Source organism: Trinickia dinghuensis (assembly GCF_003367175.1).
Lineage (GTDB): Bacteria > Pseudomonadota > Gammaproteobacteria > Burkholderiales > Burkholderiaceae > Trinickia > Trinickia dinghuensis.
In genome coordinates, this window is record NZ_QRGA01000004.1 from 1 (window position 1) to 57,671 (window position 57,671).

The following is a 57,671-nucleotide window of genomic DNA, read 5'->3' on the forward strand; positions in this document are numbered from 1 at the left end:
GTACTTCGCCGACATGCCGTTCTCGTATATCGGGCCGACGGATCGGTACCTCGTGATCTGCGACATGCTGCACGACATCCTCAATGACGGCGCCGCCACGAACCATCGCGCGATCGTACGGCTCGAGGACCTCGACGCCTACACCACGACCGCTTCGATGAAGCAACTGACTGACTACCTGTACGGCTTGAAGATCCCGTTTACGATGGCGACGATCCCGCTCTATACGGACCCGAACGGCTACTACAACGGTGGCGTGCCCGAGACGATTCACCTCGCGCAGGCGACGGGTTTGCAGTCGGCGCTGAACTACGCCATTGCTCGCGGTGGCTCGATCGTCATGCACGGCTACACGCATCAGTACGATTCGACGCCGAACGTGCAGAATGCGGTGTCGGGCAACGACTACGAGTTCTGGTATGCAGTCCAGAACCGGCCGGTCGACGAGGACTCGGAGCAATGGGCCGAAGGGCGGATGCAGGACGGCTTGCAGGAGTTCACGAGCAACGGCTACAAGGTTGCAGGGTGGGGCGCGCCGCAATACCAGATGTCGCCGCTCGCGTCTCAAGCCGCGGCCGCGGAGTTTGCGACGTCGTACGAGCGAGCCGTCTACTACACGGCGACGGACCCGCAGATCGGCACCGGTGCCGCCAACCAGGATTTCTCGGCCGGGCAGTTCTTCCCGTACATCATCAATCAAGACTACTACGGGGCACGCATTGTTCCTGAAAACATGGGCAGCATCCAATACAACATCTGCAATATCGATCCGTTTTCGTGTACCGCCTACACGGTCCAACAGATGCTGACCAATGCGCAGTACGCGCTCGTCGTGAGGGACGGCTTTGCGTCGTTCTTCTTCCACCCGTATTGGCTTGAACCGGGTGTTGGCGTACCGGCCATGTCGGACTTCGAGAGTCTCGTGTCAGGTATCACGCAGCTCGGCTATACATGGGTGGATGCAACGACGGCCAAATGAACGGAAGGCGTGAGCAACGCTTTCATTGTACGGTTCACCGCCGATTCAGGCTCGGCCACGCTGGGCCAACCCTCGACGTGCTCTGCGCCCCCAACGGGGCGCGGAGCCGACGAAGCTTTGCTTTGGTCGACCCCGATACTGGTAGAGCACCTGCTTTTGCGTCACGCTCAGGCGATGGCAACTTCTGAAGGCGGCAATGTCAAGGCGGCTTACGCTGACATCCTTGACCACTTTGCACGCAAGACAGGATTCGGTCAGTAGGACGGAAAACACCCGACGCGTATGCCGGGCCTCCCCGGGGCCGGAAGCTGAAGAAACAATGTAACGAAAGCTCAGCAACTGCCGGTGAGTTTTCGTGCTCGACGCCAACGGATTCTGATATCCATGGACAGCAAACAGCTTTTCCTGAAGAAACTCGAAGACATCCACACGAGCCTCATGTTCCGCTACCATGAGACCGCAGGCTTTCGTAGACCGTATTAAATCTGTCAACGTTGCGACAACAAATGTGTCAATTAGCCGTTACGGAGCTTGCCGGGAACCGCAGAACCTTTCTGGGTAAGGCTTTGGACCGCGCGAAATAAATTCGTCACTGACCCGCCTTGGAAGCTGCACCGTCATGCGGTCGCTGCTGGGCCTGCGGGAGCGGGCAGCGATCGGCCATGAACGGCCGACCGCATCAGGCAGAGGCCGGCCAACAAGCGTCATTCGCTCGCGCTTTCGCTCAGACATTCGGGCGTCGGCTCCGTCCGCCTGACCGGCCATCCGGTTCTCTATGAGCCTTAACCTGGTCGCCCCCTCTGCCGCTTCAATCGCCAGTGCAAGCTCCTGCACAATCAACTGTTTGGCAGCTCACTTCATCCTCACGACGACCTTGCCCTTCGCGCGTCCCTGGGCCAAGTATTCAAGCGCCTCCTTCGCTTGCTCGAACGAAAACACCTTGTCGATCACCGGACGAATGCATTCCGACTCGAGGAGTCCACCAATTTCGGAGAGTTGGGCGCCGTCGGGACGCACGAATAGAAACGAGTAAGTGGCGTCCTGCTTTCTTGCAAGGCGCATGATTTTTCGGCTCATCAAGCCGAACACGAACGCCAAAAAGAAATTCAGACGTCGTGCGCGTGCAAAGGCGGCGTCCAACGGACCGATGAGCGAGACAATCTTGCTCCCTGGTCTGAGAATGCCGACGGCTTTTTCAATAGCGTCGCCGCGCAGTGTACCGAGCACCACGTCATAGCCGCGCAGCACCTTCTCGAATTCCTGCTTCTTATAGTCGACCACCTCGTCTGCACCCAGCCCGGTGACCAGTTCGACGTTGCCCGTGCTGGTGGTCGTTCCTACCTTGGCGCCAAAGTAATTTGCCAACTGGATCGCAAACGTGCCAATACCGCCCGAGCCCGCAGGGATGAATACCTTCTGGCCAGCTCGAACATTGGCGCGCTCTTTCAATGCTTGCCATGAGGTGAGTCCGACCATCGGAATGGAAGCCGCCTGCACAAAATCGAGCCTGGCAGGCTTCTGTGCGGCAACGCTTTCCGGTACCGCCGCAAATTCGGCGATCGCTCCTCTGCCAAGATCGAAGAGGCTGGCAAAAACGGCATCGCCCGGCTTGAAACGTGTCACGCGGCTGCCGACCTCAACCACCACGCCGGCAATATCGCTGCCCAGCGTGGCCGGTAATTCGAACTTCAGGACGGGTTTGAACGTTCCCGCTGGAATCATGTTGTCGATTGGGTTCAATCCCGCCGCGTAGACCTGCACCAACAGCTCATCAGACTTTAACGTGGGGCGCGGAACGTCGTCGAACCCGATCTCGGGTGACTTGCCATAGCGTTTGAATGTCAGCGCTTTCATGTTGCTCTAATTCCAATGTGAGGTGAGGCGAATGCTGCCAGGAACGCCAGCGCCTTCGACACGAAGTCGACGTGGTATTGAAAGATGCCGCCGTGCCCGGCGTCTTCGTAGATGACGAGCTGCGCATGGGGAATACGGCGGGCCATGTCGCGACTCAGTGTGGTGGGCACCATGATGTCGTTGTCGCCATTGACGATCAGGACCGGCATGCGCAGGCCGGCGAGGTCCTGCGGCACCTGCTGGCCCCAAGCCTTGATCGCCTTGAGCTGGCGAAAGAAAGCGCGAGGTGTCGGTCCCCTGTCGCGGCCGGTGCGGCGTTCCTTCAATCTTTTCAGGAAGGCGCTTGCCGCCTGCCGGCCGTTCGTCGTAGCGGTGAAGAAGAGATAGGTCTTGGGGTCGCGTAGCGTCAGCAGGCCCTTGAGTATCAGCGGCCACGACAGCGCACCGACACGATCGATACCCTGACCGCCTGCCGGACCCGTGCCGGTAAGGATGAGCTTGCGCACGAGGCTCGGCGCCCTCAGGGCCACGTCCTGTGCCACGAAGCCGCCGAGCGAGAAACCGAGCAGATCGACCTGATCGAAACCCATCGTGCGGATCATTGCGATGGTGTCGCACGCCATCTCGTCCACGGTCACCGGCGCTGAGCCGCCGGATAAACCGATTCCGCGATAGTCGATGGTGATTACATGATGCTCGCGCGCCAGGCCATCCACGATGCGCGGGTCGAAGTTGTCCAGCACGGCGCCCCAGTGGTTGAGCAGAACCAGCGGGACACCGCCCTGCTGTCCCAATTCGCGGTAAGCAAAGGTGGTCCCACCCGCCTTGACCAGGTTTGTCTTTGCGTGGGCATAAGACGTCACCAGCGCTTTGAAGATCATGGTCGATTCTCCTCCGTGGTAACGGGGTTCGATATGTTAGTCATCGTCCTGAAGGGCAAAAAACGAGGGCTAAATTCAGTTCGCAACAACGGCGAGATGCTCTCGCGCCGCTTTCAGCACCGATTTGGACAGTGCCTCTTCGTCGATCGCGCGGGCCAGTACCACCGCCCCAGTCATCGTGGCGACTGTCACCAGGGTGAGCTCATGCACACCAGGCTGGCCACAGTCAGCCGATTGGCGGCAAACGACGTCGATCGCCTCCTTGATGCGACGCGCAGCCACGCGTCGCACCGCGGGCGCCTGACGCGACATTTCCGTTCCGAGGGCGGCGACGGGGCAGCCGAACTCCGGATTCCTCACATGCTCCGTTGACAGGTACCTGTGAGGGCTGAGCCGGGGTGTCGGTCGATAAGGCATGGCCGGGCCTTCGAGTAAGAGAGAAGCCGCAGTGGTCAGGCTTCCGGCCGATAGCGATCGGCCGCGTGCGCTTGTCGAATGTCCGACATGAGCCCTTGACGCGCGCCATCTAGAGCGTCCCAGCGCTCGGTCACGTGCAGCGGCGGGATGGTGACGAGTTCGCGGCGATCGAAGCCGACCAGTGCCGCATCAACCAGTTCGCCGACCTCCATCACCTCGGTAAGCGTATTGACGTCGATGCCGGCGCGCCCCCAGATCTCCGTGCGGGTCGCAGCCGGGAGCACCGCCTGCACGTAGACGCCGCTGGGCGACAACTCGAGGTTCAATCCCTGCGAAAGGAACAGCGCAAAGGCCTTGGTCGCGCCGTAAATCGACATGCCGAACTCGGGCGCGAAACCCACCACCGAGCCGATATTGACGATCGCGCCGGTACCCGACTGCACGAAGCGCGGAGCGACCGCGGCGGCGAGCCGCGTCAGTGCGGTGGTGTTGAGCGTGATCAGGCGTTCGATGCCCTCAGCGGTCTGCTGCACGAAGCCGCCAGACTGAGCCATCCCGGCGTTATTGATCAGGATGCCTATGCGAGCATCCTCGCGCAGACGAGTCTCGACCGCTGCCAGGTCGGCCGGTTGGGTGAGGTCGGCCGGCAGCACTTCGACAGCCACACCACTTTCTTCACGCAGGCGCGCGGCAAGCGTATCGAGGCGCGCCTTGTCGCGTGCAACCAGCACGAGGTCGTGGCCGCGGCGGGCAAAGCGCTCAGCGTAGGTGGCGCCGATGCCGGAGGAGGCGCCGGTGATAAGAACAGTCGGAAGCGTGGTCATGGGCTATTTCCTTTACAAGGATCGTTCTGATGCGGGCGTAAACTGGTCGTGCCTCAGCCGGAGATGGACGGGTAGTCGGTGTAGCCCGCAGCGCCGCCACCATAGAGCGTGGCGAAGTCGGGCTGCGCCAGCGGTGCGCCGGTCTTCAGGCGTTCGACCAGATCGGGATTGCTGATGAATGCACGGCCGAAGGCGAACAGGTTTGCCTTGCCCTCGTTGAGCCTGGCGGTAGCGAGTTCCATGTCGTAGCCGTTGTTGGCCAGGTAGGTTTGCCTGAACCGGCGGCGCAGCGCGTCGTAGTCGAACGGTGCGACATCGCGCGGGCCGCCGGTCGCACCCTCGACCACGTGCAGGTAGACGATGCCCAGCGCGCTGAGTTGCCCGACGATGTAGTCGTACTGCGGCTGAGGATCGTTGCTCGAGATCCCGTTTGCCGGTGACACAGGCGAAATGCGCACACCGGTGCGATCGGCGCCGATTTCTTCCACCACTGCCGCGACGACTTCCAACAACAGGCGCGCACGGTTCTCGATCGAGCCGCCGTAGGCGTCAGTGCGTTGGTTGGCCCCGTCTTTGATGAACTGCTCCAGCAGGTAGCCGTTGGCACCGTGGATCTCCACGCCGTCGAAGCCGGCGGCCATGGCATTGGCCGCGGCTCGACGAAAGTCGCCAACGATGCCCGGCAATTCGTTGAGTTCGAGGGCGCGTGGCTGCGACACGTCGGCAAAGCCGTTGTTGACGAAGGTCTTCGTCGCCGCGCGGATGGCCGAAGGCGCCACCGGCGCAGCGCCGCCAGGCTGGACATCGACGTGCGAAACACGGCCGACGTGCCAGAGTTGCGCGAAGATGCGTCCACCCTTGACATGCACAGCCTCGGTGACCTTGCGCCAGCCGGCGATTTGCTCGGGTGTGTACAGGCCCGGGGTGTCCTGATAGCCCTGGGCCTGGGCTGACACCTGAGTGGCCTCCGTGATGATCAGGCCGGCCGAGGCGCGTTGGGCGTAGTAGGTCGCTGCCAGCTCGCTGGGCACCAGCCCCGCGCCTGCGCGATTGCGGGTCAGCGGTGCCATGACTAAGCGATTGGCGAGTGTCAGGCGGCCAAGGGCGTAGGGCTCGAAAAGCGTCTTGTCGGTCATGTTGCGTCAGTTTCTGGTGTTGGGAACGAAGACAATAATGACGCTCATAATCTAACGTGTCAATGTTTTGATGACGACTGACATCAATGTATAATGGAGCGATCACAGACATGAACCCACCGTGGTCAGGAAATGAAGATCACCAAGGCACAGGCGCAGGCCAACCGGGAGCACGTTGTCGAGACGGCGTCCAAGCTGTTTCGGGAGCGCGGCTACGATGGGGTTGGCGTTGCCGATCTGATGGCCGCCGCCGGCTTCACCCACGGCGGCTTCTACAAACAGTTCCGCTCCAAGGCCGACCTGATGGCGGAATCGGCGGCCTGCGGCATCGCGCAGACCGTGGCGCTGAGCGCGGGTGTAAACGCGCCGGAGTTCGTGCGCTATTACCTTTCGCGCGAGCACCGTGACACCCGCGCGACTGGTTGCACGATGGCCGCGCTGGGCGGGGATGCCGCGCGTCAGCCGGAAGCAGTTCGGGCCACGTTTGCGGCCGGCATCGAGAGCCTGCTGGCTGCGCTGAGCCCCGAGGGCGGTGCGGATGCGGGCCAGGCGCGAGCCCGGTCCCTCGACACACTGGCGCACGCAGTGGGCGCCATCGTCATGTCGCGGGCCTGTCCGGACGACTCGCCGCTGGCCGACGAAATCCTGGCGGTTTGCCGCGACGAGATCCTCGCGTCACTGAGCGCGTCCGCGACAGCAAGCACGCCTTCGCATGACCAGCGTACCTCTGGCATTCAGCGACCGGCCGATCCCCAGAACCCCAGCGGGGACAGCGGCAAGGTGACAGCCAGGACGATATAGAAGGCCAGATAGGCTGGCACAGCCTGCGCAAAGACAAGTGGCCAAGGCCGCAGCCCATCTGCAGGAAGCCGAACAGGGCCGAGGCGGCTCACTCCTGGCGAGCGGGGGACCGCAAGCGGCCAATTGCACGTGTGACCGGCTGGTTCCTGCGCTCTGTCGAGACCGCGGGAATGGTAAATGGGCCGTGAGCCTATGACGGCCGCCCACCAGCCTATGAGCCACCGTCGACTCTAGCCGCTTACTCGCGACCAATTTGGTTGGACGAGTGGCGGTTGCTCCTTGGAAGCGGCCATTGCGAACGGTCAGTCTGAAGGGCTGTTCGGGGTCGGGTTATGCCTTTTGCATCGATCACGCGCCGGAGACCATCCGCGCGCTCGGTCGTCGGGCTCTGGTCGGCCACAACCAGACGGCCGTACTGGCCCCCCGTGCGCCGCCCGAACGACAAAATGTCCTTCGGAAGCGGTCACTCAGCAGCGAATGTGCAGTCCCAGTCAGGACGTGCGCTTCAACCGAATAGCAACAGCACTTTGGTATACCCCTCCACCCTATTCTGGTAACATACCCCCCTACGGTATATAGGGAGGCACAGCATGAGCCACACGATTCGCGAAAAACAGAAACTGCTCAACCGGGTGCGCCGCATCAAGGGGCAGGTTGAGGCCATCGAGCGTGCGCTTGAGGACGAGCGTGGCTGCATGGACGTGCTGCAGCTCATCACCAGCAGCCGCGGTGCGATGAACGGCCTGCTCGCAGTGGTTCTCGAAGACCACATCCGGACGCACCTCGTCGACGCAGAGCCGCACGACGACGAGCACGGCAGCGGCACCGAGCAACTGATCGAAGTGGTGCACAGCTATTTCAAGTGAGAGAAACATGAGTCAATTCGAGAACGCCGCTTTCGGGGCGGGACACGATCACATCTTCCTGGGCGCAGCCCATGCAGAGAACGAGCGCAGAACCTGGATGGTGATCGCGCTGTGCAGCGCGATGATGGTCGCCGAAATCGTAGGCGGGAGCCTTTTTGGCTCGCTCGCACTCGTCGCGGACGGCCTCCACATGTCGACGCACGCCGGAGCGATGTTGATCGCCGCGTTGGCGTATACCTACGCACGCAGGCACGCGGCCGACCCGCGCTTCGTATTCGGTACCGGCAAGCTGGGGGACCTCGCAGGCTTTACCAGCGCCATCGTGCTCGCGATGATTGCGCTGCTGATCGGGTACGAGGCCATCTCGCGCTTCCTCTCGCCGGTGCCGATCCACTTCGGCCAGGCGATTCCCATCGCGGTGCTTGGCCTGCTGGTCAATCTGGCGAGCGTCTGGCTGTTGAGCGGCGACCACCACGGGCACAGCCATGGACATAGTCACGGGCACGCTCATGGCCACGCGCATGGGCATGGGCATGGGCATGAAGACGACCACGGCCACGAAGAGGAGGTGCAACGCATCTTCGGTAGCGCGGGAGTCTATGCCGTGTCGATCTTCGAAGATGGCGTGCCGCCCGTCTTCCGGATCAAACCGGAAACGGCTGCTTCGAACCTAAGCGCCGATGCTGTTTCAGTTACGACTATCCGCCCCGATGGCAAGCACCAGACCTTCGCGTTTGTCGACCGTGGAGGCTATCTGGAGTCGAAAGACGACATTCCCGAGCCGCATGCCTTCAAGGCCGTTGTCCGCCTGCCTGATGGCGAGCATTCAATCGAGTTCGAAGAACACGAGCACGGCCACGACGACGCGCAGGCTGCAGCTAACCGCGACCACAACATCCGCTCAGCCTATATTCACGTGATTGCAGACGCTGCAGTTTCCGTGCTGGCCATCATCGGCCTGTTGCTGGCCCGCGCATTTGGCTGGGTCTGGATGGACCCGCTTGCCGGCGTAATTGGCGCGCTCGTCATTGCAAACTGGTCGTGGGGCCTCATGCGCGATACGGGGGGCATCCTGCTCGACATGAGCACGGACCGACGCATGGCCGAGAGCGTCCGCCACGTCATCGAAGACAACGGCGACACCGTGCTTGACCTGCATGTGTGGCGCGTAGGCCCTGGGCATATGAGCGCGGTCGTGTCGGTCGCCACAGGCGAAGAACAGCGCGACCCGGGTTTCTATCACGCGGCGCTCAAGCGGTTCAAGGGACTGTCGCATGTGACGGTCGAAGTGAATCCCTACCGGGCCGTGGCGTGAACCGTGGCTGTCAAATCGCCCTGTATCAACCTGTGCGCGTTCGAGGGCAAGACCGGGCTCTGCACCGGCTGCTACCGAACGCGTGAGGAAGCCCGCGACTGGAAAAAGATGACGGACCATCGACGTCGCCAGATCATCAATGAAAAAAACCGGCGACAGACGAAGCTGACGCGTGAAGCACCGCAAACGTCGAAACAGAACTGATAATGCGCACCCCTAACGCGGTCGCGCGAATGGCCGGAATATCCTGGGTCCAGCCGTCCAGGCTGCGCGGTACCGAACGACTGCAGTGGGTCGGTGCCTGCCATTGGGCGAAAAAAAAGAGGGCTCCTGCGATACGCGGGGAGCCCGCTGCTCGCTGCCTGCATTTTGGTGTTTTGCAACGCGCTTACCCTTCCGGCCGTTAGCGATCCAACTGCCGACTGTTGTCGGTTTTGATTATGCCAAAAAACGGACCGTGTTCTTACCGTTGAACCCAAGGCCGTCGACCTTATGCTCAATACATCCAGTCACCTCCGTCTATTTTCGAGGCGAGAATGCTTTCGGTGAGTTGACGCGATACCGCCGTTCCATAGGTCGTCGGGTCGGTTTGCGGAGTCCAGAACAGCTTCGCGACGATGCCTGTGCCCTTCAGGTCCGGACAAACGTCATGCAGCGCGCCGGCTGCGATTTGCCACGGCGCAGCGCCGAGCTTGCTGGCGTTATCGGCGGCTTGTTGTGCCGCTTGATCTGCTGCCTGCGCTGCGGCGACTTGATCCGGGTGCGCGGCAAGATAGTCGTTTGCTGCCGACGAGCCGTCCGGGTGATAACCAGCGGCCAGTTCACCGGCCTCGACGAGTTGTTGTTTCGCATCGGCATCGGCTCGAAGCGCCTTCGCCTTGCTGGCGGCGTTGATGTAGTTGGCGACAGCCGCTTTTACATCGGGAATGTCGTCGAGAGAGATGGTGTAGCTCACCTTGATGCGGTCCTGCGTCCAGTCGCGCTCAACGTCGCTTCCGTTAAGGTCTGTTCCCTTCTGCACCCAGTGCTTAGGTTCATCGCCTTCACGGGTAAAGTCGCTCAGGTGGACGTAGTCGCAGCCAGACAGATTGGCGTCGAACCGCGCCTTGATGTTGCTGGTCGATGGACCGTCATTGCCGCATGCGGCGAGCAGTGTGATAAGCGAAACGCATAACGCGATACTTGCGAATTTCATCGAAGCTATCTTCATGGATTGGTCGTCCTTGGTCGTGAAGAGAAGGTCGGCTGCGCTTACGCGACCGACTCGTAAATGTGGGGATGCAAAGAAAGAGGGATTCGTGACCGTCCACGGATCCCTCGCGCTTGATAAGCGACTACGATGGCGAAACAGGCGGCTTACGGATGCCCGTACTGCCAGGTATTGCTGTAGAAGCCGCTCGCGGTTTGCCATCCCAACTGGACGTAAGCCGTCGAGTCGGGATTCGTGGCTCGCGAAATTTCATCGACCATGCCGGACAGCGTTTGGGTGTAGTTCGTCCCGCTCACAGTCGGCGCAGCAGTGCTGACTGCAGAGTTCGGTTGCGCGCGATAGCTTTCAACGCCGCTCATGAACTGTTCGGCGGACAACGTACGAAATGCCAGCGAGGGATTTGGGTAGCTGGCGGCTTGCGGCACTGTCCAATCAACATTCGCCGTTACGAGACTCGTCACCGCAGTATCGGGCCCGCCTGATGTCAGAAAATCCGCAATGATGTCGCTGCCAAGCGTCTGCCATGGAACGTTTGTGCCGGATGCCGCGGCTGCGATCGGCGCGGTGTTCAGTACGGTCAACGGCGCGCCGAATTGGGTACCGGCCTGATCATAGAGCGTCACCGTATACGCGCCGAACTGCTGGATCTGCGAAAGATCCATGGGCGCGGAAGCGTAGTCAGGCGTAGTGGGAACCGTAACGCTGTTGCCGGTCAGCCCGGTCCAATCCCACTTGAACTCCGATGTGATGCCGCCATTCGGCGCGACTGTGCCGCTTGAGATCCCCGCACCGTTCAAGGCACAGGGTGCCGACGAACAGTCGTAGATGGGTTCAGCCGCAGGCTGTGAGGTGAAGAGCAGGCTGTTGCCGATAGTGCCGGTGAGTCCGCTCGTCAGAATCGCGCCCGAGGCGGGCAGGCCCGGCCCCTTTACCAACGCCGAAACGACGTAGCTGCTGCCACTCGTGATGCCATGCGGGATCTGGATGTTGAGGCCCGATTCGTAGCGGTTGTTCGCTGCGTCCGCTGAATCGGTGTACTGCAGGCGGCCAACGAACGACGCGATCGAGATGGCGTACTGTTCCTGATCGCCGATGATGTCCCAACCGCTAGCGGTCTTTTGCACGACATCTGCTATGAAGTTTTGATTGCCGCTTGCGTCGGTATAGATGAGATCGACCAACGCTGCCGGATTAGTGACCGCGGGCAGCGTGCCAGCAGGCAAGAAGGCGAGCGTCTTGATACCGGTAAGCATGGCGCCCGTCGCAAACAAGCTGGGATGGCTCGTTTGCATAGTGGCGTTGCCATTATTCAGGTAGCTCGCATCAACAGCCGTTGAGCACGCCGAAGCGGTAGCAGCCATGCAGGAGCTCAGCGACATTTGCAGGCTCGCCAGGTAGTTCGCGGGTTGGCTCGGCGCCGAGAGCGGCGCCAAAACTGTCGTCGTGCTATTGAGCGGAATCGGCGCACTCGAATTCGCGAGGCTCGTGATTTGCAGTCCCGTGCCGGTCGTTGAAGGGGTGACGGCGATGGAATCGATGACCGAGTCGGCGCCTGTCTGATTGGGCGAAAACGCCGTCGCAATGGGATCGAAGCTCGATGCAACGCCGTTGGCCGACAGGATCGGTGCAAGCGCCGTGTCGAGTGTTGCTTCCGCCGTCGAAATAGCGGACGGCGTAATCGCCGAAGTATTGCTCGAAAGATCGGCCGGATTGCCCGAAGCCGTCATGAGGGCGGCGACCGCGGTGGTCAAAGGAGTGACGTTCGCGGTCACCGGCGCACCGCTCGAGGTATTCGAGCTCGCCACTACCGAATAGAGCGTGGTGGACGCACCGGACGGATCGGTCGCGGTGATCAGGAAGGGGGCGGTGAGCCCCGAAAGGGACACGCTATACGTGCCGTTACTGCCAGACGTGGCGGTGGCCGTTTTGCCGCTGGCGTCGATGACCGTGACGGCGGCGTTCGTGAGCGCGGCGCCCACGGCCACGGTCCCGGTCATCGAACTGGCGGCGGTCGTTGTCGGCTGGCTTGTTGTCGATGTGTTGGAGCTGCTACCGCCTCCACCTCCGCACGCGGTAAGTGCAGCCCCGACCGCTGCGACGATTGCCAGTCTTGCGAACCCCTTGGTGTGATTCGTTCTCACTTTTTCGTTTCCTTCTAACGATGCTCCACTAAAGCGGGAGCTTTGCTTTCAACAACCAATCGGCCCACGGGCCGCGCGGCGGCACTTCCTTGGCTATCAATCGCGCCAGCCCGCCGTTCTCTCGTCAGCCTGCAACTCTTCCCAGCAGGCTAAGAACACGCGCTTTCCGATGACGCCCGTGTTGCGCAGAGCCAAGAGGCGCTGCCGCCGCACGTGGACCGGCTGCGAGCGATCCCCGGCCGCCTTCCAGACCGCGTCGACAAGCGTCTGCCAGGCGACGCGCCGCTGATACAGGTAAAGCCCGGCACGAGGCCGAGCAGGTTTTCGAAAAGCGGAAAATGAGAGAGAGGCGAGTCAGTCGGGGCGAACCGTGAAGGTGCGTCCGCAGGCAAGGCAGCGCCAGTTGTTGAGCACTTTCACGTCGAGTGCTTCGCCGAACGCGGCACCTGTGGCGCAGCCAGCGGCACCGGCGACGAGCCCGGCGAGGATCGCGCCGGCAAAGCCGCCGCATGCCGCGCCGAGGGGACCGGCGATGATCCCGACAGCCGCGCCCACTTCTGCGCCGGAGAGTGCAGCTGCGATTGCGCCGGTAGCGCCGGCCGCGGCGCCCACCGCACCAAAGATTCGTCGCGCGATGTGCCGTTGTGCGGTTCGCGGAGAGTCGCCTGCTGGACAGGGGGGGACTGTATCGTTTGCGTCCGAATGAACGTACGAGTCGTGGTTGTCCCGAGCACGTAGCTGTCGCAGCTGGTTTGCGTCAGGCGACCAGTCGTCTTCTTCGTCGTCGAACGGAACGAATCGAGGACGGTCATGCATGGACGACGACCTCGTGCCGAATCTTGTCCACGTACTTGCAGTGGCATACGGCAACGACGACACCGCCCACAAACGCTAGAGAAAAGGAGATTAGGTAATCGAGAGGGGAGAGGGGAAGCATCGTTTGACTCCTGACGAAGAGAACGACGCCAACACGAAGTTATGCTGGCGAAGCCGCTAAGAGGTATGCGGCTCGCGACGGTGATATATGGCCCAGTTTTTTTTGAATCGACGTATGACGTTGCAGATCGTCAACTGCTTTGATCGCGTTTTCCCCCCTCGTCCACGGGCGGCCCCGTGCGACCCGAATCGCGCTCGAGATTGATGTCCGACATGGAAGGCGCGAGATGCGAGTACAGTCGCAGCGCGACAGGCCATTCCCGACACGTCAACATCGGGCGGCGTCTAGCCTGTTGGGGCTCGCCTGTCTGCGCTGGTGCGCCAGTCGCCTACTCATCCTGATTGCGCAGCGCGCAGACTAGCGACCATTTCCAGCTGTTGCTCGGAGTTTGTTGAAGAAGATTCGACGGGTGTGTCGAGTGACTTGCCGAAGGCGAAGGATCATTCGGTCTGCGCCAGCGATTTGGTGACGGATATTTGTAGGATGATTCTAGCCTGGTGGATTTGATTGAAACACTGCCGGCCGCGGGTCTACGCGGCACTCGCGCATCTGTCCGGCACACTCGGTCGTGTGACAGAGTGGGATCACTCAATAGTCCCGGGAAATGCCTGATTGAAAATCATCTAGCGGGCATCCCACCGTCGTTCTGGCGGGAGATGGGGTTAAAGTGAGTTTGCCAAAACCGCTTTAACCGGAGGAAGCTCATTATGAACTATAGCGGCGTTGCCCTGCATTCGAACAAACGCGTGGTGAGCGTGATCGACGAAACGGACCGTGGTCGCCGCCGGGCGATTGTTTCGATTGGTTCTCAACCGTGAGGTGAGAGTAGAGGCGATCTTACGCGACAGGTCGGAATTTACAGGCTGGCTGTTCGAGCGAAATATCCTTGCTCGTGTGCAGACGGGCCATCTGGCAGCTGATCGGTAGCATATCGATGGCCCGTCACCTGCTGCTTCGCGGGATCGATCTGGCACTCCGGATCGAGGTGCCGAATATGTTGGCATAGGTGTCAACCCTCAAACATATTGACTGGCAGGGTTCCGTGGCCGGAACTCTGCGCCACTCCGCGCTATTCGATTGGAAGGCTGCATATTTAGACAGCCACTAATACCCGGTTTCGCATAATCGAATTCCGAGTCGTTTTTGACGTAGGCAACCTTCATTCACTCGTGCCCCGGCATGGGTGTCACACGAAGGTGGCGGCCAATGACCAAGGCGCGCCCCACATCGAAGCCTGCTCTTTGGAGATGGTTATGAATGGCCGGAAAGTATTGAATGGGATGAGTGTTGCAATCGGCGTCGGCGGGGTGGCGCTGCTTTATGCCGTGTCGGCGAATGCGAGTCTCAACGTTGGGGTCGCCGGACCGATGACGGGCGAGTACGCATCGGGTGGCGAGCAGTTCAGGAGGGGTGCCGAGCAGGCGGTGAAGGATATCAATGCGGCTGGCGGCGTTCTGGGCCAACAGCTGAACCTGATCGTCGGCGACGATGTGTGTGATCCGAAGCAGGCGGTTTCGGTCGCCAACGACTTCGTCAACAAGAAGGTCGTATTCGTCAACGGCCACTGGTGTTCCAGTTCGACGTTGCCCGCGTCGGATGTTTACAACGACGCGCAGATTCCCGAAATTACCGTCTCGACGAACCCGACGATCACAGAGCGTGGAATCAAGGGCTTGTTCCGCATTACGGGGCGCGACGATCAGCAGGGCTCCGTTACGGCCGCCTATATCGCGGGCCACTTCAAAGGCAAGAAAATTGCCGTCATCGACGACAAGACCGCTTACGGTGGCGGTCTGGCCGACGAAATTGCAAAAGGGCTCGCGGCAAGGCAGATACCTGTTGCATTGCGTCAGTCCATCACGGCGGGCGAGCTCGATTACTCCGGATTGATCAGCAAGTTGAAGGTCGCCGGTGTGCAGGTTCTGGCCTACGGCGGCTACTACCAGGAAGTCGCGCTTATCCTGCGTCAGGCCGCGCAGGCCGGTCTCGATCTGAGGGTAATCGGCGGTGACACGCTCAGCAACAACGAACTGGTGAGTGCGGCGGGGCCACAAATCAACAGGGTGCTGTTCACGTTTCCGCCTGATCCACGCAAGAGTGCAGCTGCGTCGAAGGTTGTGGCTGCCTTCCGGGCACAGAAGATCGAGCCGGAGGGTTACATGCTCTATTCGTATGCTGCCATGCAGGCGTACGCCGAGGCCGCAAAGCGTGCGAAAAGCACTGACTACGCCGCGGTAGTCAAGCAACTCCATGACGGTACGTTCGACACCGTCGTCGGTCAGCTGAAATTCGATTCGAAAGGGGATCTGAAGAATCCGGGTTACGTCGTCTACAAATGGAACGGCAACAGCTACGACTACGTCAAGTGATGCGGCTGCAAGCACATATTGCATGAAGGGCGCGGCGGACCACACCACATGGAATGCCGCGCTGCAACTAGATGTATCGGAGAAGCTATGAGTCAGGCGTTACAGCAGCTGATCAATGGTTTGACCTTGGGGGCGATATACGGTCTGATCGCAATCGGCTATACGATGGTCTACGGCATCATCGGGATGATCAACTTCGCTCACGGAGACATCTACATGGTGAGCGCGTTCATTGCCGTGACATGCCTCACGCTGCTCGGTTCGAGCGGCGTTTCTTCTGTGGTGCTCGCTATTGGCGTGACGTTGATTGTCTCGATCGTGCTGACGTCTACGTTCGGTTGGACGGTCGAACGGGTCGGCTACCGCCCGCTGCGCGGCTCGAATCGCCTTGCGCCGCTGATTTCGTCGATCGGTCTGTCGATCTTCCTGCAGAACATGGTTCAACTCACACAGGGCGCACGCGTCAAGTCGATTCAACCTGCCGTTACTGGCGGCATCAATATACCGATGGGCAGCGCGGGTCACGATGTCTATCTGTCGAATATCCAGATTCTGATCGTCATCGTGACGATCGCGCTGATGGGCGCATTCACGTTGTTCATCCACAAAACTTCGTTCGGTAGGCAGCAACGCGCGTGCGAACAGGATCAACGCATGACGCGATTCCTTGGTTACGACGCGGACCGCATCATCTCGGTGACGTTCATGATTGGCGCCGGACTTGCTGCTGTCGCCGGCGTAATGGTCACGCTCTATTACGGTGTTGTCGACTTCTCGATCGGCTTCATTGCTGGCATCAAGGCATTCACGGCGGCGGTGCTCGGCGGCATTGGCTCGATTCCCGGTGCGATGCTGGGTGGTGTCATTATCGGCCTGATCGAGGCGTTCTGGTCGGCTTATCTGTCGCCGGAATACAAGGACGTGGCGACGTTCGTGATCCTGATCGTGTTCCTGATGTTCCGGCCGTCCGGGCTGCTCGGCCGCCCAGAGGTGGAGAAAGTCTGATGAGCACGACGATGTCCAAGCAAGTCAATCTTCCATTTCGCATTCGCGACGCGCTGGGCGCGGCGATTGTTGCCGCCGTTGTCGGACTGCCGATGCTCGGGCTGACGACTCACGACGGCTCAGGTGGCCTTCAGGTGCAGACCCGTTGGCCGTTGCTCGGTGCCTTTGTGATCGCCGCGTTTGTCGGGCGCATGGCACTGCAGTGTCTGCTGGAATATGTTGCGACTATCCGGAAGGGGCGCGTACAGAAGGGCAAGCAGGCCGTGGTGTCTTCGTCGAGGCTGACGTGGATCGGGACATGTGCCGTCGCATTCGCGATCGTGTTGCCGGCGTTGTTCTCCGGCAATCGCTACGTGGTCGATACGGCGACGACGGTGCTGATCTACGTGATGCTCGGCTGGGGGCTGAACGTGGTCGTCGGCCTGGCAGGCCTGCTCGATTTGGGGTACGTCGCGTTCTATGCGGTGGGGGCTTATTCGTACGGATTGCTGTCGACCCATTTTGGTCTCGGATTCTGGGAAGTCCTGCCGATCGCGGGTGGTCTCGCCGCCGCTTTCGGGGTGATCCTCGGCTATCCGACGCTGCGCTTGCGAGGTGACTATCTCGCGATCGTCACGCTCGGCTTCGGAGAGATCATCCGGCTCATACTGATCAACTGGAGTGACGTTACCGGTGGGCCGAACGGCGTCTCTTCTATTCCGAAGCCGACGTTTTTCGGGCTGCCGATGCAAGCGTCGGCAGACGGACCGACCTTCTCAAGTCTGTTCGGTATCGGCTACTCGCCGCAGCAGCGGATCGTGTTTCTCTACTACCTGATCCTCGGGATGGCACTGCTTACGAACCTGTTTGTTTCGCGCCTGCGCCGGCTGCCTATCGGTCGGGCATGGGAAGCGATCAGGGAGGACGAGATTGCTTGCAAGGCGATGGGGCTTAACGTAACGAACATCAAGTTGTCTGCGTTCGCGATCGGAGCGATGCTCGCCGGATTTGCCGGTGTGTTCTTCGCCGCGCGCCAAGGCTTCATCTCCCCGGAGAGCTTCACGTTCTCGGAATCGGCCACGATTCTTGCGATTGTCGTCCTGGGTGGCATGGGTAGCCAGCTGGGCGTCGTATTTGCGGCTGCTGTGCTCGTAGTGCTTCCCGAACTCGGAAGGGATTTCTCTGACTATCGCATGCTGCTGTTCGGTCTTGCGATGGTATTAATCATGATCGTGCGGCCCGGTGGGCTGATCAGTCATCGTCGCGCAACGATCACGGCACCTGTGGAGGGCAAGTGGTGGATCCGATGACGCCGTTGATTTTTGAAAGCGCTCCTGCTGGATTGGGTCGGAGCGAATCGCCTGCCGAGCGCGGACCTCTACTGCACGTCGAAAACATCGTGATGCAGTTCGGTGGCCTTCGCGCGATCGAAAATATGTCGATGACCGCGCGCGCCGGCGAGGTGACCTCGGTCATCGGTCCGAATGGAGCAGGAAAAACGACGTTCTTCAATTGCCTGACCGGTTTTTATAAGCCAACGTCGGGCGCGATTGCCCTGGAGCATCCCACGCGCGGGAAGTTGCGCCTGGATGCGATGCGAAACGCGGACGTTGCACGTGTCGGACAGGTGGTACGGACCTTTCAGAACATCAGGCTCTTTCCGCGCATGACCGTTCTGGAGAACCTGATGATCGCCCAGCACAACGCGCTCCAGAAAGCGTCGCGCTTCTCGATTTCCGGTGCGTTGAACTTGCGCGGATATCGCTCTGCCAGCCGCGATGCCGTTGCGAAGGCAATGGAATGGCTCGAGCAACTCAATCTGCGAGACCTTGTCGACAAGCCGGCCGGCGACATGCCGTATGGTGTTCAGCGTCGCATCGAGATTGCTCGCGCGATGTGCGCTGATCCGATTCTGCTTTGCCTCGACGAACCCGCTGCTGGGCTAAATCCGCGTGAATCCGCAGCATTGACCGCGCTGCTTTCGTCTCTTGCTCGGGACAGGGGTATCGGTGTGTTGCTCATCGAGCACGACATGAGCGTGGTCATGAAGGTATCCGATCACATCGTCGTGCTCAATCACGGCAAGAAGATTGCCGAGGGCACCCCTGCCGAGGTGAAGGAAAATCCTGATGTGATTGCCGCTTACCTCGGCGAAGAGGAAAGCGAAACATCAGACCAGCAAGCCTGACTACGCGAGGAATCCTTTCATGCTCAAGATTTCGGAATTGTCCGCGCACTATGGCAGCGTGCAGGCTTTGCATCACGTCAACGTCCAGGTGAACGAGGGGGAGATCGTCACGTTGATCGGCGCGAACGGCGCCGGCAAGTCGACGCTGATGAACACGATCTTTGGCTATCCGCGCGCAAGCGGCGGTTCGATCGCGTTCGAAGGACGCGACATCACTAAGCGACCGTCGCACGAGATCGCTAAGTTCGATATCGCGATCGTCCCGGAAGGGCGGCGTATTTTTCAGCGTATGACGGTGATGGAGAACCTGCTGATGGGGGATACTTCCCGGGACCGACGGACATCGCAGGACCTCGAGCGGATGGTTGGGATGTTCCCGATTCTCGGCAACCGGGCATCCCAGCGTGCGGGAACGTTGTCCGGCGGCGAACAACAGATGCTTGCGATCGCAAGGGCATTGATGTCGCATCCGCGGTTGCTGCTGCTCGACGAGCCGTCGCTGGGCCTCGCACCGATCTACATCAAGAAGATTTTCTCGGTGATCCGCGAACTCAACACGCAATATGGAATGACGGTTTTGCTTGTTGAGCAGAATGCCCATCATGCACTGCGAGTTGCCCATAGAGGATACGTCCTTCAGCACGGACATATCGCGCTCGAAGGAGACGGGCGTTCGCTGCTGGCGGATCCGGCTGTGCGCGCGGCGTATCTGGAGGGGGATACAACGCAGCTCGACGCCGCGTGATTGATCGCACCGGGGCCCAGGGCGCTGGTGCTGTTCAATTTGCGGGGCGAAATAGCGTACCAACTGCCCCATTGACTGTGCGCGGCTCCGTTCAGTCTTATGCAGGCGATTCAGATGAATCCAGGCCCGACAATCGAGATGCTTCGGTTTGCATTGCCTGACTGTGCAAAATTCCGCAAAAAGTTACCGCTCTGTCACAAGACGGCTGCCGAGAACCAGGTCAGAATTCACGCTAACAGATCGGAACCACGGAGGTCCGGTGTTCATGTCGGATATGTTTCCCGATCTATTTTGACGGAGTGAGAACATAAAGGTGCTGATCGTCTTTGCCCATCCTGAACCGAAATCGTTCAATGGTGCGTTGAAGGATAAGGCTGTCGCGACGCTGACCGCGCTCGGACATGAGGTCCGCGTGTCGGATCTGTATCAGATGAAATGGCGCGCGGATCTCGGTATGGATGATTTCACCGGTCCGCGTGCGAACCCCGATTACTTAGACCTGTCAGCCGAGCAGGAGCACATGTTCGCGACGTCGAAGCCGACACCGGATGTGGCCGTCGAGCAAGAGAAGGTCCTTTGGGCGGACCTGATCATTTTCCAGTACCCGATGTGGTGGTTCGGCATGCCGGCGATCCTGAAAGGCTGGGTTGATCGCGTGATGACGCGTGGCTTCGCGTACGCGACCGGGCGCAAATACGATACCGGCATGTTCAAGGGGCGCAAGGCGATGATCTCGACTACGACTGGCACGGCATCGAGCCTGTACGAGCCGGACGGAGTCGACGGCGATATCAACCACCTGCTGTGGCCGATCCATAACGGGATCTTCAAGTACTTAGGTTTCGACGTGCTACCGCCGCACTTGTCGTGGATGCCGGCACGCGTGTCGGCAGAGGAGCGGGCGTTGTACCTGGCGTCGTACGAGGAACGGCTGCGAACGCTCGAGCAGACGCCGCCGCTGTTCTTCCATCCGTTCGAGGATTACAGTACCGACCAACGTTTGAAGCCGGGTGTGATTGCCCGATCGGGCTTCCAATGGAACACGGGTGCCGGACAAAGCCGCGAAGAGGCGGCGGACCAATTTACGGCACCAAACGCTTCCAAGTTTGGCTGAATGGATGGGCCGGTGTGACGGGCGGAAAGCACGTTGCACAGATCCTACGTGCCTTCCTTTGGTATCTCGACTGGTGTTGACATGAGCAAACCTGAAATTTTCCGAAAACTGCATCACGTCTGTATTGTTGTCCGCGACATGAATGCGGCCACTGCGTATTACGAATCCGCCGGCATCGGCCCTTGGACGGACTTTCCGCCACTCGATGCCTTCCAGCTCGACGGCTACGATCGTGACGCTTTTCTGAAGTTGAAGTACAAGTTTGCGAACGTCGACAACGTTCAGCTCCAGCTCTGTGAACCGGGCGACGGTGACACGCCGCAAAAGCGCTTTCTGGAAAACCGCGGTGAAGGCGTATTCCATCTCGGGTTTGCGGTCCCGGACGTCGACGCCGCGGAAGGCGTTGCAATCGGGGCCGGCATCGAGGTGCTCGGCCGCGGGCGGTTGCCGGATGGCAGCGGCTTCACGTACTTCGATACGGCGAGAGCGGGCGCCGGTGTCAATCTTCAGGTCCGCGCAAGAAAAGAGTAAGGCACGGCCTTTCGGTGTGGCGGGTCGACCCGCGCACACTTGTGCTCTTGTCTAGACGACGAGGCCATTTGACTGGTGCCGGACTTGGTCGGCCCGCAGCGGAGACATTCGTCCTTTGTGCCGGTCGACGGGAGGCACGTTTTTTGTACTTTGCGGAAATCCGGCGGCATGTTCGAATGTCGTTGCGCTGTCAGATCGCATTTCCTCCGACCTCCCTTTCCGCCGCGACTGACCGAAGTAGCGGGCGTGTAATTCATGCATGGAGTGATCCGATGATCCGCCACGAACTCGATAATCCGTTTCTCGAAGCGTTGGGCGCGACCCTGACCGAATGGCGCGACGGATTTGCGGAGATCGCGATGCCGATCAGCGCGACGCATCTGAACCGGCAACGCGTGTTGCAGGGCGGTGCGGTCGCGACGCTGCTGGACGCTGCCTGTGGTTATGCCGGGCTGCACAGTGACTCGGGCGAAGCGGTTCACGGCTTCACGCTCTCATTGACAATCAACTACCTGGACCGTGGCATCGGCCATCAGGTCACGGCCAGAGGCATTCTCGAGCGTAAAGGCAAATCGATCTACTTTTGCCGCGGCGAGGCATGGGTCGACGGGCGTATTCTTATTGCCACTGCGCAGGGGACGTTCAAGTACGCGCGATAGCGCTGGCTGCTCGTTTGCTCATGGGATAGGTCGATGGTCTGGAGGCCGAGCAGCAGGAACTGGGGTGGGGCGTTCCGATATATAGCGTCGGAAGCCCGGCGCGAAAGAGATTCGGGCGTGATGTATTTGGGAAATGGCGTGAAATTCGTCGTTCTTTTTTAGGCGGGGGAGCGCCCCGCCCACACCGTCGTATTACCGCATGACGAACGGATTGGCTGTCTTCACACCCGTATTGATCCACACGCTCTTCGTCTGCAGATACTCACGGATCGCGTCGATGCCGTTCTCGCGCCCGAGCCCGGAATCCTTGTACCCGCCGAAAGGCGACATGTAGCTCACTGCGCGATAGCTGTTGACCCACACCATGCCGGCCTGGATGCGTTCCGCGACGCGCAGCGACCGGCCGATATCCTTGGTCCAGACACCCGAGCCCAGCCCGAAACGAACGTCGTTCGCGATGCGCACCGCGTCGTCTTCATCCTTGAATTTGATGATCGACAGGATCGGACCGAACACTTCTTCCTGTGCGATCCGCATGTCGTTGCGCACGTCGCCGAAGATCGTCGGCTCGACGAACCAACCGTTGCCGCAAGCCGAGACACTGCCGGGGTTGCCGCCGAGCAGCAGCTTCGCGCCTTCTTCCTTCGCGATGTCGATGTACGCGAGCACCTTCTTGTATTGCGGACGGGTCGTCACCGGTCCGACCTGCGTCTCGAGCGATGCGGGATCGCCCATCTTCGCAGTGCGGGCAATTGCCAACAGGCGCTCGACGAACGAGTCGTAGATGCTTTCCTGAACCAGTAGCCGCGAGCCGGCGATGCAGGTCTGCCCCGTTGCTGCGAAGATCCCTGAAACTGCACCATTCACGGCGTCGTCGAGATCCGCATCTTCGAAGACGATATTCGGCGACTTGCCACCGAGCTCGAGACTCACGTGCTTGAACTGTCGTGCCGCGGCTTCGTTGATCGCGCGCCCGGTCGAATCGGCCCCCGTAAAAGTGATCTTCTTGACGAGGGGGTGCTCGACGAGCGGCGCACCGACGTCCGCACCGAATCCGGTGACCACGTTCACCACGCCCGGCGGAAAGCCTGCTTCTTCGAATAGTTTGGCGAACTCGATCGTCGACACCGATGTGAACTCGGACGGCTTGATCACAACCGTGCAGCCGGCCGCGAGTGCCGGCGCGATCTTCCACGTGGCGAGCAGTAGCGGCGAGTTCCACGGCGTGATCGCGGCGACGACACCGAGCGGCTCGTTGCGCGTGAAATTGAAGTAGCCCTTCTTGTCGAGCGGAATCACCGCGCCCTGGATCTTGTCGGCCAAGCCGCCGAAGTAGTAGTACCACTGCGGGATGTACTGGCACTGGCCATACATTTCGGCCATCAGCTTGCCATTGTCACGCACCTCCAGTTCGGCGAGCCGTTTCGCGTCGCGAGCGATAAGGTCGCCGACACGATGCAACAGTTGGCCGCGCTGGCTCGGTGTCATTTGTGCCCACGGGCCAGACGTGAAGGCCGTGTGTGCAGCCTGGACGGCGCGGTCGACGTCGGTGGCGGTACCTTTCGCAACCATTGCCCACGGTTCGCCGGTGTACGGATTTTCAGTCTCGAACCATTCGTCGGATGACGACGGACAGCTTCGTCCGCCGATGACCATTTCAAAGCGTTCCATCTTTCCTATCTCCATTCGGTTAGGACGCGGCCACCGCACGTCGTTGCGATTCCGCGAGAATTTCCTGTGCCTTGAGAATGACCGGGCGATCGACCATGCGTCCGTCGACTGCGACGGCTGCGCCGTGTGATGCGGAGGCTGTTTCGACAACCTTGCGTGCCCATTCGATCTCTCTTTCCGTCGGCAGGAACGCGGCATTGACTGCCTGGACCTGCTTCGGGTGAATGCAGAGTTTTGCGCCGAAGCCAAGCCGCTTCGAACGAAGCGTGTCGCGCTCGATCTGCGCGGGATCATCCAGTGCGAGGCTCACACCGTCGACGGGCGGCAGCAAGTTGCCGAGGCGGGACGCCAGCACGATGTGCGATCGGAAGTACAGCAACTGCTCGTCGTCACCGTCGATCGACAGATCGAGCTGGAAGTCGATGTTGCCGAACACGAGGCGAGTCGTCAGTCGGTGCTGCGCGATAGCGACCACATTGCGGAAACCCTGCGCCGTTTCGATCATCGGCAGGACTTCAGCCGGCTTGCCGGCGAACTCACAGAGGAAGATGTCGTCGATGCGTTCGGTCTTCGGCAGCATGACCGTTTTGACGGACGGTGCGCGGCACAGCGCGATATCCTCGCGGAACCATTCGCTGTTGGCGTCGTTGATGCGCACGGCGACCGGTGTGTCGTTGGTTGCTAGCCACTCGGCAAGCGCGGCGCGTGCGACCTTCTTTTCCGCAGGTGGCACCGCATCTTCGAGGTCGATCACTACGACGTCGACGCCCGAGGCCGTGGCCTTCGCGAAGCGATCCGGTCGATTACCGGGAACAAACAGATAGGAACGGGGTGCGAGTTCAGACATGTCGATTCTCCGGGTTTCGTGAGGCGAGCAGTGATGGAACGACCTTGGCCTCGGCGATGGCCCAGATCTTCCCGATCGATTCGGTGACTTCGGCTTCCGTTGCCGCGTCGGCGTACAGCGCGAGCGTGCGAACCTTGTGTTCCAGTTCAGCACGCGACAACGTGTTGCCGGGGTCGCCCTTCGGATCGTCGACGCGACCCTCAAGGGTGCGGCCGTCCTTCGTCGTTACGGTGACTTTGCCGACCCAGCGTGCCGGATAGGCGGAGTCGACTTCCGGATCGAGTTCCATTCGAACCTTGTCACGGAAGCGCGCGATGTCGGGCGATGCGTAATGTGCGTCGAACTCGCGCACGCCGGCGTGCCCATAGGCCGATACGAGGCCGAGCACCGTGCCCATCGAGAACTTCGCCTGATGGATCGTCTGCGGATTCACGACCGGCCCGAGGACGTCTATTGCAGCCTGATGAACATGCGTGACCACGCGTTCGATGTCGTCCGGCTTCAGCGCATTGCGCTCGATGATTTGCAGCAACGCGTCGGCGGCGGGATGGGTGTGTCGGCACGAAGCGTGATACTTGAACGAGGTTTCGGCCAGTGCCCAACGTGTGCCGAGCCGATCAACCAGTTTGTCCGGGTGCGTCTGGTCCGACATCCCCGCTCCCATTCCCTTCTCGCCTTCGAGAATGTCTACCGCGCCGGTGAAACCCTCTGCCGCGAGATAGGCTGCGAAAAGGCCGCTTGCTGCGGCCTTTGCCGTATGCAACTGTTTCGAATCTGCCGCATCCTTGAGGAATTGCCACAGACCCGCCGCTTGCGTACCGGCCGAGCCGAACGCGTGCAGCATTTGTTCGCCGTCGAGGTTCAGCAAGCGGCCGACTGCCGCAGCGGCAGCAAGCGTGCCGACGGTACCGGTGGTGTGAAACGTCTTGTAGTGGGAGCGGCCAAGGAATTCGCCGACTCGCACGCCGACTTCATAGCCCGCGACGCATGCGGTCAAGAACTCTTTTCCGCTGCGCCCAAGTGATTGCGCGACGGCCAATGTGGCGGGAAAGACGACCGTGGCCGGATGCAATACCGAACTGTTGTGAAGATCGTCCTGCTCGGCAAAATGCGAGGCGGCGGCATTGACCAGCGCAGCGAAGAACGAGCTTGTCGTGCGCCGCGAAGTCAGCACCTCGCACGGGCCGAATGAGGGGCCGAACTCGAACGCGAGCTTGTGGATGGTCTCCACCGGGCGGGCGCCTCGGCCCGCGAGTGCCGAGCCGTACCAGTCGAGGAAAAGGTCTTCCGTGCGACGAATCACGTCGACGGGAATTTGGTCGAAGCGAAGTTGTGCCGCGAAGTTCGCGAGCGTTTGGGTGTGGGTCATGTTCGAGTCGCTTGCCGTTGCCGGTTAGATCACGTGCGTGTCGCGCCATCTGCGAACGTCTGCATCGGTGAAACCGAGTTCGTGGAGAAGTGCTTCGGTGTGTTGCCCCAGGGCGGGGACCGCATCCATGCGAACGTCTTCAGCATGATCGACGCCGGGCGGAAGGAGGGCCGGAATGCGGCCAGCAGGAGAATCAATTTCGACCCACCGGTTGCGCGCTCGCAACTGCGGATGCGCCCAGACGTCGGCCATCTCGTTCATGTGTGCATTGGCGATCTGTGCAGTGTCGAGTCGATCAACGACATTCGCTGCGGTGAGCTTCGAGAATGCATCGACGATGATCACGCACAGCGCATCCCGTGACGCCACGCGCTTCGCATTCGAATTGAAGCGAGGATCTTCCGCCAGTTGCGGTACGTGAAGGACGTGCTCGCAGAATGCGGCCCATTCACGCTCGTTCTGCAGGCCGAGCATCACCGACTTGCCGTCTCCCGCCAGGAAGGGGCCGTACGGATAGATCGTGGCGTGTGCCGCACCTGCCCGAGAGGGCGGCGATGCACCGTCGAATGCGTAGTACATCGGATAGTTCATCCATTCGACCATGCTTTCGAGCATCGAGACGTCGATCTGCTTGCCGAGCCCGGTCTTGGATCGCTCGAGCAGCGCTGCCAGGATATTCGTGTACGCGTACATGCCGGCGGCGATGTCGGCTATCGAACAGCCCGCTTTTGCTGGCGAGTCGGGGCCACCCGTCACGGAAAGAAAACCGGATTCACTCTGGATCAGCAGGTCATAGGCCTTTTTGTCGCGATACGGACCGTCCGGCCCATAGCCGGAGATGTTGCAGACGATCAGCCCGGGATTAGACGCATGCAACGCGTCGTAGGACAGGCCGAGGCGTGCCGCTGCACCGGGCGCGAGGTTCTGCACGAGTACGTCGGCGTCTGCAAGCAGTTTTCCGAGTACCGCCTTGGCGTCCGGTGCCTTCACGTCGAGTGTCAGGCTTTCCTTCGAACGGTTGCACCAGACAAAGTGCGATGCTTCGCCGTTGACGCGTTCGTCATAGGCTCGTGCGAAATCGCCCACTCCAGGACGTTCGACCTTGATGACGCGAGCGCCAAGATCGGCGAGCTGCCGTGTACAGAAAGGCGCCGCGATCGCGTGCTCGAGCGTGACGACTTTGATGTCGATCAGTGGTTTCATGGCGGGCTCTTAGAAGGATCGCGGCAGACCGAGCAGATGCTCGCCGACGTACGACAGGATCAGGTTCGTCGAGATCGGTGCAACCTGATACAGGCGGGTCTCGCGGAACTTGCGCTCGACGTCGTACTCGTTCGCGAAGCCGAACCCGCCGTGGAATTGCAGACACGCGTTCGCTGCTTCCCACGATGCGTCGGCCGCAAGCAGCTTGGCCATGTTCGCTTGCGCGCCGGCCGGCTGCTTCGCATCGAACAGCTCGCATGCCTTATAGCGCATCAGGCTCGCGGCCTCGACGTTCACGTAGGCTCGCGCGATCGGGAACTGTACGCCCTGGTTCTGACCAATTGGCCGGCCGAACACGACACGTTCCTTCACGTACTTCGAGACCTTGTCGAGGAACCAGTACCCGTCACCGATGCATTCGGCCGCGATCAGCGTACGTTCGGCATTCAGCCCGTCAAGGATGTACTTGAAGCCCTTGCCTTCTTCGCCAATCAGGTTTTCGGCGGGAATCTCGAGGTTGTCGAAGAACAATTCGTTTGTCTCGTGGTTCACCATGTTCGGTATCGGGCGCACCGTCATGCCGTTGCCGATCGCTTCGCGAAGGTCGACGAGGAAAATCGACATGCCTTCGGATTTCTTCGTTACTTGGTCGATCGGTGTCGTACGAGCAAGCAGAATCATCAGATCTGAATGCTGGACGCGCGAGATCCATACCTTCTGTCCGTTGACGACGTAGCGATCGCCCTTGCGAATGGCCGTCGTCTTCAGCTTCGTCGTGTCGGTGCCCGTCGTGGGTTCGGTCACGCCCATCGATTGCAACCGGAGCTTGCCGCTGGCGATCTGCGGCAGATACTTCGACTTCTGTTCGGCGGAGCCGTGGCGCAGCAGCGTTCCCATGTTGTACATCTGACCGTGGCAGGCCCCCGAGTTGCCGCCGCTGCGATTGATTTCCTCCATAATCACCGATGCCTCGGTCAGGCCCAGACCGGATCCACCGTATTCCTGCGGAATCAGGGCGGCAAGCCAACCTGCATCGGTCAGTGCCTGGACGAAGGCCTCCGGGTATGCGCGTTCCTCGTCGATTTTGCGGAAATACTCCGACGGGAAGTTCGAACACAGGTCGCGAATTGCCTCGCGAATCTCTTGGTGAGGTGCGGCGATATCCAACACGTTTATCTCCTCTTAGTTTCCTGTGGCGGGACGGGCTTCGGTCAGCGTCACGCGCCCATCGACGCATAGCCGACCAAGGGCGTTTTCAGCCCAGATGCGGATCTCGGGTGATGTCGGGTCGTGGGCCGCGCACACGTAGAACGGTTCGTTATCAAATAGCGGGCCGATTGCCTTGAATGAAAATCCGGCGATTTGTGCGCGCGGCAGGTTGCGGCGTACTAGCTCGATGAGCAGCGTGGCGGTCAGCGGACCATGGACGACCAGCGCGGGATACCCTTCCTGCTCGATAGCGTACGGACGGTCGTAGTGGATCCTGTGGCCGTTGTAGGTCACGGCCGAATAGCGGAACAGCAGCACGGGATCGGGCACGATCAGGCGCCGCCACGTGCCGTCGTTTGGTGCCTCCAATCCGCTATCCGGTGAGCCAGGTACCCTAGGTGCGTCTCGGTAGACGATGTCCTGCTCTTCAGACAGCAACGTGCCGTCGAGATCTTCGAGCTGATGCCGAACACGAACGAACACCAACTGTCCGCTGCGACCATCTTTCACGCCGACATCGACGATCTGTGAGGTTCGAGTGACGTCGTGGCCGATTCGAACCGGACGTTCGAATTGCACCCGGCTACCGGCCCACATGCGGCGCGGCAACGGTACGGGTGGTAGGAACCCGCCGCGTGTAGGGTGTCCGTCGACGCCGACGTGCGACTGACGAGCAATGGCGGGAAAGAGCGCCCAGTGCCAGAGCGGCGGAAGCGCATCGCCCGGTTCAAGCGTTGCTTCGTGGTCGAGCAACGCGGCGAGCTGCGAGGCGAGTCGAGGCGAGACCGTTTCGCGATCGGTCTGCGTGCGCCCGATCCAGTTACGAAGGTTGTCGAATTCTGCGGACATATCGTCAGTTTTCCAAAATGCGTCGTTGCTGCAAGAGTGACGCACCGGACTGCCGACGACAATTTGTGCTTCGGAAACGGGGCTTTAAGTGGTGTTTAAGGTGCCACAGCGACCTGAACGGCATTGTGAATGTGGTCGTCGTCCTGGGCTTTGCCGGTGAGCTGGTCGACCAGTTCGCGCGTGAAGGATGGCAACAGATCGAGGCTGCGTATGCAGATCAGCAAGTTGCGGGTTGCCCAGTCGTCCTCGATAGATACGAGCTTGACGTTCATGAGCCGCGCATACCGTGCCGCCGAAGAGAATGGCAGCACACCGATCCCTACGTTCGCCTCGACCATTCGGCACAGTGCTTCGAAGTTGCCTACTTCGATCCGCACCTGAAGTGTCTTGTGAAGATCGTTGACGACTCGATTGAGGAAGGTGTGGATCGCGCTCGCTTCTGGGAGCCCGATGAAGTCGAAGCCCGTGGTCTCGGCGAAGGGGATCGATTGGTGGTCGGCCAGCGGATGCGACGGATGGACGGCGAGGATCAGTTTGTCCCTGCGATAGGGCAGCGTCATCAGCGATTCGGTCCTGACCTCTCCCGCCACGATGCCGACGTCCGCCCACCCTTCGCTGATCGCGCGGACGATATCGTGGCTCAGTCTTTCCTTCAAACCGATGTTGACGTCCGGGTGGGTTGCAAGAAAGTCCCGCAGGTCGTTAGGCAGGAACTCCGTTGTCGCGGTGGTATTGGCGAACAATCGGATGTGCCCCTTGATGCCGCGCGCGTACTCCTGCATGTCGCCTCGCAAGTTTTCGAGTTGTGACAGTACGAGCCGCGCGTGATGCAGGAACGCCTGCCCGGGAGGGGTAAGTGTCACACCCTGACTCGTCCGGAACAGCAGCTTGGAGCCCATGCTCTCTTCGAGATTCTTGATGCGAGTGCTCGCGGCGGGTACCGACATGCACGAGCGCTCAGCGCCGCGTGTCAGGCTGTTCGTTTCCGCGATGGCGCTCATCAGGCGGAGATCGACCAGATCGAAATGCATTCCCATGATTTGCCTCTTAGCTTTGGCGTGCCGATGAGCGAATCATAGCAACAGGAAAAAATCCGCAAAAGTAAGGAATCTATCTACGGGCTTATATTTCCGTGCTAACCATATAAATTGGTGGATATAGAGGTCGAATTGTGTGATGTCAGAGATTTTACTATGCGAAATTCCGCAAAATAATCTCGACGCAAATCAAGACGGCTCGTTTTCGTCGATCGACAATCCGCTCAACGTCGGGGGAGCGCAATGAGGTCCTCCGTCGATCCGACTGCCCTCTACAGGAGATAGCGATGTTGATTGCACCGTACGCGAACGAGCCGTTCGACCTCTTTGACACCGACGCCGCAGTCGCAGAAATGCGTGGTGCGCTCGACAAGGTGCGTACCCGCTTTGGCGAGACGTATCCTCTGATCATTAATGGCGAACGCGTCATGACGGACGACAAGCTCGTCTCGACGAACCCGTCGAACCCGGCAGAAATCGTCGGTTACTCGGCGACGGCAACGCAGCAGCACGCCGATGCGGCACTCGATGCGGCATGGAAGGCGTTCGAATCGTGGAAACGCTGGACGCAAGAAGATCGCTCGCGCGTGATGCTGAAGGCGGCAGCGATCATGCGTCGCCGCAAGCGCGAGCTCGAAGCATGGCTCGTCTACGAGATCGGCAAGAACTATGTCGAGGCAAGCGCTGAAGTCGCAGAGATGATCGACTTCACGGAGTACTACGCACGACAGGCGCTGACTCACGTCGGTGGACTGGGTTCGCTGATCCACTATTCGGGCGAGGAGAACGAGAGCTTCTACATTCCGCTCGGCGCCGGCGTGACGATTTCTCCGTGGAACTTCCCGATGGCGCTGATGACGGGGATGACCGTTGGGGCGATCGTCGTCGGCAACACGGTCGTGTGCAAGCCGGCGGAGGACACGGTCGTGTCGCTGTCGAAGGTCTTCGACATCTTCGAGGAAGCTGGCCTGCCGCCGGGCGTCGTTAACTATCTGCCTGGCAATGGTCGCGATGTGGGCTCGTATCTCGTCGCACATCCGCGTACCCGGTTCGTCAACTTTACGGGCTCTCTTGCGACCGGTGCGGCAATTAACGAGTCCGCCGCGAAGCTCGCACCTGGCCAGAAGTGGTTCAAGCGCGTATTCCTCGAACTCGGGGGCAAGGACGGCATCCTGGTCGACGAGACCGCCAACTTGGACGATGCTGCAACCGGTGTCATTCAGGCCGCGTTCGGCTATTCGGGTCAAAAGTGCTCCGCGTGCTCGCGCTTGATCGTCGTGGACTCGGTCTACGATGCGCTGATCGAACGCGTGATCGAGCGCACGAAGAAGCTCGTGGTTGACGAAGCGAAGAACAACCCGAATCTCGGCCCGGTGTGCAACGAGATGCAATACAAGAAAGTTCAGTCGTACATCGATATCGGGCGCGGCGAAGGCAAACTGCTGACGGGCGGCAAAGGGGTGGACGCACCCGGCTATCTCATCGAACCGACGATCATCGGCGACGTGTCGCCGACCGCACGCATTTCGCAGGAAGAAGTGTTCGGTCCGTTCGTTGCGGCCATCCGCGTGAAGGACTTCGCAGAAGGGCTGAAGGTTGCGAACAACACGGTTTACGGTCTGACCGGCGCGTTGTTCTCGAACGACCGCGAGCGCATCGAGATCGCTCGCCGCGAGTTCCATGTCGGCAACCTGTACTTCAACCGCAAATGCACAGGCGCGCTCGTTGGGATCCAGCCGTTCGGCGGTTTCAATCTCACTGGTACCGACACGAAGACCGGTGGTCCGGACTACCTGCTTCAGTTCATGCAGATCAAGGCTGTGGCTGAGCGTCTGTAAGTTTGATGTCCCGGTCCGGCGTACGTCCATGCGCCGGGCCGGTTTTTTTCCGGACCTGACAACCTAAATGAACATCATTGCGGACAGAATCGGGCGGATCGCGCCCGCGGAGACGATGGCGATGGCCGCGCGGGCAGCGGAGCTGCGCCGGGCCGGGCGGAACGTGATATCGCTGTCGCAGGGCGAGCCGGATTTTCCGACTCCCGAGAACATCCAGGAGGCAGCCATTCGGGCAATGCGCAGCGGCAAGACGCGCTACACCGAAGCGGCGGGCATCCCGGAGTTGCGCGAGGCAATTGCGGCAAAGCTCGCGAACGACAATGGCCTAATCTATCCGGTCGCTGGTATCAGCGTGTCGTCGGGGGCTAAACAGGCGATCTTCGCGGCGTTCTTTGCGTCGCTGAACGTTGGTGACGAAGTGATTGTGCCGACACCCTGTTGGGTGTCCTACCCCGAGATCGTGAAGATGTCGGGCGGTACGCCGGTTTGTGTCCCATGCCCGGAAACTGCAGGCTTTAAGCTCACGGCGGCACAACTCGAAGCCGCCATTACACCGCGCACCAAGTGGTTGATGCTGAATTCGCCGTCCAATCCGACAGGTGCCGTGTATTCGCGTGACGAACTGGTGTCTCTCGCCGAAGTGCTGCGTCGGCACCCGCATGTCTGGGTGCTGTCGGACGACATCTACGAGAAGCTGATTTATATCGACACCCCGTTCAACAACATCCTGAACGTCGCCCCTGATCTTTACGAGCGCACGCTTCTCATCAACGGTGTGTCGAAGGTGTATGCGATGACGGGGTGGCGTATCGGCTACGCAGCGGGACCTACGCAGCTCATCAAAGCGATGAATCTCGTGCAGGGGCAGATCGTCACGAGCGCTACGTCCATCGCGCAGTACGCATCTGTTGAGGCGCTCACCGGTAGTCAGGTGTTTGTCGAGACTTCGCTACGCGCATTCAACCAGCGGCGCAAGCAGGTCGTCGAAGCGTTGCGTCGCATTCCCGGGCTGCAATGCCGCGAGCCGGAGGGGGCGTTCTATGCGTTCGTTGGCTGCCAGGAATTGATCGGGCGGCGTACATTGTCCGGGGAGCGCATCGAAAGCGACCAGGATTTCGTCCGATACCTGCTGGACAATGCCAATGTTGCAGTCGTCTCCGGGACAGGGTTCCTGCTTTCTCCGTATTTCAGGCTGTCATATGCCGCATCCGTCGAGCAGCTGGAAGAAGCGCTCCAGCGTATCGAGGCGGCATGCGCGAAGCTGCTGGCTTGAATTCGATCTGACGCATCGAACCACGACGCATCACCAAGAGGCATGTCATGAGCGAAAGAATCGTCATTACCGGTGGCGGCGGTATCGGGTGTTCCATCGCCTACTTCCTGACCCAGCAGGGTCGCACGGATCGTGAGATCTGGGTTATCGAACGTGATCCGACATACAGGATTGCATCGTCAGCGCTGTCGGCCAGCTCGATCCGTCAACAGTTCTCGACACCGTCCTGCATCCAGCTGTCGCGATTCGGTTACGAATTCATGCGTTCGATTGAACGCGACAAGGAGCGGTTCGGCGCAGGCGTCGATCTGACCGACTGCGGCTATCTGTTCGTTGGTACGTCCGAGCAGGCGCCCTTGCTGCGCAAGCGAACTGCGCTGGCGCGGTCGATGGGCGTCGCCATTGCCGAGCGATCGCCGGAGGAACTGATTGCACGCTATCCGTGGTTGAACGTCAGCGATCTCGCGTATGCAGCAGAGGGCTTGTCCGGAGAAGGCTGGTTCGACGGATACAGTCTGATGCAGTGGTATCGCAATCGGGCACGTGAGGCTGGCGTCCAGTTCGTAACAGGCGACGCGGCGGCATACCGGACGGCCGGCAATCGCATCACGCATGTCGAATTGACCGATGGTCGTATGATTGCCGGGGATCAATTCGTCAATGCGGGCGGTGCGTGGTCATCGAAGCTCGCGAGCACGGTCGGAATCGACCTACCTATTCGACCGCGCCGACGTTGCGCATTTGTTGTGTCCTGTCCGACCGCAATACCGGACCTCCCGATTTTGATCGACACCTCGGGCATCTATCTGAGGCGGGAGCAAAATCACTTCCTGTGCATTGTGTCGCCGTCGGCCGAGAATGATCTCGACGACTTGCCGCTAGACGTCAACTTCGCGGAGTTCGACGACATAATCTGGCCGACACTCGCGGAACGGATCCCGGCTTTCGAAGCGCTACGTGTCGAACATGCGTGGGCTGGCTACTACGAATACAACGTGCTCGATCACAACGGCCTCGTTGGTCAAAGTGGCCCGGAGAATTCGTTCGTTGCCGCGGGATTCAGTGGTCACGGAATGATGCATAGCCCCGGCGTCGGCCGTGGCATAGCGGAACTTCTGTCGTTCGATGAGTACCAGACGATCGACCTGACTCCGCTGTCGGCCGATCGAATCGTTACCGGAAATCTGGTAGTCGAGGAGGCTGTTTATTGAGCGTGGCCGGATCACGCTCGAGGCGCGCGCGCCGGTCGCCGTTGTGGTGTCCGGCGCGTTCTCTTTGGGGCCGTGATCTTGTTGCCGTCAAGCCGGGTGAAGGCCACGTCCGCGGGCGTCGCGATACTGCCGCGGGGTCAGGTGCGTGGCAAGTTTGAACTGACGCGTAAACGCGCTATGGTCCGCGTAACCGCAACTGGCTGCGATGTCGGTAATGCTGTGATCAGTGGTTTCGAGCAGCTTGCATGCGTGATCGATTCGCATCTTCATCAGTAGCTGCTTCGGCGTCAGGTGGAACACTTCGCGGGTCAGGCGCTCGAGTGTGTCGACCGAGATCGAGGCATGATCGGCCGCCTCCGTGATGAGGATGTTCTGACTCAAGTGCTGTTCCAGATAGGCAAGAAAGTCGAAGAGTCGACGGTATCCGTGATGCCGTTCATCGGGTCGCGGCAGGTCGCGGGAGACGCCGATCATGCCGATGCCGCTTTCATTCTCGTCGATGATTGGAAACTTCGAACTGAGGCACCAGTATTTGTGACCGATGCCAGTCGAGTACAGACGAAGTCGATCAACGATCGGCGACTTGTTTTCGATGACGGACAAGTCTTGTGCGACGGTGCTCGCGCCGGTTACGGGAAAGAGTTGATCTGCTGTCTTGCCGATGACGTCATCACGTGCAAGGCCGCTTCGATCGATCAGCGTCTGGTTGACTGACAGATAGCGCGCACGGGCATCCTTGACGTAATAGAGAACGTCGGGGAGGCAGTCGAAGACTCGCTCCAGCAACTCCGGATGGCGATCCAACTGTCTGATTAGCGCGACGAGCATGTCTTTGTCGGTTTGGGACGGCATGCGGACTCTGGACAAAAAGGGAACCAGATGCCGATTGTACCGGGAGGATAGGTGACGTCCAGGAATGGAAAAAGGGTCCCGCGGTGGGCGGAACCCTTCATGCATGGTGATCTGCCCGCGTAAGCCCTTATTGGCTTGCGTGTGCGGCGGACCCGAGCAGTGCTTCGCGGAAGCGGCTGCGCAGATAAGGGCCGTCGCGCGGCGGCAGACACGTCGGGGCTGGGTCGGTGCTGACCTTGACGGTTGCGAGTACCGGACCGTCGCCATTGAGAATGGCGTCGACGAAGTCGTCGAGTTGAGCTTCCGTCGTGATCGTGCGCGCGTTCTCGATGCAGGCCGCCCGTGCGACAGCGGTGACATCGACGCCTCGTCCAGCATGTGCGGGCTGCATTCCGGTTTCGGCATAGTGTCCGTTGTCGATCACGACGATCGACAGGTTGGACGGACGATCGACGCCGACGGTAGCCAGCGAGCCGAGGCCCATCATCATTTCGCCATCGCCGACGAACACCACGGCACGCTTTGACGGCTGTGCACGTGCGATGCCGAGCCCGAAAGTCACGGCGCCACCCATTGCACCCCAGAGATAGAAGTTTTGCGGCGTATCGCCGGCGGCGGCAACATCGAAGGTCGGGTTGCCGAGGCTGGTGACGGCCAGTACGCGGTCCGCGCGATCGCGGAGGATGCGTTGAACGGCCGTTCGGCGGTTCAGGGGAGTGGTCTGTTGCGTCATGTCGATGCTCACTTTTTGAAGTTCTTCGTGCCGATCACACGCTGGCCGATCAGTACGGCCACCATACGCGACGTATTGAATGCGAAATTCAGCGCCGCCTGGACGGTCGGGGCAACTTCGTCGGCATCGTCCGCGCGATACACATAGACACCGGAGGATTCCAGGGTTTCCTGGGTCGATTTACCCATCGCGACCTGCCACGGGTTGAACTCGCCCCACTCACCGCGCATCGTGACGAGCATCAGAATCGGCATTCGGCACTCGTGCTGTAGCGACAGCATGTTGATGCAGTTGCCGACGCCGCTCGATTGCAGCAGTAGTACGCCGCGTTGTCCGCCGACCCAGGCGCCGCCCATCATGGCAACGCCTTCTTCTTCGGTGGTTAGGGATACGGCGTGAATGTCGGAATCGCTTTCGCAAAGCTCGATGAGGCGCTTGTGGCCGGCGTCGGGTACGTACGCGACCTGGCGTACGTCGGAGGACTTGAAATGCTCAAAGATGGTATCGGGCCAGTTAGCTGACATGATGGGCTGGACGGTTGACGTCGAGAGTAGATAAAGGGATATCGCGTGACCGGCATGTGCCGATATGTACGGCGTTTGCGGATGAGACAAGCGTGCCGTAGCAATACCCCAAACTCAATTTGCGATTGCGTAATGGACGTTTAACCTCCAGTTAACGTTGGGGAACTCGCCGTCTGGCAAGCTTCGGACGTACGTTGGATCGACGAATTCGAAGGGTTTGAAGGCCCTGTTTCAGAATCTTGAATTCCAGCAGGATTGTTCGATATGCAAACTGCCGACCAGAACCTTTCGAGGACATGTGATGAAAATTCTGGTGCCAGTGAAAAGAGTGGTCGATTACAACGTGAAGATCCGCGTGAAGTCGGACAACACAGGTGTCGACATCGCGAACGTGAAGATGTCGATGAACCCGTTCGACGAAATCGCGGTGGAGGAGGCCGTGCGCCTGAAGGAAGCAGGGGTCGCGACCGAAGTGATCGCGGTGTCGGTGGGTGTCGCGCAAGTGCAGGAAACGCTGCGTACGGCGCTAGCGATCGGCGCGGATCGCGCGATCCTCGTCGAGTCGAACGACAGCGTCGAGCCGCTGGCCGTCGCGAAGATCCTGAAGGCGCTGGTCGACAAGGACCAGCCGCAGCTGGTGATCCTCGGCAAGCAGGCGATCGACGACGATTCGAACCAGACGGGCCAGATGCTGGCTGCGCTGGCCGGCCTGCCGCAAGCGACGTTCGCGTCGAAGGTCACGATCGCCGATGGCAAGGCCACGGTTGTACGTGAAGTCGACGGTGGCGCGGAAACGCTGTCGCTTCAACTGCCCGCAGTCGTGACCACGGACCTGCGCTTGAACGAGCCGCGCTACGTGACGCTGCCGAACATCATGAAGGCGAAGAAAAAGCCGCTGGAAACGGTGAAGCCGGAAGACCTGGGCGTGGACGTCGCACCGCGTCTGAAGACGCTGAGGGTGGTCGAGCCGCCGAAGCGCGTGGCTGGCATGAAGGTGCCGGACGTGAAGACGCTGGTCGAGAAGCTGAAGACCGAAGCCAAGGTGCTGTAAGCGGGAGCAGAAGGAAATGACGACTCTGGTGATTGCAGAACACGACAACGCGTCGATCAAGGCCGCAACGCTGAACACGGTGGCAGCGGCGGCGAGGATCGGCGGTGACATTCACGTGCTGGTGGCAGGCCACAACGCGCAAGCGGCGGCAGATGCAGCAGCGAAGATCGCAGGTGTTTCGAAAGTGTTGCTGGCCGATTCGCCGAAACTCGAAGCGGGCCTGGCGGAAAACGTCGAAGCGACTGTGCTGAACATTGCGAAGGACTACTCGCACATCCTCGCGCCGGCGACGGCCTATGGCAAGAACATAGCACCGCGCATCGCTGCGAAGCTGGACGTCGCGCAGATCTCGGATATCACGGCGATTGATTCGGCCGACACGTTTGAGCGCCCGATCTACGCGGGCAACGCGATCGTGACGGTGCAGTCGAGCGACCCGATCAAGGTCATCACGGTGCGCGCAACGGGTTTCGATCCGGTTGCAACGGAAGGCGGTAGCGCTTCGGTCGACAAGATCGAAGCAGCGGTAGACGCTGGCAAGTCGCAGTTCGTGAGCCGTGAAGTGACGAATCTGGACCGTCCGGAACTGACGTCGGCCAGCATCATCGTATCGGGCGGCCGCGGTCTGGGCAGCGGCGAGAATTACACGAAGGTGCTGGAGCCGCTGGCCGACAAGCTGTCGGCAGCCCTCGGCGCATCGCGCGCGGCAGTGGATGCAGGCTACGTGCCGAACGACTACCAGGTCGGCCAGACCGGCAAGATCGTTGCACCGCAGCTGTATATCGCGGTTGGCATCTCGGGTGCGATCCAGCATCTGGCCGGCATGAAGGATTCGAAGGTAATCGTGGCGATCAACAAGGATCCGGAGGCGCCGATCTTCAGCGTGGCCGATTACGGCCTCGTTGGCGATCTATTCTCGGAGATCCCTGAACTGGTGGCACAACTGGCGTAGCGTTTTTTTGCGAGGCCTTCTTGCTGGTGATGCTCGGATCCGGGGAGAGGAATATGGGCGCGATGGAACGAGTTCGCCTCGATGCAGCGGCGGCGGCCAATGCTGAAGATGCGTCAATCTGGCGTTGGTTTTCTGCGCTCCTCGAGGAACGCAGAATTCGATGGCGTTTCATGTTTGACAGCTGGGTCGTGAATGTCGATCGCGCCCACGTTGCAAGCGAGAAGAACTTCGATGACGCTATACGTGCGGCAAAAGTGGCCGCTGAGCAGCTGGGGCTCGGTGCAGCGGATGCACCGTTGTCCGGAGGGAGATGGCACGGACTAACCGAAACGGAGGCACGTCGGCAGCACGCGACGAGAAGCCGTAGAGGTGAAATTGAAAGGCAGAAACCCGCTCAACGCGCGGGCTTCTGAGTAGACGGGACAGGGCGCATATGCGTCGCTCCATCGGAGCGTTCAGAAGGAGTCGTCGCTTTATCAGCACGTCCTGCACATCCCCTGTAATCCCGGGCGGACAGCGCGATGGATCGACCAGACGTACTGTTGATCGCGGTCCTCGGCTATAACTAAAACCCTCAAGAACAATGCCTCTACGAGGCATTTCTAATTTCTTGCATCGTCGATCATGAAACGCTCCCCGATTAAATCACTGCTGATCGCCAATCGCTCGGAAATCTCGATCCGTGTGATGCGTGCCGCCGCCGAACTGAATATGCGTACGGTGGCGGTGTATTCGACGGAGGACCGTCTCGCGCTGCATCGTTTCCAGGCAGACGAGAGCTATCTGATTGGCGAAAGCAAGAAGCCGCTCGCCGCGTATCTCGACATCGACGACATCCTGCGCGTCGCGCGGCAGGCGAAGGTCGACGCGATCCATCCCGGCTACGGCTTCCTGTCCGAGAACCCCAATTTCGCGCAGGCGGTGATCGACGCCGGCATTCGCTGGATCGGCCCGTCGCCGGATGTGATGCGCACGCTCGGCAACAAGGTGGCCGCGCGCAATGCGGCGATCGCCGCCGGCGTGCCCGTGATGCCCGCGACCGCACCGCTGCCGGACGATGTCGACGCGTGCCGGGTACTGGCAGCGGAAGTCGGCTATCCGCTGATGCTGAAGGCGAGCTGGGGCGGCGGTGGACGCGGGATGCGCGTGCTCGAGAGCGAGCGCGACCTCGAGGCGTCGTTGGCCGCAGCTCGGCGCGAGGCACTGGCCGCGTTCGGCAACGACGAGGTGTATGTCGAGAAACTTGTGCGCAATGCGCGCCACGTCGAGGTGCAGGTGCTCGGCGACCTGCACGGCACCGTCGTGCATTTGTACGAGCGCGATTGCACGGTGCAGCGGCGCAACCAGAAGGTCGTTGAACGCGCGCCGGCGCCGTACCTCGATCACGACGGCCGGCGGGCGCTGTGCGAATCGGCGCTGCGCCTGATGCGCGCAGTCGGCTATACGCACGCGGGCACTGTCGAATTTCTGATGGACGCCGACACTGGCCAGTTCTACTTCATCGAGGTGAACCCGCGCATCCAGGTCGAGCACACGGTGACCGAGATGATCACCGGGATCGACATCGTGAAGGCACAGATTCGCATCACCGAAGGCGGACGGATCGGCCTGGCCGAGGACGCGGCGGACGGCGAAGGTGCGCTCGTCGCGCGTGCGGCCGGCGTACCGGAGCAGCAGGAGATTCCACTGAACGGCCACGCGCTGCAATGCCGGATCACGACCGAGGATCCGGAGAACGACTTCCTGCCCGACTATGGGCGGCTCACGGCCTATCGCAGCGCGGCCGGCTTCGGCGTGCGTCTCGACGCCGGCACCGCCTATGGCGGCGCGGTGATCACGCCGTACTACGACTCGCTGCTGGTCAAGGTGACGACCTGGGCGCCGACGGCCGCCGAATCGATTCACCGGATGGATCGCGCGCTGCGCGAGTTCCGGATTCGCGGTGTCACGTCGAACCTGCAGTTCCTTGAGAACGTGATCAATCACCCGGCGTTCATCGCAGGCGACGTGACGACGCGCTTCATCGACAAGACGCCGGAGCTACTCGCATTCGCGAAGCGCGGCGACCGCGCGACGAAGCTGCTGCGCTATCTAGGTGAGCTGAACGTGAACGGCAATACGGAGATGAGCGGCCGTACGCTGCCGGCGCTGCCACTGTCAAAGCCGGTGCTGCCGAAGATCGATACGATGGTGGCGATTCCGGCCGGCACGCGTGATCGCCTGCGTGAGCTCGGCCCTGAGAAATTCGCGAGCTGGATGCTCGACCAGAAGCAGGTGCTGTTGACCGACACGACGATGCGCGATGCGCACCAGTCGCTGTTTGCGACGCGCATGCGCACGGCCGACATGCTGCCGGTCGCGCCGTTCTATGCGCGCGAACTGTCGCAGCTGTTCTCGCTCGAATGCTGGGGTGGTGCCACGTTTGACGTCGCGTTGCGCTTCCTGAAGGAAGACCCGTGGGAGCGGCTCGCGCTGCTGCGCGAACGCGTGCCGAACATCCTGTTCCAGATGCTGCTGCGCGGCTCGAACGCAGTCGGCTATGCGAACTACGCGGACAATGTCGTGCGCTTCTTCGTGCAGCAGGCCGCGAATGCGGGCGTCGACGTGTTCCGCGTGTTCGACTCGCTGAACTGGGTGCGCAACATGCGCGTGGCGATCGACGCGGTCGGCGAGAGCGGGATGCTGTGCGAAGGCGCGATCTGCTACACCGGCGATTTGTTCGACACGTCGCGTTCGAAGTACGACCTCAAGTATTACGTCGGCATCGCCCGCGAGCTGCAGCAGGCCGGTGTGCACGTGCTCGGCATCAAGGACATGGCCGGCATCTGCCGTCCGCAGGCCGTCGCGACGCTCGTTAAGGCGCTCAAGGAGGAAACCGGACTGCCCGTGCATTTCCACACGCACGATACGAGCGGCATCGCCGCGGCGTCGGTGCTGGCGGCGGTCGGTGCGGGCTGCGACGCGGTGGACGGTGCGCTCGATGCGATGAGCGGGCTCACTTCGCAGCCGAATCTGTCGAGCATCGCGGCCGCACTGGCCGGCGGCGAACGCGATCCGGGGCTGGATCAGGACCGCCTGCACGAAGCGTCGATGTACTGGGAGGGCGTGCGCCGTTATTACGCGCCGTTCGAATCGGAGATCCGCGCGGGCACGGCCGACGTCTACCGTCACGAGATGCCCGGCGGCCAGTACACGAACTTGCGCGAGCAGGCGCGCTCGCTCGGTATCGATCATCGCTGGACCGAGGTGTCGCGCGCGTATGCAGACGTGAACCGCTTGTTCGGCGACATCGTGAAGGTCACGCCGACGTCGAAGGTGGTCGGCGACATGGCGCTGATGATGGTCGCGAACGACCTCGGCTTGGACGACGTTCGCACTCCGGACAAGGACGTCGCGTTCCCCGAGTCGGTCGTGTCGCTGTTCAAAGGCGAGCTCGGCTTCCCGCCCGATGGCTTCCCGGCGGACCTGTCGCGCAAGGTGCTCAAGAGCGAGCCGCCGGCGCCGTATCGTCCCGGCGACCGGATTCCGCCGGTCGATCTCGACGCGGTACGCAAGCAGGCCGAGGCCGCCTGCGAGCAGCCGCTCGACGACCGGCAACTCGCGTCCTACCTGATGTATCCGAAGCAGACGGTCGACTATTACGCGCATGTTCGCGCGTACAGCGACACGTCGGTCGTGCCGACGCCGGCGTTCCTGTACGGGCTGCAGCCGCAGGAGGAGGTGGCGATCGAAATCGAGTCGGGCAAGACGCTGCTCGTGTCGCTGCAGGGGCAGCATGCCGATGCGCAGGACGGCATCGTGAAGGTATTGTTCGAGCTGAACGGCCAGTCGCGTTCCGCGCTGGTCGAGCAGAAGACGGTCGGGCAGGCGGGCAAGGAGCGCCATGGCCCGCAGCGCGCCGATCCAGCTAATCCGCTGCATATCGCTGCTCCGATGCCGGGCTCGGTGGTCACGTTGGCCGTCCAGCCGGGTCAGCGCGTGACGGCCGGCACGACGCTCATTGCGCTCGAGGCGATGAAGATGGAAACCCATATCGCGGCGGAGCGCGATTGCGAAATCGCAGCTGTGCATGTGAAAGTTGGTGAGCGGGTCGCAGCGAAAGATCTGTTGATTGAACTCAGTGAGGTACGCTGATCGCGGGCGTCGGATGTTGCCTTGGCGGTCGACTTCGCGAAGATACTGAAGGCGCTGGTCGACAAGGACCAGCCGCAACTGGTGAGCTTCGATGAAGCTGTAAGGGCAGCGAAAGTTGCGGCAGAACAGCGAGGGCTCGAATCAATAGAAGCGGGCATCCCAAGCATTCGGAACACGCAAAAAGGCGCTCGCACCGGAGTCGACCGTAATCAATCCGCGGCGCCTGCAAGAAAGGGGAAATGCACTAGCCGAGCGGGTGTCTGAAAGTCACCAATGCTGGCTGCATCCAATCGTCCGCCGTTATCGACAGTCGAGCTTGTAGGAAAAGACGTGCTGGGCCCAACTCTCCATCAGCGGCCGTCGCTGCTCCAGCAGATCAGTGCGGTGGTACGCCGCCTCGACCTTGTTTGCCACGGTGTGGGCGAGTGCACGTTCGGCAAGGTCCCGAGCGTAACCCTGCTCGCTAGCCCAATCGCGGAAGCTGGAGCGGAAGCCGTGGGCGGTCGCAAATCTCCCGGTGGTATCGCTCTCTGCTTTGACGCGGCGGAGCAACGCGGTCAGCGTCATATCGCTCAAGACTTTTTCCCGCGGAGAGGGGAAGACTAGAACGTCGTGCAGCTTGATTTTCTTGAGAGTCTTAACAAGTGTTAACGCGTGCTCGGACAGGGGGACTCGATGTAATTCTTTCGCCTTCATGCGCTGGGCAGGGATTGTCCAGACGCCGGCATGCAGGTCAAACTCGTCCCATGTCGCACCGCGGACCTCGCCGCTTCGCGTTGCGGTTAGGATCAGGAGCAGGAGGGCAGAGCGGGTGCTGTCGCCCGGTCCATGAGTTGTAAGGTGATCAGTGACGAATTTGGGTACGCGCCGCCAAGGCATAGCAGGTTGGTGCTCTGCCTTGCTCGACTGTTTGGGCAAAATGTGATCGATAACGCCGACTGGGTTCGCTGCAATGTAGCCATGCGCGCACGCCCACTGCATGACGGCGTGCATCCGTTGCCGAGTGCGGCTCGCAGTTTCCGCCTTCGTTAGCCAGATCGGCCGCAGGACGTCCGCACAGTCGCCGGGGCTGATTGCATCGAGTTTGCGGTTTCCCAGTTTCGGGAACACGTAGGTTTCGAGCGTGCTGATCCACTGCGCGGCATGCTTCTCATTCTTCCAACCGGGTTTGAGTTCTTCGTGAACCTTGCGAGCAGCTTTCTCGAACGTGAGTTCGGCTGCGGCGACGACGGCAGCCTCGCGTTCCCGATTTCGTTGCTCGATCGGGTCCGCCCCACTATCGATGAGCTTGCGCATGGCAAGCGCCTTTTCGCGTGCTTCGGCGATCGACGTCTCTGGATAGATGCCGAGACCGGCGTCGCGTCGCTTGCCCGTCACCGGGCTGGTGAAGCGCAAGATCCATTTGCAGCCGGATTTGGACGGTACCAGCATCAGTCCGGTGACCTTTCCGTCGAAGGCCGGCTTGTCGTCCGGCTTTAGTGCTTTCGCTTGTTTGTCGGTTAGCATCGATTTTCTAGCCCATCATTCAGCCCATCAGCAAGCGCTGGATGGGGTTGGAAGGTGCTAGCGTAAATTGGATGCTTGGACAGTGCAAGTGTTTGAATTATTGGGAGATGTTTGGATGGGGTTGGATCGGGTTGGGACCGGATTTGGCGGCCTCCGTCTCCGCCAATAGGCGGTGACAAAGCCCCGCGAGTTCTCGGACTTGCGGGGCTTTTTCTTTTTGGGCGGCGGGTGTATCGCACGCATCTGCTGTGGGTGCTCCTAGAATCCCCTAGGAGCTGCGGCCAGAAAACGGATGCGCATCTTCGTTCGAGACCTCTCAGGAGCCTTGGTATCCGCCAGCGCGCCGTTTTCGGCTGCAGTCTCGGTCCGTTGGAGAATCTCGGCGATACTGCTCTTCTGCAGAGTCACCACCTTCGGGCGCATTCTGCTTGATGCGTTCAAAGCCATAGAATCCCCCTTCACGACTGCCCGTAACAGTAAGGCCATCTCGTAAAGGCCATATCATCTCGACACAGATTCAGACCAAAAGAATCGCGCCGCCGCGCTCGCCACGAGACGCGCGCCAGTGTTACGTGAATATCGAATTGACGATTCGTTGCTGGCTCAGCCGGCAGTGCATGGGAGTTGCAGATCGGGGCGTTCTTTCTTTGGGCGTGCCCAGGACGCGAAGCCGCTTCTCAAGGCGGTTTGCAACTTCCGCTGGCGACATCCCCTCTGGCAACGCCCTACGGCGCCTTCGCCCCACATGCACGAATGACCAACGCCACGACTTCCTCGGTCAACGCTTCGAATGCTTTCTTCGACAACGCACGCTTACCCGAAAGCGTTTTGATCTGCGCATCGAAATCGGCGTAATGCTGCGTGACCGCCCAGATCATATAAAGCAATGCACGTGGATCCATCGGCGCGAGCAGCCCGCGCGCGATCCAATCGTTGATGACGACCACGCGCGATTCCATCCAGGGCTTCACGCGCTCCGACAGAATGTCCTGCATGTGCGTGGCGCCCTGAATGATCTCGCTGGCCCAGACCTTCGAGCCGAGCGGCCGGCGTTGCGAGAGCGCCATTTTCGCGCGCACGTATCCCCCGATCGCTTCGACGGGATTGTCGCTCGAATCGAACGTATCGGCCGCGCAATGCCATTCCTCGAACACGTCGTCGAGCACTCTGCGGTAGAGCGCGAGCTTGGTCGGAAAGTAGTAGTGCACGTTGGCCTTCGGCACACCGGCACGCTCGGCAATCATCGCCGTGCTCGCGCCTTCGAACCCGCGCTCGGCAAACACGGCCTCGGCGCAAGCGAGCAGATGCGCTTCGTTGGACAGGCGGATATGCGCCTTGCGGCGTCGCAACATCGGTTCATCCGAAGGCGCGTCGGAATGCTCGGTCATGTCTGCCTGCCGATCGTCGGTCTTCATGAAAGGGCCTTCTTCAATGATCTGCCGTATCTGATCCGATTGTAGTCGCAACGTTGCAAGGAGCGCCTGAAACTGCGCCCATCGATGCGAACGCGAGCGGTCTCGCCCACAAGCTAAAAAGAAAACATTGAATTGTCGATGCCAATGTTCTAAAACCTGTCCAGTTGGACAGGATTCGAGATGCGATGAAGCGCGTACTTCAATACGCGGTTCCCAAGCGATAGTTAGGCCTGCTAATGGTGCGATTTCGATAAGGAGCGCAACCGATGAGCACGAGTGCAATGACGGAGCGGGGCATCGATTCGTCGGTGAAAGTCAACGGCCGGCGTCTGTGGGACAGCCTGATGACGATGGCCAAGATCGGCGCGACAGCGAAAGGCGGGGTGTGTCGGCTTGCGTTGACCGATCTCGATCGGCAAGGCCGCGACGTGATCGTCGGCTGGGCGAAGGAGGCCGGTTGCACGGTCAGCGTCGATCAGATGGGCAACGTCTTCATGCGGCGTGCCGGCCGCCATGGAGAAGCCGCCCCGGTCATGACCGGTTCCCACGCCGATTCGCAGCCCACCGGCGGCCGTTTCGACGGCATCTACGGTGTGCTCGGCGGGCTCGAAGTCATTCGCACGCTCAACGATCATCGCATCGAAACGGAGCATCCGGTCGAGGCCGTCATCTGGACCAACGAGGAAGGTTCGCGCTTCGCCCCGGCGATGGTGGCCTCGGGCGTATTCGCCGGTGTCTTCACGCTCGAATACGGGCTCTCGCGCAAGGATATCGAGGGCAAGACGATCGGGGAGGAGTTGCAGCGGATCGGCTATGCCGGCGAAATACCCTGCGGCGGAAGGCCGATCCACGCGGCGTTCGAATTGCACATCGAGCAGGGCCCGATTCTCGAAGCCGAACGCAAGACGATCGGTGTCGTCACCGATGCGCAGGGGCAGAGGTGGTATGAAGTCGTGCTGACCGGGCAGGAGGCCCATGCGGGTCCCACGCCGATGCCGCGCCGCCGCGATGCGCTGCTCGGTGCGGCGCGCGTCGTCGACCTCGTCAACCGGATCGGGTTTGCTCATGCACCGCTGGCCTGCGCAACGGTCGGCATGATGCAAGTCCATCCGAATTCGCGCAACGTCATTCCGGGGCGCGTGTTCTTCACCGTCGATTTTCGCCATCCCGACGACGCCGTGCTCGCACAAATGGACGCCGAACTGCGTCAGGGCGTGGCCGACATCGCAGGCGGCATCGGTCTCGAAACCGCCCTCGAGCAGATCTTTTACTACGCCCCCGTTGCTTTCGATCGCGCCTGCGTCGAGTCGGTCAGGCGCGCTACGCAGCGCTTCGGATACTCGCATCGAGACATGGTGTCGGGCGCCGGACACGATGCCTGCTATCTCGCACAGGTCGCGCCGACGTCGATGGTGTTCGTCCCCTGCGTCGACGGCATCAGCCATAACGAAATCGAGGATGCCACGCCCGAGTGGATCGAGGCAGGTGCGAACGTGCTGCTGCACGCGATGCTCGAGCGCGCGTGCGAGCCGGCCTGAGGGATACGGTCCCAACGGCCACCGGTTTTTGTTTTCCGTTTCTCGTTGTCCTGTCGTCTTTCCTGGGAAGGAGCGAGCATGACTATCAAGAAAACCGGCGATATTTCCGCCGGCCGGCGCGACGCGGCCCAATTGGCTTGCGAGTTTGCCGATATCGCGCCGCTCATGAACCCCGCTCAGGCCGCGATCGCGGCGAGCCGCTGCCACTATTGCTACGACGCGCCGTGCGTTCATGCTTGCCCGACGCAAATCGATATCCCGGGTTTCATTCGTAAGATCGGCAACGGCAATCTGAAGGGCGCGGCACGCGACATCCTATCGGCCAATCCGCTCGGCGGCATGTGCGCACGGGTTTGCCCGACCGAGATTCTTTGCGAAGGCGCATGCGTTCGAAATCATCAGGACAACGAACCGGTTCAAATCGGTGCGCTTCAGCGGCATGCGACCGACTGGGCCATGGCTAAAGGCGAGCCGCTTTTCGCGCGCGCACCCGATACGGGGCGCCGCATCGCGGTGGTCGGCGCCGGCCCGGCTGGGCTCGCTTGTGCGCATCGTCTTGCTTTGTCGGGCCACCGCGTGACGATTTTCGATGCGCATACGAAGCCCGGCGGCCTCAATGAGTACGGCATTGCGGCTTACAAAACCGTCGACGAGTTCGCGCAACGCGAGGTGCAATGGCTGCTGTCGGTCGGCGGCATCGAATGGCGGGCGGGTGCGGCGCTTGGGCGCGACATCAGTCTCGCCGATCTGCGCCAACAGCACGACGCGGTGTTTCTGGCCGTGGGCCTCGCCGGCGTCAAGGCACTCGATATCGCGGGCGAATCGCTCGCCGGTGTCGAGGATGCCATCGCGTTCATCGGGCGGCTGCGCCAGGCAAGCGATAAGTCGACAGTGCCGGTCGGCCGTCGCGTGGTGGTCATCGGCGGCGGCAACACGGCCGTCGACGCCGCCGTGCAAAGCCGCAAGCTCGGCGCGCAGACCGTAACGATGGTCTACCGGCGTGGCGTTGAAGCGATGAGCGCGACGTGGGCCGAGCGGGAATTCGCGCAGAAGCAGGGCGTGACGCTCATGCTGCATGCAAGGCCGCTGCGGCTTATCGCCGACGACCAGGGGCAGCATGTAGCCGGTGTCGAATTCGAGCGCACCGGCGAGGACGAAACAGGTCGCCTGGTCGGTACGGGAGAGCGGTTCACCGTGGAGGCCGACATGGTACTGAAGGCGATCGGGCAGACGCTCGTCGCCGACGGCATCGATCGCGACATCCTCGCGCTCGATGGCGGGCGCATCGCCGTCGACGATGAGCGCCGCACCTCGCTCGCGCAGGTCTGGGCCGGCGGCGACTGCGCCACGCACGAAGGTCTCGATCTGACCGTACAGGCCGTGCAGGACGGCAAGCTCGCGGCCGAATCGATGGATCGCGATTTTGCCCGCACTGCTAAGCACGCGGCCTGACGCACTGAGTTCGACCTCTGCTTTTCGCCGTCAGGTTTCAGCTTTCAGTCTTCAGCTTTCGCCACACGGAGCCGACCATGGCCGATCTTCGCTGCACCATTGCGGGCATTTCATCGCCGAATCCGTTCTGGCTGGCCTCGGCCCCGCCGACCGACAAAGCCTACAACGTCAACCGCGCCTTCGAGGCGGGCTGGGGCGGCGTGGTCTGGAAGACGCTCGGCCTAGACCCGCACGTCGTCAACGTCAGTTCGCGCTACGGCGCCGTGGAATGGAACGGGCAGCGGATCGCGGGCTTGAACAATATCGAGTTGATCACGGATCGCCCGCTCGAGGTCAATCTGCAAGAGATCGCGCAGGTCAAACGCGATTGGCCGGACCGCGCGCTGATCGTTTCGCTGATGGTTCCCTGCAACGAGCAGGACTGGAAGTGGATACTGCCGCAGGTCGAGGACACAGGCGCCGATGCCGTCGAACTGAATTTCGGCTGTCCACACGGCATGAGCGAGCGCGGCATGGGTTCGGCCGTCGGCCAGGTGCCCGAATACATCGAAATGGTGACGCGCTGGGTCAAGGAGGGCACGCGACTACCGTGTCTCGTCAAGCTGACGCCGAACATCACCGACATCCGCCTCGGCTCGCGCGCTGCGTTCAAAGGCGGTGCCGACGGCGTATCGCTGATCAACACGATCAATTCGATCGTCGCAGTCGACCTCGATCAGATGGCGCCGATGCCGACGGTCGACGGCAAGGGCACGCACGGCGGCTACTGTGGCCCGGCGGTGAAGCCGATCGCATTGAACATGGTCGCCGAAATCGCACGCGACACGGAGACGCCAGGGTTGCCGATTTCGGGCATCGGCGGCATCACGACCTGGCGCGATGCCGCCGAGTTCATCGTGCTCGGCGCGGGCAGCGTGCAAGTGTGCACGGCCGCGATGCATTACGGTTTTAGGATCGTTTCCGATCTTGCCGACGGCCTCTCGAACTGGATGGACGAGAAGGGTTACGCGACACTCGACGACGTGCGTGGCCGTGCCGTGCCGAACGTGACCGACTGGAAGTACCTGAACATGAGTTACGACATCAAGGCCCGCATTGACCAGTCGCGCTGCATCCAATGCGGGCTTTGCCATATCGCCTGCGAGGACACTTCGCACCAGGCGATTACGCGGGAGAAGGATGGGGTGCGTCATTTCGAGGTCATCGACGACCAGTGCGTCGGGTGCAATCTTTGCATGCACGTCTGCCCGGTCGAGCGATGCATCACGATGGAGCGCGTCGACAGTGGCGCTTATTCGAACTGGACGACGCATCCGAACAACCCGGCGCGCACGCAGGACGAGGCGGGCCTTCCTGCGCAAGCGGCCTGACTCGAGTCCGGACGCGCCGCATCAGACGGCGCGCGGGCCATTTGACATTCCATACGTGCGGATCGCACGGAGGCGACGACGGGAGAAAGGGATGAATCAGTCTGTAGGAAGCAGCGATGCGCTGATGCAGCCGGGCCTGACTGCGAGTGCGCTCTACAACGAGGATCTCGCACCGACGGATCCCGCCAAGCGCACCTGGAGGTGGTATCACTTCGCGGCGCTATGGGTCGGCATGGTGATGAACATCGCGTCGTACATGCTGGCCGCTGGGCTGACCGATCAGGGCATGTCGCCGTGGCAAGCGGTGCTGACCGTGCTGCTCGGCAACGTGATCGTGCTCGTGCCGATGCTGCTGATCGGCCATGCCGGCGCCAAGCATGGGATCCCTTACGCGGTGCTCGTGCGGGCGTCGTTCGGCACGCACGGTGCAAAGCTGCCCGCGCTGTTGCGCGCGATCGTTGCCTGCGGCTGGTACGGGATTCAGACCTGGCTAGGCGGCAGCGCAATCTATACGCTGCTCAACATCCTGACGGGCAACGCGTTGCAAGGCGCGCCGATCGCGGTGCTCGGCATCTCGGCGGGGCAGGCAGCGTGCTTTTTGTTCTTCTGGGCTATCCAGATCTACTTCATCGTCAACGGCACCGATTCGATCCGCTGGCTCGAAAGCTGGTCTGCGCCGATCAAAGTCGTGATGTGCGTGGCGCTCGTTTGGTGGGCGACTTCCAAGGCGGGCGGCGTCGGCTCGATGCTGTCGACGCCGTCGCAGTTCGTCGCGGGCGGCAAGAAAGCGGGGCAGTTCTGGGCGACGTTCTGGCCGGGTTTGACGGCGATGGTCGGCTTCTGGGCCACGCTGGCACTGAACATTCCGGACTTCACGCGCTTTGCGCGCACGCAGCGAGATCAGATGGTGGGGCAGGCGATCGGCCTACCCGCGCCGATGGCGCTGCTTTCCGTGATCTCGGTTGTGGTGACCTCGGCCACGGTCGTCATCTACGGCAAGGCGATCTGGGACCCGATCGACCTCACGAGCCGCATGACGGGCATCGGCGTCGGCGTTGCGCTCATCATCCTCACGCTCGATACGATGTGCTGCAACCTCGCGGCCAATCTCGTCGGCCCCGCTTACGACTTTTCGAGCCTCTGGCCTAGAGCGGTGTCATACAAGACAGGCGGCCTCATCACGGCGACGATCGCGATCGTGATGATGCCGTGGAAAATCCTGGCCACCACCCACGGCTACATTTTCACGTGGCTCGTCGGGTATTCGGCGCTGCTCGGCCCGGTCGCGGGCATCATGATGATCGATTACTTCTTAGTGCGTCGCACGCGGCTCGATCATGGCGAGCTTTTCGACGAGCACGGCGAGTATGCGTACACGGGCGGCTGGAATCTCGCCGCCGTCGCCGCGCTCCTGGTGGGCGTGCTGCCGAATCTGCCCGGCTTTCTCAATACCGCTTTTCCGTCTTCATTTCCGAATGTGCCCGACGTGTTCAAGGGCCTCTATACGTATGCCTGGTTCGTCGGGCTCGTGTTGGCGGCGCTCGTCTATGGCGTTTGGATGAAGCTCGGCAATCGGGCGAGCCCGCGCATCGCCCGGGCGTAGGGAACTTGGCACGAGCGCTGGCACTAGCATTCATCGACGGTACTGCATGAGATAGGAGGTTTCGACATGGCAATCCTGATTCGCGGCGGCGCCGTGGTCGACGCAAACGACACCTACCGGGCCGACGTGCTGTGTCACGACAGCGGGGCCGGCGGCACGATCGCGCAGATCGGCCCCGATCTAGACGTGCCGCCCGGTGCAACCGTGATCGACGCGGGCGGCCAGTACGTGATGCCGGGCGGCATCGATCCGCACACCCACATGGAGTTGCCGTTCATGGGCACGCGGGCGAGCGACGATTTCTTCACGGGCACCGCGGCCGGGCTGGCGGGCGGCACGACGAGCATCATCGATTTCGTGATTCCGAACCCGCGCCAGCCGCTTATGGGCGCATTCGAGGATTGGCGCGGCTGGGCCGAGAAGGCGGCGGCCGATTATGGCTTTCATGTGGCGGTGACTTGGTGGGACGAATCCGTTCATCGCGACATGGGGACGCTCGTGCACGAGCATGGGGTCTCGAGCTTCAAGCACTTCATGGCCTACAAAAACGCGATCATGGCCGATGACGAAGTGCTTGTGAACAGTTTCATGCGCGCGCTCGAACTCGGTGCACTGCCAACGGTGCATGCCGAGAACGGCGAACTCGTGTTCCGCCTGCAGCGCGAACTGCTCGCTCGCGGCTTCACGGGGCCCGAAGCGCATCCGCTGTCGCGCCCGCCCGAGGTCGAAGGCGAGGCGGCGAACCGAGCGATACGGATCGCACAGGTGCTGGGCGTGCCGGTCTATATCGTGCACGTGTCGGCGAAGGATGCGCTCGATGCAATCATCCGCGCGCGCAGCGAAGGCCAGCGCGTGTTCGGCGAAGTGCTCGCCGGTCATCTCGTCATCGACGAATCGGTCTACCGGGATACTGACTGGGGGCGTGCGGCCGCCCACGTCATGAGCCCGCCGTTTCGCACGCAGGCGCATCGCGATGCGCTCTGGCATGGGTTGCAGGCCGGCCATCTGCAGACGACGGCAACCGACCATTGCGTGTTCTGCGCATCGCAGAAGGCGATGGGGCGGGACGATTTCACGAAGATTCCGAACGGATGCGGCGGCGTGGAGGATCGCATGGCCGTGCTTTGGCATTTCGGCGTCAACATGGGGCGACTCACGCCGAACGAGTTCGTGCGCGTGACGTCGACCAACGCCGCGCAGATCTTCAATCTCTATCCGCGAAAAGGGGCGGTTGTGCAGGGAGGCGATGCCGATCTCGTGGTTTGGGATCCGCAGAGGACCCGGACGATTTCGGTGGCGACCCATCATCAGAACGTCGATTTCAACGTGTTCGAGGGCATCACGGTCAAGGGCGTGCCCACGCATACGATCGCGCGCGGCGAGTTGGCATGGGCCGATGGCGATCTGCGAGCGGAGCGCGGGCGTGGCCGTTATTTGAAGCGGCCGCCCAATCCCGCCTATTTCGAGGCCACGCGCGTGGCGAACCGGCTCAAGGAACCAGAGCCGGTGGCGCGCTGAAAAGCGCAAGCGTGCGTTGATGGATTGTTAAGGAGCGTTGCCGGCGAAACATGAAGGGCGCGTGATTCAGGTCTCATGCGTCCGTCCAATGTCAGCTTTCTTGTCCGAGTGCATTCGCGCGGGCGAAGTGCACTTGGGCTTTTCTGCTGACCCATCTGAACTGCGGACTTCCGCACCTAGGCCACATTGCCGCCGACAGCTGCTGATACTGTTGCGCTAGTGCGCGGAAGTCTTCGCTGAGGTCGTCACGAAGCCCTTGTTCGTGCATGAGCCGTTCGATCTCCGATTGCGGTAGCTTGAAGCCCGAGGCCACGGCGAAGTCATGAGCTTTCGCGTATTCGCCCAGGAGGTTGCGCGCAACCGTATTGGGATTGCGAACGCCGAACGCCCTTAACCTGCGAATGGCGTCCGGCTGCGTACATTCCCGCGCGGTGTACAAAAGCTGTACGAGAAGGCCGGACCATAAACCTAGGAGATCGAGGTTCTTCTCGTTGTTCGGCCAGGGCTCCATTTTTACTTGCCCCCTTGGACTTTGCCATCAGGCAAGTGCGGGTTCGGCTTCGCGGATCGCGGGAGCGCTCGCCGTCGGCTCGACAGTGCTGCGGATCAAATAGTCGAAGGCACCCAAAGACGCTTTCGCGCCTTCCCCGACGGCGATGACGATTTGCTTGAATGGGGTCGTCGTCACGTCGCCGGCCGCGAACACGCCCGGCAGCGAGGTTGCCCCCTTGGCATCGACCACGATCTCGCCACGCGGCGACAACTCGACCGTTCCCTTCAACCATTCAGTGTTGGGCACGAGCCCGATTTGCACGAACACGCCTTCGAGTTCGACGCGCGTCGGTTCGTCCGAGCGCAGGTCTTTGTAGACCAGAGCCGTTACTTTGCCGCCGTCGCCTTCGATCTGCGTCGTCTGTGCTCGCGTCACCACGGTCACGTTCACAAGGCTGCGCAGCTTACGCTGCAGCACTTCGTCCGCGCGCAGGCTTTCGCCGTACTCGAGCAGGGTGACTTCGCGCACGATGCCGGCAAGATCGATTGCCGCTTCGACCCCCGAGTTTCCGCCGCCGATAACGGCCACGCGTTTGCCTTTGAAAAGCGGGCCGTCGCAGTGCGGGCAGTACGCCACGCCCCGATTGCGGTATTCGCGCTCTCCGGGCACGCCGATCTCGCGCCAACGCGCACCGGTCGCCAGCACGACGGTTTTCGCTCTGAGCACCGCGCCGTTGGCGAGGTGAATTTCGTTGATCTTGCCGGGCACGAGCGCTTCGGCGCGCTGCGTGTCCATGATGTCGACTTCGTAGTGCTTGACGTGCTCTTCGAGCGCCACGGCGAACTTCGGTCCTTCCGTTTCCTGTACCGAGACGAAGTTCTCGATCGCGAGCGTATCGAGCACCTGGCCGCCGAAGCGCTCGGCGGCTACACCCGTTGCGATACCCTTGCGCGCCGCGTAGATGGCGGCCGCGGCGCCGGCGGGCCCGCCGCCGACGATCAGCATGTCGAACACCGGTTTGTTCTCGAGCGCCTTGGCTGCCTTCGCACCGGCGTTGTTGTCGAGCTTCGCGAGAATCTCCTTCACGCCGCTGCGGCCCTGCCCAAATACTTCACCGTTGAGAAACATCGTCGGCACGGCCATGATCTGCCGCGACTCGACCTCGCCCTGAAACAGCGCGCCGTCGATCGCGACATGACGGATACGCGGATTGATGAGCGCCATCACATTCAGCGCCTGGACGACTTCGGGACAATTCTGGCAACTGAGCGAGAAATACGTTTCGAACACGTAATTGCCGTCGAGCTCGCGAATGTGTTCGATGACCGCTTCGTCGAGCTTCACCGGGTGGCCGCCCACTTGCAGCAACGCGAGCACGAGCGACGTAAACTCGTGTCCCATCGGGATGCCCGCAAACCGAATGCCGGCGGCCTTGCCCGGCTCGCCGATCGAAAACGACGGCTTGCGCTCGTCATCGTCGCGGCGCTCGATCACGGCGACCCGATCGGTCAGCGATGCAATCTCGTTCAGCAGCGCCAGCAGCTCTTGCGATTTCGCCGAGTCATCGAGCGACGCGACGATCTCGATGGGCCGCGTGACATGGTTCAGATACGTTTTCAGTTGGGTCTTGAGATTGGCGTCGAGCATGGCTTATCCGGTGTTTCTTGTGGGTGCGTAACGGCGGGGCGTAACGGCGATGGGCAGCACGCGACGCCATCGTGCCGGTGGCGTCGCATTGCGCCGTAGCGAACGGCTTAGATCTTGCCGATGAGGTCGAGCGACGGCGTCAGCGTTTCAGCGCCCGGCGTCCACTTCGCGGGGCATACCTCACCCGGGTGAGCGGCAATGTGTTGCGCGGCTTGCACCTTGCGCAGCAGCTCCGCGGCATCGCGGCCGATACCGTTGTCATGCACTTCGCACAGCTTGATCTGACCTTCCGGATTGATCACGAACGTGCCGCGCAGCGCCAAGCCTTCTTCTTCGATGAGGACATCGAAGTTTTGGGCGATCGCGCGGGTCGGATCGGCGATCATCGGGTACTTGATCTTGCCGATGGTGTCCGACGTGTCGTGCCACGCCTTGTGCGTGAAGTGCGTGTCGGTCGACACGCTGTAGATCTCAACGCCGATTTTCTGGAATTCGGCATAACGGTCGGCCAGATCTCCGAGCTCGGTCGGACACACGAACGTAAAGTCCGCCGGGTAGAAGAAGACGACGGACCACTTGCCCTTGAAGCTTTCGTCCGTGACAGTCACGAAATCGCCATTGTGATATGCGGTGGCCTTGAACGGCTTGACTTGACTGTTGATGATCGGCATTTCGCGTAAATCCTCTGGTTGGGTTGGAAAGTGAGTGAAGTATGGCTCTATGCTATCGATTCGTGAAGTTGATTGAATTTATATATCAAATAGGGACGGGCTATCGTGCCCATTGAACCCGCCGCTCCGGCTCGCGGATCGATGGGGAATGACTTCAATATGAGAGAGGAAAAAGAAGTTGAAGAACAGACACGACGATGGCAGTGCGGGCGATGCGAACTACGGGGCGATCGGCGTTGACTACACGGTTTACCGGAAGCCTGATCCGCACATTGAGGGATTCATAGCGGAGGCACTCGTTGACGCTCGCTCCGTGCTCAACGTCGGAGCGGGTGCCGGATCCTATGAGCCGGTAAACCGGAATGTCACAGCAGTCGAACCGTCCGCGTCGATGCGCGCTCAGCGGCCCGCTCACTTGCCGGTTGCGATAGACGCCGTCGCACAAAGCCTACCCTTTGCCGACCGCTCCTTCGACGCGAGTATGGCGACCTTCACGGTCCATCAATGGCCCGACCTCAAAGCGGGACTCGCCGAAATGCGGCGTGTCACCTCGGGCCCTGTTCTGATCTTGACGTGCGATCCTGCTCGCCTCGAGAACTCGTGGTTGGCCGAATATGCGCCGGAGATGATTGCCGTCGAGGCAAGACGATATCCCCCGATCTCCGAGATCGTGGAAGGATTGGGCGGTGAAGCGGACGTGGTTTCCGTGCAAATCCCCTTGGATTGCACGGACGGGTTCAGCGAAGCCTACTACGGTAGGCCGGAGCGGTTGCTCGAGCCCGGGGCTCGGCGAGCGAATTCCGCATGGAGCTTTGTCGATCCCGCAGTTGAACCGCTCTTTGTGAAGCGATTGAGCGGCGATCTCGACGATGGAACATGGGATGCCAAGTATGGATTTCTCCGGGCGCAACCGCATTTCGATGGGTCGTTGCGGCTAATCGTTGGCAAAGCATGATGCGCCTGTGATCGGGATCTCGGCCGCGCAGGGCACATGAAGTGTCGCGCGCAGGCCGGAATGGCCTGGGCGGTTCGAGAGAACGAGTCGGCCGTGGACTCTCTGCGCGATTGCCGCGACGATGGCTAGCCCTAGGCCGCTGCCTTCCGAATCGTTGTGTCCGCGCCAGAACCGGCGTGGAGCATCGGCAATCTGAGCGTCGCTCATGCCGGGGCCGTTGTCTTCGATGGAGAAGGCGACGGCGCAGGCGTCATCGCTCGATACCGTAAAAACAACGGGTGCGGTTTCGGGCGAATAGCGCAGCGCGTTGTTTAATAGATTGCGCAGCGCCGTGGCGAGCAGCAGCTCGGGGATGGCGGCATCGAGCGGTTGCGCGAGCATGCTATTGAGGGTGACGCGATGCAGCCCGCCCCGTGCGCTACCACCCAATTCGTCGAACACACTCGCAGCCGTCATCTGCGCATCGCAACGATCCTCGGTAGTTGAGGAACCTACCGATGTTTCCACGCGAGCAAGCCAAAGCAGCTGATCCAAGACATGCTGCATGCGCCGCACATCCGATTGCGCGAGGTCGAGTGAGGTGCCGACTTCGGGGGGATTGGAACGCGCATCAATGGCCATCTGCAGTATCTGCAGATGCAATTTGACGCCCGCGAGCGGCGTTCGAAGTTCGTGTGCGGCGGCATCGGTGAATTGGCGCTCGCGCACCACGGCCATCGACATTCGCGAAACCAACTGCTCGATGGTGTCGGTCAGCGGCTTTAGCTCGGAAGGCACACGCGGAAACGAAATCGGATGA

50 protein-coding genes (1 of these 50 running past the window's edge) are annotated in these 57,671 nt (G+C 61.1%); 26 read left to right on the forward strand and 24 right to left on the reverse strand.

The features are described from left to right. Positions 1–979 (forward strand): polysaccharide deacetylase family protein (locus DWV00_RS07090; RefSeq protein WP_115532880.1); only part of this gene is annotated, 979 nt, incomplete at its 5' end. An 852-nt stretch (positions 980–1,831) separates the two neighbouring features. Here DWV00_RS07090 and DWV00_RS07095 read toward each other — a convergent pair. The 5 genes from DWV00_RS07095 to DWV00_RS07115 form a co-directional block, all read right to left on the reverse strand. Continuing rightward, positions 1,832–2,833, reverse strand: a complete 1,002-nt coding sequence (locus DWV00_RS07095) for an NADP-dependent oxidoreductase (protein WP_115532881.1) — start codon at positions 2,831–2,833, stop codon at positions 1,832–1,834. Beyond that, the gene (locus tag DWV00_RS07100; protein WP_115532882.1) at positions 2,830–3,714 is read right to left on the reverse strand and encodes an alpha/beta fold hydrolase; all 885 of its coding nucleotides are present in this window, start codon (positions 3,712–3,714) and stop codon (positions 2,830–2,832) included. The genes DWV00_RS07095 and DWV00_RS07100 overlap by 4 nt, the downstream gene beginning before the upstream one ends. Positions 3,715–3,789: 75 nt before the next feature. Then, positions 3,790–4,026 carry a hypothetical protein gene (locus DWV00_RS07105; RefSeq protein WP_181885385.1) on the reverse strand — a complete coding sequence of 79 codons (237 nt, stop codon included), beginning with the start codon at positions 4,024–4,026 and terminating at the stop codon, positions 3,790–3,792. Positions 4,027–4,166: 140 nt separating this feature from the next. After that, a complete protein-coding gene (locus DWV00_RS07110) occupies positions 4,167–4,955 on the reverse strand; it encodes an SDR family NAD(P)-dependent oxidoreductase (protein WP_115532883.1) in 789 nt (262 codons plus the stop codon). Between the two features lie 53 nt (positions 4,956–5,008). After that, positions 5,009–6,091 carry an alkene reductase gene (locus DWV00_RS07115; RefSeq protein ID WP_115532884.1) on the reverse strand — a complete coding sequence of 361 codons (1,083 nt, stop codon included), beginning with the start codon at positions 6,089–6,091 and terminating at the stop codon, positions 5,009–5,011. Between the two features lie 132 nt (positions 6,092–6,223). Between DWV00_RS07115 and DWV00_RS07120 the strand changes: the two genes are divergently transcribed. The 4 genes from DWV00_RS07120 (at position 6,224) to DWV00_RS07135 (ending at position 9,277) form a co-directional block, all read left to right on the forward strand. Further along, complete coding sequence (locus tag DWV00_RS07120) at positions 6,224–6,892, forward strand: TetR/AcrR family transcriptional regulator (RefSeq protein WP_115532885.1); 669 nt, start codon at positions 6,224–6,226, stop codon at positions 6,890–6,892. 590 nt (positions 6,893–7,482) lie between these two features. Then, the gene (locus DWV00_RS07125) at positions 7,483–7,758 is read left to right on the forward strand and encodes a metal/formaldehyde-sensitive transcriptional repressor (protein ID WP_115532886.1); all 276 of its coding nucleotides are present in this window, start codon (positions 7,483–7,485) and stop codon (positions 7,756–7,758) included. Positions 7,759–7,765: 7 nt separating this feature from the next. Continuing rightward, the gene (gene dmeF, locus DWV00_RS07130; protein ID WP_115532887.1) at positions 7,766–9,073 is read left to right on the forward strand and encodes a CDF family Co(II)/Ni(II) efflux transporter DmeF; all 1,308 of its coding nucleotides are present in this window, start codon (positions 7,766–7,768) and stop codon (positions 9,071–9,073) included. A 3-nt stretch (positions 9,074–9,076) separates the two neighbouring features. After that, complete coding sequence (locus tag DWV00_RS07135) at positions 9,077–9,277, forward strand: DUF1289 domain-containing protein (RefSeq protein WP_115532888.1); 201 nt, start codon at positions 9,077–9,079, stop codon at positions 9,275–9,277. Between the two features lie 292 nt (positions 9,278–9,569). Here the strand turns inward: DWV00_RS07135 and DWV00_RS07140 are convergent, their stop codons facing one another. The 3 genes from DWV00_RS07140 to DWV00_RS07155 all read right to left on the reverse strand — a co-directional run bounded on the left by DWV00_RS07140 (position 9,570) and on the right by DWV00_RS07155 (position 13,036). After that, positions 9,570–10,283, reverse strand: coding sequence for a hypothetical protein (locus DWV00_RS07140; protein WP_245964760.1), 714 nt, complete (start codon positions 10,281–10,283; stop codon positions 9,570–9,572). Positions 10,284–10,429: 146 nt separating this feature from the next. Then, entirely contained in the window at positions 10,430–12,280 is a 1,851-nt protein-coding gene (locus DWV00_RS07145; protein ID WP_245964761.1) for a cell wall anchor protein, read from the reverse strand. Between the two features lie 498 nt (positions 12,281–12,778). Further along, positions 12,779–13,036 carry a hypothetical protein gene (locus DWV00_RS07155; RefSeq protein WP_245964762.1) on the reverse strand — a complete coding sequence of 86 codons (258 nt, stop codon included), beginning with the start codon at positions 13,034–13,036 and terminating at the stop codon, positions 12,779–12,781. A gap of 1,578 nt (positions 13,037–14,614) precedes the next feature. Here DWV00_RS07155 and DWV00_RS07160 point away from each other — a divergent pair. From DWV00_RS07160 to DWV00_RS07195, 8 genes are all read left to right on the forward strand, one after another. Continuing rightward, positions 14,615–15,730, forward strand: a complete 1,116-nt coding sequence (locus DWV00_RS07160; protein WP_115532889.1) for a branched-chain amino acid ABC transporter substrate-binding protein — start codon at positions 14,615–14,617, stop codon at positions 15,728–15,730. A gap of 75 nt (positions 15,731–15,805) precedes the next feature. Next, positions 15,806–16,735 (forward strand): branched-chain amino acid ABC transporter permease, encoded by a 930-nt coding sequence (locus DWV00_RS07165; protein ID WP_425452731.1) that lies wholly within the window; start codon positions 15,806–15,808, stop codon positions 16,733–16,735. Continuing rightward, positions 16,735–18,024, forward strand: coding sequence for a high-affinity branched-chain amino acid ABC transporter permease LivM (livM, locus tag DWV00_RS07170; protein WP_115532891.1), 1,290 nt, complete (start codon positions 16,735–16,737; stop codon positions 18,022–18,024). Before DWV00_RS07165 ends, livM begins: the two co-directional genes overlap by 1 nt. Positions 18,025–18,116: 92 nt before the next feature. Beyond that, a complete protein-coding gene (locus DWV00_RS07175) occupies positions 18,117–18,902 on the forward strand; it encodes an ABC transporter ATP-binding protein (RefSeq protein WP_245964777.1) in 786 nt (261 codons plus the stop codon). Between the two features lie 19 nt (positions 18,903–18,921). Next, positions 18,922–19,647, forward strand: a complete 726-nt coding sequence (locus tag DWV00_RS07180; protein ID WP_115532893.1) for an ABC transporter ATP-binding protein — start codon at positions 18,922–18,924, stop codon at positions 19,645–19,647. Between the two features lie 313 nt (positions 19,648–19,960). Next, a complete protein-coding gene (locus DWV00_RS07185; RefSeq protein WP_245964763.1) occupies positions 19,961–20,761 on the forward strand; it encodes an NAD(P)H-dependent oxidoreductase in 801 nt (266 codons plus the stop codon). Positions 20,762–20,794: 33 nt separating this feature from the next. Further along, entirely contained in the window at positions 20,795–21,292 is a 498-nt protein-coding gene (locus DWV00_RS07190) for a VOC family protein (protein WP_245964764.1), read from the forward strand. A gap of 272 nt (positions 21,293–21,564) precedes the next feature. Next, entirely contained in the window at positions 21,565–21,951 is a 387-nt protein-coding gene (locus tag DWV00_RS07195; RefSeq protein WP_115532896.1) for a PaaI family thioesterase, read from the forward strand. Positions 21,952–22,143: 192 nt separating this feature from the next. On the opposite strand, the gene DWV00_RS07200 is transcribed toward DWV00_RS07195, so the two are convergent. From DWV00_RS07200 to DWV00_RS07230, 7 genes are all read right to left on the reverse strand, one after another. Then, positions 22,144–23,622, reverse strand: a complete 1,479-nt coding sequence (locus tag DWV00_RS07200) for an aldehyde dehydrogenase (RefSeq protein ID WP_115532897.1) — start codon at positions 23,620–23,622, stop codon at positions 22,144–22,146. A gap of 19 nt (positions 23,623–23,641) precedes the next feature. Further along, entirely contained in the window at positions 23,642–24,469 is an 828-nt protein-coding gene (locus DWV00_RS07205) for an HpcH/HpaI aldolase/citrate lyase family protein (RefSeq protein WP_115532898.1), read from the reverse strand. Next, on the reverse strand, positions 24,462–25,838 hold the full coding sequence (locus DWV00_RS07210; protein WP_115532899.1) for an MmgE/PrpD family protein: 1,377 nt from the start codon (positions 25,836–25,838) through the stop codon (positions 24,462–24,464). Before DWV00_RS07210 ends, DWV00_RS07205 begins: the two co-directional genes overlap by 8 nt. 24 nt (positions 25,839–25,862) lie before the next feature. Further along, entirely contained in the window at positions 25,863–27,041 is a 1,179-nt protein-coding gene (locus DWV00_RS07215; RefSeq protein ID WP_115532900.1) for a CaiB/BaiF CoA transferase family protein, read from the reverse strand. A gap of 9 nt (positions 27,042–27,050) precedes the next feature. Next, positions 27,051–28,211 carry an acyl-CoA dehydrogenase family protein gene (locus DWV00_RS07220; protein WP_425452727.1) on the reverse strand — a complete coding sequence of 387 codons (1,161 nt, stop codon included), beginning with the start codon at positions 28,209–28,211 and terminating at the stop codon, positions 27,051–27,053. 12 nt (positions 28,212–28,223) lie between these two features. After that, a complete protein-coding gene (locus tag DWV00_RS07225; RefSeq protein ID WP_245964765.1) occupies positions 28,224–29,003 on the reverse strand; it encodes an HTD2 family dehydratase in 780 nt (259 codons plus the stop codon). Between the two features lie 191 nt (positions 29,004–29,194). After that, positions 29,195–30,136: a LysR substrate-binding domain-containing protein gene (locus tag DWV00_RS07230; protein ID WP_115532903.1), complete on the reverse strand. Its 942-nt coding sequence runs from the start codon at positions 30,134–30,136 to the stop codon at positions 29,195–29,197. A gap of 287 nt (positions 30,137–30,423) precedes the next feature. On the opposite strand from DWV00_RS07230, the gene pruA reads away from it, so the two are divergent. The 3 genes from pruA to DWV00_RS07245 all read left to right on the forward strand — a co-directional run bounded on the left by pruA (position 30,424) and on the right by DWV00_RS07245 (position 34,458). Continuing rightward, entirely contained in the window at positions 30,424–31,974 is a 1,551-nt protein-coding gene (pruA, locus tag DWV00_RS07235; RefSeq protein ID WP_115532904.1) for an L-glutamate gamma-semialdehyde dehydrogenase, read from the forward strand. A 67-nt stretch (positions 31,975–32,041) separates the two neighbouring features. Then, positions 32,042–33,247, forward strand: coding sequence for a pyridoxal phosphate-dependent aminotransferase (locus tag DWV00_RS07240; RefSeq protein WP_115532905.1), 1,206 nt, complete (start codon positions 32,042–32,044; stop codon positions 33,245–33,247). Between the two features lie 47 nt (positions 33,248–33,294). After that, on the forward strand, positions 33,295–34,458 hold the full coding sequence (locus DWV00_RS07245) for an NAD(P)/FAD-dependent oxidoreductase (protein ID WP_115532906.1): 1,164 nt from the start codon (positions 33,295–33,297) through the stop codon (positions 34,456–34,458). Positions 34,459–34,545: 87 nt separating this feature from the next. Here the strand turns inward: DWV00_RS07245 and DWV00_RS07250 are convergent, their stop codons facing one another. The 3 genes from DWV00_RS07250 to DWV00_RS07260 form a co-directional block, all read right to left on the reverse strand. Beyond that, positions 34,546–35,310: a helix-turn-helix domain-containing protein gene (locus DWV00_RS07250; RefSeq protein ID WP_115532907.1), complete on the reverse strand. Its 765-nt coding sequence runs from the start codon at positions 35,308–35,310 to the stop codon at positions 34,546–34,548. Between the two features lie 127 nt (positions 35,311–35,437). After that, positions 35,438–36,043, reverse strand: coding sequence for a thiamine pyrophosphate-dependent enzyme (locus tag DWV00_RS07255; RefSeq protein WP_115533053.1), 606 nt, complete (start codon positions 36,041–36,043; stop codon positions 35,438–35,440). Between the two features lie 8 nt (positions 36,044–36,051). Next, entirely contained in the window at positions 36,052–36,567 is a 516-nt protein-coding gene (locus DWV00_RS07260) for a thiamine pyrophosphate-binding protein (protein ID WP_115532908.1), read from the reverse strand. 301 nt (positions 36,568–36,868) lie between these two features. On the opposite strand from DWV00_RS07260, the gene DWV00_RS07265 reads away from it, so the two are divergent. The 4 genes from DWV00_RS07265 (at position 36,869) to DWV00_RS07280 (ending at position 42,704) form a co-directional block, all read left to right on the forward strand. Further along, positions 36,869–37,618: an electron transfer flavoprotein subunit beta/FixA family protein gene (locus DWV00_RS07265; RefSeq protein WP_115532909.1), complete on the forward strand. Its 750-nt coding sequence runs from the start codon at positions 36,869–36,871 to the stop codon at positions 37,616–37,618. A gap of 16 nt (positions 37,619–37,634) precedes the next feature. Beyond that, complete coding sequence (locus DWV00_RS07270; RefSeq protein ID WP_115532910.1) at positions 37,635–38,570, forward strand: electron transfer flavoprotein subunit alpha/FixB family protein; 936 nt, start codon at positions 37,635–37,637, stop codon at positions 38,568–38,570. 20 nt (positions 38,571–38,590) lie between these two features. Beyond that, a complete protein-coding gene (locus tag DWV00_RS34485) occupies positions 38,591–38,983 on the forward strand; it encodes a hypothetical protein (RefSeq protein ID WP_245964766.1) in 393 nt (130 codons plus the stop codon). Positions 38,984–39,194: 211 nt separating this feature from the next. After that, positions 39,195–42,704 carry a pyruvate carboxylase gene (locus DWV00_RS07280; protein WP_115532911.1) on the forward strand — a complete coding sequence of 1,170 codons (3,510 nt, stop codon included), beginning with the start codon at positions 39,195–39,197 and terminating at the stop codon, positions 42,702–42,704. Between the two features lie 300 nt (positions 42,705–43,004). Here the strand turns inward: DWV00_RS07280 and DWV00_RS07285 are convergent, their stop codons facing one another. Together DWV00_RS07285 and DWV00_RS07295 are read right to left on the reverse strand one after the other, a co-directional pair. Then, on the reverse strand, positions 43,005–44,210 hold the full coding sequence (locus DWV00_RS07285; RefSeq protein ID WP_115532912.1) for a tyrosine-type recombinase/integrase: 1,206 nt from the start codon (positions 44,208–44,210) through the stop codon (positions 43,005–43,007). Positions 44,211–44,935: 725 nt separating this feature from the next. Further along, positions 44,936–45,598: a TetR/AcrR family transcriptional regulator gene (locus DWV00_RS07295; RefSeq protein ID WP_425452732.1), complete on the reverse strand. Its 663-nt coding sequence runs from the start codon at positions 45,596–45,598 to the stop codon at positions 44,936–44,938. A 293-nt stretch (positions 45,599–45,891) separates the two neighbouring features. On the opposite strand from DWV00_RS07295, the gene DWV00_RS07300 reads away from it, so the two are divergent. The 5 genes from DWV00_RS07300 to hydA all read left to right on the forward strand — a co-directional run bounded on the left by DWV00_RS07300 (position 45,892) and on the right by hydA (position 53,106). Next, positions 45,892–47,163: a Zn-dependent hydrolase gene (locus tag DWV00_RS07300; protein ID WP_115532915.1), complete on the forward strand. Its 1,272-nt coding sequence runs from the start codon at positions 45,892–45,894 to the stop codon at positions 47,161–47,163. 78 nt (positions 47,164–47,241) lie between these two features. Next, entirely contained in the window at positions 47,242–48,615 is a 1,374-nt protein-coding gene (locus DWV00_RS07305; RefSeq protein WP_115532916.1) for an NAD(P)-dependent oxidoreductase, read from the forward strand. Positions 48,616–48,692: 77 nt separating this feature from the next. Beyond that, positions 48,693–49,985: an NAD-dependent dihydropyrimidine dehydrogenase subunit PreA gene (gene preA, locus DWV00_RS07310; RefSeq protein WP_115532917.1), complete on the forward strand. Its 1,293-nt coding sequence runs from the start codon at positions 48,693–48,695 to the stop codon at positions 49,983–49,985. A gap of 91 nt (positions 49,986–50,076) precedes the next feature. Beyond that, positions 50,077–51,588, forward strand: a complete 1,512-nt coding sequence (locus tag DWV00_RS07315) for an NCS1 family nucleobase:cation symporter-1 (RefSeq protein ID WP_115532918.1) — start codon at positions 50,077–50,079, stop codon at positions 51,586–51,588. Positions 51,589–51,654: 66 nt separating this feature from the next. After that, a complete protein-coding gene (gene hydA / locus DWV00_RS07320) occupies positions 51,655–53,106 on the forward strand; it encodes a dihydropyrimidinase (protein ID WP_115532919.1) in 1,452 nt (483 codons plus the stop codon). 91 nt (positions 53,107–53,197) lie between these two features. Here the strand turns inward: hydA and DWV00_RS07325 are convergent, their stop codons facing one another. From DWV00_RS07325 to ahpC, 3 genes are all read right to left on the reverse strand, one after another. Next, the gene (locus DWV00_RS07325; protein WP_115532920.1) at positions 53,198–53,617 is read right to left on the reverse strand and encodes a hypothetical protein; all 420 of its coding nucleotides are present in this window, start codon (positions 53,615–53,617) and stop codon (positions 53,198–53,200) included. Positions 53,618–53,644: 27 nt separating this feature from the next. After that, positions 53,645–55,246: an alkyl hydroperoxide reductase subunit F gene (ahpF, locus tag DWV00_RS07330; RefSeq protein ID WP_115532921.1), complete on the reverse strand. Its 1,602-nt coding sequence runs from the start codon at positions 55,244–55,246 to the stop codon at positions 53,645–53,647. Positions 55,247–55,353: 107 nt separating this feature from the next. After that, complete coding sequence (ahpC, locus tag DWV00_RS07335; RefSeq protein WP_115532922.1) at positions 55,354–55,917, reverse strand: alkyl hydroperoxide reductase subunit C; 564 nt, start codon at positions 55,915–55,917, stop codon at positions 55,354–55,356. A 178-nt stretch (positions 55,918–56,095) separates the two neighbouring features. Between ahpC and DWV00_RS07340 the strand changes: the two genes are divergently transcribed. Next, on the forward strand, positions 56,096–56,872 hold the full coding sequence (locus DWV00_RS07340; protein ID WP_115532923.1) for a class I SAM-dependent methyltransferase: 777 nt from the start codon (positions 56,096–56,098) through the stop codon (positions 56,870–56,872). On the opposite strand, the gene DWV00_RS07345 is transcribed toward DWV00_RS07340, so the two are convergent. Further along, positions 56,852–57,671 carry the 3' portion of an ATP-binding protein gene (locus DWV00_RS07345; RefSeq protein ID WP_115532924.1) on the reverse strand. The gene runs 602 nt beyond the window's last position, so the window shows 820 of its 1,422 coding nt (coding positions 603–1,422); its start codon lies off the right edge, out of view; the stop codon is at positions 56,852–56,854. The two genes, DWV00_RS07340 and DWV00_RS07345, sit on opposite strands and share 21 nt — an antisense overlap.

Excerpts from the sequence above, each read along its gene's own strand:
- DWV00_RS07215 (WP_115532900.1), bottom strand. The coding sequence starts at position 27,041 with ATGAAACCACTGATCGACATCAAAGTCGTCACGCTCGAGCACGCGATC.
- DWV00_RS07255 (WP_115533053.1), bottom strand. The coding sequence starts at position 36,043 with ATGACGCAACAGACCACTCCCCTGAACCGCCGAACGGCCGTTCAACGC.
- ahpF (WP_115532921.1), bottom strand. The coding sequence starts at position 55,246 with ATGCTCGACGCCAATCTCAAGACCCAACTGAAAACGTATCTGAACCAT.
- DWV00_RS07295 (WP_425452732.1), bottom strand. The coding sequence starts at position 45,598 with ATGACCGAGCATTCCGACGCGCCTTCGGATGAACCGATGTTGCGACGC.
- DWV00_RS07095 (WP_115532881.1), bottom strand. The coding sequence starts at position 2,833 with ATGAAAGCGCTGACATTCAAACGCTATGGCAAGTCACCCGAGATCGGG.
- DWV00_RS07110 (WP_115532883.1), bottom strand. The coding sequence starts at position 4,955 with ATGACCACGCTTCCGACTGTTCTTATCACCGGCGCCTCCTCCGGCATC.
- DWV00_RS07265 (WP_115532909.1), top strand. The coding sequence starts at position 36,869 with ATGAAAATTCTGGTGCCAGTGAAAAGAGTGGTCGATTACAACGTGAAG.
- DWV00_RS07270 (WP_115532910.1), top strand. The coding sequence starts at position 37,635 with ATGACGACTCTGGTGATTGCAGAACACGACAACGCGTCGATCAAGGCC.
- DWV00_RS07100 (WP_115532882.1), bottom strand. The coding sequence starts at position 3,714 with ATGATCTTCAAAGCGCTGGTGACGTCTTATGCCCACGCAAAGACAAAC.
- DWV00_RS07105 (WP_181885385.1), bottom strand. The coding sequence starts at position 4,026 with ATGTCGCGTCAGGCGCCCGCGGTGCGACGCGTGGCTGCGCGTCGCATC.
- DWV00_RS07205 (WP_115532898.1), bottom strand. The coding sequence starts at position 24,469 with ATGTCTGAACTCGCACCCCGTTCCTATCTGTTTGTTCCCGGTAATCGA.
- DWV00_RS07200 (WP_115532897.1), bottom strand. The coding sequence starts at position 23,622 with ATGGAACGCTTTGAAATGGTCATCGGCGGACGAAGCTGTCCGTCGTCA.
- DWV00_RS07175 (WP_245964777.1), top strand. The coding sequence starts at position 18,117 with ATGCAGTTCGGTGGCCTTCGCGCGATCGAAAATATGTCGATGACCGCG.
- ahpC (WP_115532922.1), bottom strand. The coding sequence starts at position 55,917 with ATGCCGATCATCAACAGTCAAGTCAAGCCGTTCAAGGCCACCGCATAT.
- DWV00_RS07180 (WP_115532893.1), top strand. The coding sequence starts at position 18,922 with ATGCTCAAGATTTCGGAATTGTCCGCGCACTATGGCAGCGTGCAGGCT.
- DWV00_RS07285 (WP_115532912.1), bottom strand. The coding sequence starts at position 44,210 with ATGCTAACCGACAAACAAGCGAAAGCACTAAAGCCGGACGACAAGCCG.
- DWV00_RS07115 (WP_115532884.1), bottom strand. The coding sequence starts at position 6,091 with ATGACCGACAAGACGCTTTTCGAGCCCTACGCCCTTGGCCGCCTGACA.
- DWV00_RS07245 (WP_115532906.1), top strand. The coding sequence starts at position 33,295 with ATGAGCGAAAGAATCGTCATTACCGGTGGCGGCGGTATCGGGTGTTCC.
- DWV00_RS07325 (WP_115532920.1), bottom strand. The coding sequence starts at position 53,617 with ATGGAGCCCTGGCCGAACAACGAGAAGAACCTCGATCTCCTAGGTTTA.
- DWV00_RS07125 (WP_115532886.1), top strand. The coding sequence starts at position 7,483 with ATGAGCCACACGATTCGCGAAAAACAGAAACTGCTCAACCGGGTGCGC.
- DWV00_RS07260 (WP_115532908.1), bottom strand. The coding sequence starts at position 36,567 with ATGTCAGCTAACTGGCCCGATACCATCTTTGAGCATTTCAAGTCCTCC.
- DWV00_RS07145 (WP_245964761.1), bottom strand. The coding sequence starts at position 12,280 with ATGACCGGGACCGTGGCCGTGGGCGCCGCGCTCACGAACGCCGCCGTC.
- DWV00_RS07120 (WP_115532885.1), top strand. The coding sequence starts at position 6,224 with ATGAAGATCACCAAGGCACAGGCGCAGGCCAACCGGGAGCACGTTGTC.
- DWV00_RS07210 (WP_115532899.1), bottom strand. The coding sequence starts at position 25,838 with ATGACCCACACCCAAACGCTCGCGAACTTCGCGGCACAACTTCGCTTC.
- DWV00_RS07300 (WP_115532915.1), top strand. The coding sequence starts at position 45,892 with ATGAGCACGAGTGCAATGACGGAGCGGGGCATCGATTCGTCGGTGAAA.
- DWV00_RS07160 (WP_115532889.1), top strand. The coding sequence starts at position 14,615 with ATGAATGGCCGGAAAGTATTGAATGGGATGAGTGTTGCAATCGGCGTC.
- livM (WP_115532891.1), top strand. The coding sequence starts at position 16,735 with ATGAGCACGACGATGTCCAAGCAAGTCAATCTTCCATTTCGCATTCGC.
- dmeF (WP_115532887.1), top strand. The coding sequence starts at position 7,766 with ATGAGTCAATTCGAGAACGCCGCTTTCGGGGCGGGACACGATCACATC.
- DWV00_RS07305 (WP_115532916.1), top strand. The coding sequence starts at position 47,242 with ATGACTATCAAGAAAACCGGCGATATTTCCGCCGGCCGGCGCGACGCG.
- DWV00_RS07230 (WP_115532903.1), bottom strand. The coding sequence starts at position 30,136 with ATGGGAATGCATTTCGATCTGGTCGATCTCCGCCTGATGAGCGCCATC.
- DWV00_RS07195 (WP_115532896.1), top strand. The coding sequence starts at position 21,565 with ATGATCCGCCACGAACTCGATAATCCGTTTCTCGAAGCGTTGGGCGCG.
- DWV00_RS07240 (WP_115532905.1), top strand. The coding sequence starts at position 32,042 with ATGAACATCATTGCGGACAGAATCGGGCGGATCGCGCCCGCGGAGACG.
- DWV00_RS07250 (WP_115532907.1), bottom strand. The coding sequence starts at position 35,310 with ATGCCGTCCCAAACCGACAAAGACATGCTCGTCGCGCTAATCAGACAG.
- hydA (WP_115532919.1), top strand. The coding sequence starts at position 51,655 with ATGGCAATCCTGATTCGCGGCGGCGCCGTGGTCGACGCAAACGACACC.
- DWV00_RS07140 (WP_245964760.1), bottom strand. The coding sequence starts at position 10,283 with ATGAAGATAGCTTCGATGAAATTCGCAAGTATCGCGTTATGCGTTTCG.
- pruA (WP_115532904.1), top strand. The coding sequence starts at position 30,424 with ATGTTGATTGCACCGTACGCGAACGAGCCGTTCGACCTCTTTGACACC.
- DWV00_RS07315 (WP_115532918.1), top strand. The coding sequence starts at position 50,077 with ATGAATCAGTCTGTAGGAAGCAGCGATGCGCTGATGCAGCCGGGCCTG.
- DWV00_RS07280 (WP_115532911.1), top strand. The coding sequence starts at position 39,195 with ATGAAACGCTCCCCGATTAAATCACTGCTGATCGCCAATCGCTCGGAA.
- preA (WP_115532917.1), top strand. The coding sequence starts at position 48,693 with ATGGCCGATCTTCGCTGCACCATTGCGGGCATTTCATCGCCGAATCCG.